Annotated in this window: 42 protein-coding genes and 1 tRNA gene; 15 read left to right on the top strand and 28 right to left on the bottom strand. The window is 45.0% G+C overall.

Features of this window, described 5'->3' with window-relative positions; translation table 11 throughout:
- Positions 1 to 278: 278 nt before the first annotated feature.
- On the bottom strand, positions 279 to 1,172 hold the full coding sequence (gene dapA / locus HU824_RS13935) for a 4-hydroxy-tetrahydrodipicolinate synthase (RefSeq protein ID WP_005827769.1): 894 nt from the start codon (positions 1,170 to 1,172) through the stop codon (positions 279 to 281).
- A 103-nt stretch (positions 1,173 to 1,275) separates the two neighbouring features.
- On the bottom strand, positions 1,276 to 3,273 hold the full coding sequence (gene ligA / locus HU824_RS13930) for an NAD-dependent DNA ligase LigA (RefSeq protein WP_176469145.1): 1,998 nt from the start codon (positions 3,271 to 3,273) through the stop codon (positions 1,276 to 1,278).
- Positions 3,274 to 3,362: 89 nt separating this feature from the next.
- On the opposite strand from ligA, the gene trmD reads away from it, so the two are divergent.
- On the top strand, positions 3,363 to 4,040 hold the full coding sequence (gene trmD, locus HU824_RS13925; protein ID WP_136010108.1) for a tRNA (guanosine(37)-N1)-methyltransferase TrmD: 678 nt from the start codon (positions 3,363 to 3,365) through the stop codon (positions 4,038 to 4,040).
- A gap of 93 nt (positions 4,041 to 4,133) precedes the next feature.
- Here trmD and HU824_RS13920 read toward each other — a convergent pair whose 3' ends face one another.
- From HU824_RS13920 to HU824_RS13900, 5 genes are all read right to left on the bottom strand, one after another.
- The gene (locus HU824_RS13920) at positions 4,134 to 5,045 is read right to left on the bottom strand and encodes a dihydroorotate dehydrogenase (RefSeq protein ID WP_136010109.1); all 912 of its coding nucleotides are present in this window, start codon (positions 5,043 to 5,045) and stop codon (positions 4,134 to 4,136) included.
- Positions 5,033 to 5,809: a dihydroorotate dehydrogenase electron transfer subunit gene (locus HU824_RS13915; protein WP_176469144.1), complete on the bottom strand. Its 777-nt coding sequence runs from the start codon at positions 5,807 to 5,809 to the stop codon at positions 5,033 to 5,035. Before HU824_RS13915 ends, HU824_RS13920 begins: the two co-directional genes overlap by 13 nt.
- A gap of 118 nt (positions 5,810 to 5,927) precedes the next feature.
- On the bottom strand, positions 5,928 to 6,389 hold the full coding sequence (locus tag HU824_RS13910; protein ID WP_176469143.1) for a helix-turn-helix domain-containing protein: 462 nt from the start codon (positions 6,387 to 6,389) through the stop codon (positions 5,928 to 5,930).
- A gap of 866 nt (positions 6,390 to 7,255) precedes the next feature.
- Positions 7,256 to 8,275 carry a DNA polymerase III subunit delta gene (gene holA / locus HU824_RS13905; RefSeq protein ID WP_176469142.1) on the bottom strand — a complete coding sequence of 340 codons (1,020 nt, stop codon included), beginning with the start codon at positions 8,273 to 8,275 and terminating at the stop codon, positions 7,256 to 7,258.
- A 37-nt stretch (positions 8,276 to 8,312) separates the two neighbouring features.
- Complete coding sequence (locus HU824_RS13900) at positions 8,313 to 9,089, bottom strand: AMP nucleosidase (RefSeq protein WP_136010113.1); 777 nt, start codon at positions 9,087 to 9,089, stop codon at positions 8,313 to 8,315.
- A gap of 65 nt (positions 9,090 to 9,154) precedes the next feature.
- On the opposite strand from HU824_RS13900, the gene HU824_RS13895 reads away from it, so the two are divergent.
- Positions 9,155 to 9,604, top strand: coding sequence for a type I restriction enzyme HsdR N-terminal domain-containing protein (locus HU824_RS13895; protein WP_136010114.1), 450 nt, complete (start codon positions 9,155 to 9,157; stop codon positions 9,602 to 9,604).
- Between the two features lie 39 nt (positions 9,605 to 9,643).
- Here the strand turns inward: HU824_RS13895 and HU824_RS13890 are convergent, their stop codons facing one another.
- The 8 genes from HU824_RS13890 to HU824_RS13855 form a co-directional block, all read right to left on the bottom strand.
- A complete protein-coding gene (locus HU824_RS13890) occupies positions 9,644 to 10,534 on the bottom strand; it encodes a CblA family class A beta-lactamase (protein WP_176469146.1) in 891 nt (296 codons plus the stop codon).
- Positions 10,535 to 10,582: 48 nt separating this feature from the next.
- Positions 10,583 to 10,852, bottom strand: a complete 270-nt coding sequence (locus HU824_RS13885) for a hypothetical protein (RefSeq protein WP_255260524.1) — start codon at positions 10,850 to 10,852, stop codon at positions 10,583 to 10,585.
- 153 nt (positions 10,853 to 11,005) lie between these two features.
- Positions 11,006 to 11,788: a porin family protein gene (locus HU824_RS13880; protein WP_176469141.1), complete on the bottom strand. Its 783-nt coding sequence runs from the start codon at positions 11,786 to 11,788 to the stop codon at positions 11,006 to 11,008.
- Between the two features lie 25 nt (positions 11,789 to 11,813).
- Positions 11,814 to 12,965 (bottom strand): PCMD domain-containing protein, encoded by a 1,152-nt coding sequence (locus HU824_RS13875; protein WP_176469140.1) that lies wholly within the window; start codon positions 12,963 to 12,965, stop codon positions 11,814 to 11,816.
- 146 nt (positions 12,966 to 13,111) lie between these two features.
- Positions 13,112 to 13,951 carry a zinc ribbon domain-containing protein gene (locus tag HU824_RS13870; RefSeq protein WP_136010118.1) on the bottom strand — a complete coding sequence of 280 codons (840 nt, stop codon included), beginning with the start codon at positions 13,949 to 13,951 and terminating at the stop codon, positions 13,112 to 13,114.
- A 5-nt stretch (positions 13,952 to 13,956) separates the two neighbouring features.
- Entirely contained in the window at positions 13,957 to 15,051 is a 1,095-nt protein-coding gene (locus HU824_RS13865; protein ID WP_176469139.1) for a Nif3-like dinuclear metal center hexameric protein, read from the bottom strand.
- Between the two features lie 126 nt (positions 15,052 to 15,177).
- Positions 15,178 to 15,987, bottom strand: a complete 810-nt coding sequence (locus HU824_RS13860) for an ABC transporter permease (protein WP_136010120.1) — start codon at positions 15,985 to 15,987, stop codon at positions 15,178 to 15,180.
- Between the two features lie 11 nt (positions 15,988 to 15,998).
- Positions 15,999 to 16,622 carry an ATP-binding cassette domain-containing protein gene (locus tag HU824_RS13855; RefSeq protein ID WP_176469138.1) on the bottom strand — a complete coding sequence of 208 codons (624 nt, stop codon included), beginning with the start codon at positions 16,620 to 16,622 and terminating at the stop codon, positions 15,999 to 16,001.
- A 93-nt stretch (positions 16,623 to 16,715) separates the two neighbouring features.
- On the opposite strand from HU824_RS13855, the gene HU824_RS13850 reads away from it, so the two are divergent.
- The 3 genes from HU824_RS13850 (at position 16,716) to HU824_RS13840 (ending at position 19,435) form a co-directional block, all read left to right on the top strand.
- Positions 16,716 to 17,252, top strand: a complete 537-nt coding sequence (locus HU824_RS13850; RefSeq protein WP_176469137.1) for a ferredoxin domain-containing protein — start codon at positions 16,716 to 16,718, stop codon at positions 17,250 to 17,252.
- Between the two features lie 140 nt (positions 17,253 to 17,392).
- Positions 17,393 to 18,508 carry an agmatine deiminase family protein gene (locus HU824_RS13845; RefSeq protein ID WP_176469136.1) on the top strand — a complete coding sequence of 372 codons (1,116 nt, stop codon included), beginning with the start codon at positions 17,393 to 17,395 and terminating at the stop codon, positions 18,506 to 18,508.
- A gap of 39 nt (positions 18,509 to 18,547) precedes the next feature.
- Positions 18,548 to 19,435, top strand: coding sequence for a carbon-nitrogen hydrolase (locus HU824_RS13840; protein ID WP_016273776.1), 888 nt, complete (start codon positions 18,548 to 18,550; stop codon positions 19,433 to 19,435).
- Between the two features lie 31 nt (positions 19,436 to 19,466).
- On the opposite strand, the gene HU824_RS13835 is transcribed toward HU824_RS13840, so the two are convergent.
- The 3 genes from HU824_RS13835 to HU824_RS13825 all read right to left on the bottom strand — a co-directional run bounded on the left by HU824_RS13835 (position 19,467) and on the right by HU824_RS13825 (position 22,798).
- Positions 19,467 to 19,847 (bottom strand): GtrA family protein, encoded by a 381-nt coding sequence (locus tag HU824_RS13835; protein WP_035458002.1) that lies wholly within the window; start codon positions 19,845 to 19,847, stop codon positions 19,467 to 19,469.
- A 21-nt stretch (positions 19,848 to 19,868) separates the two neighbouring features.
- Positions 19,869 to 21,626, bottom strand: a complete 1,758-nt coding sequence (aspS, locus tag HU824_RS13830; protein WP_176469135.1) for an aspartate--tRNA ligase — start codon at positions 21,624 to 21,626, stop codon at positions 19,869 to 19,871.
- Positions 21,627 to 21,757: 131 nt separating this feature from the next.
- Positions 21,758 to 22,798: a diacylglycerol kinase family protein gene (locus tag HU824_RS13825; RefSeq protein WP_016273773.1), complete on the bottom strand. Its 1,041-nt coding sequence runs from the start codon at positions 22,796 to 22,798 to the stop codon at positions 21,758 to 21,760.
- 207 nt (positions 22,799 to 23,005) lie between these two features.
- Between HU824_RS13825 and HU824_RS13820 the strand changes: the two genes are divergently transcribed.
- From HU824_RS13820 to HU824_RS13810, 3 genes are all read left to right on the top strand, one after another.
- The gene (locus tag HU824_RS13820) at positions 23,006 to 24,193 is read left to right on the top strand and encodes a pyridoxal phosphate-dependent aminotransferase family protein (protein ID WP_016273772.1); all 1,188 of its coding nucleotides are present in this window, start codon (positions 23,006 to 23,008) and stop codon (positions 24,191 to 24,193) included.
- Between the two features lie 100 nt (positions 24,194 to 24,293).
- Entirely contained in the window at positions 24,294 to 25,100 is an 807-nt protein-coding gene (locus HU824_RS13815) for a M48 family metallopeptidase (RefSeq protein ID WP_136010126.1), read from the top strand.
- A 346-nt stretch (positions 25,101 to 25,446) separates the two neighbouring features.
- Positions 25,447 to 26,133: a hypothetical protein gene (locus HU824_RS13810; protein WP_176469134.1), complete on the top strand. Its 687-nt coding sequence runs from the start codon at positions 25,447 to 25,449 to the stop codon at positions 26,131 to 26,133.
- Here HU824_RS13810 and HU824_RS13805 read toward each other — a convergent pair.
- The 4 genes from HU824_RS13805 to HU824_RS13790 form a co-directional block, all read right to left on the bottom strand.
- A complete protein-coding gene (locus HU824_RS13805; RefSeq protein WP_255260523.1) occupies positions 26,104 to 28,416 on the bottom strand; it encodes an ABC transporter permease in 2,313 nt (770 codons plus the stop codon). The two genes, HU824_RS13810 and HU824_RS13805, sit on opposite strands and share 30 nt — an antisense overlap.
- Before the next feature lie 180 nt (positions 28,417 to 28,596).
- Positions 28,597 to 29,271 carry an ABC transporter ATP-binding protein gene (locus HU824_RS13800; RefSeq protein ID WP_016273768.1) on the bottom strand — a complete coding sequence of 225 codons (675 nt, stop codon included), beginning with the start codon at positions 29,269 to 29,271 and terminating at the stop codon, positions 28,597 to 28,599.
- A gap of 113 nt (positions 29,272 to 29,384) precedes the next feature.
- Positions 29,385 to 30,635, bottom strand: a complete 1,251-nt coding sequence (locus HU824_RS13795) for an efflux RND transporter periplasmic adaptor subunit (RefSeq protein ID WP_176469132.1) — start codon at positions 30,633 to 30,635, stop codon at positions 29,385 to 29,387.
- Between the two features lie 76 nt (positions 30,636 to 30,711).
- Entirely contained in the window at positions 30,712 to 32,229 is a 1,518-nt protein-coding gene (locus HU824_RS13790) for a TolC family protein (RefSeq protein WP_016273766.1), read from the bottom strand.
- A gap of 227 nt (positions 32,230 to 32,456) precedes the next feature.
- Here HU824_RS13790 and HU824_RS13785 point away from each other — a divergent pair, with 227 nt between their 5' ends.
- Complete coding sequence (locus HU824_RS13785; RefSeq protein WP_136010131.1) at positions 32,457 to 33,830, top strand: sigma-54 dependent transcriptional regulator; 1,374 nt, start codon at positions 32,457 to 32,459, stop codon at positions 33,828 to 33,830.
- Positions 33,827 to 34,792, top strand: coding sequence for a PAS domain-containing sensor histidine kinase (locus HU824_RS13780; RefSeq protein ID WP_016273764.1), 966 nt, complete (start codon positions 33,827 to 33,829; stop codon positions 34,790 to 34,792). The genes HU824_RS13785 and HU824_RS13780 overlap by 4 nt, the downstream gene beginning before the upstream one ends.
- Positions 34,793 to 34,847: 55 nt before the next feature.
- Here HU824_RS13780 and HU824_RS13775 read toward each other — a convergent pair.
- Together HU824_RS13775 and HU824_RS13770 are read right to left on the bottom strand one after the other, a co-directional pair.
- Positions 34,848 to 34,922 (bottom strand) — tRNA-Pro (locus HU824_RS13775).
- Positions 34,923 to 35,008: 86 nt separating this feature from the next.
- A complete protein-coding gene (locus tag HU824_RS13770) occupies positions 35,009 to 35,716 on the bottom strand; it encodes a tRNA1(Val) (adenine(37)-N6)-methyltransferase (RefSeq protein WP_176469131.1) in 708 nt (235 codons plus the stop codon).
- Between the two features lie 170 nt (positions 35,717 to 35,886).
- Between HU824_RS13770 and lon the strand changes: the two genes are divergently transcribed.
- The 3 genes from lon to HU824_RS13755 are packed head-to-tail and all read left to right on the top strand — an operon-like array spanning position 35,887 to position 40,627.
- Positions 35,887 to 38,367 (top strand): endopeptidase La, encoded by a 2,481-nt coding sequence (gene lon / locus HU824_RS13765; protein WP_176469130.1) that lies wholly within the window; start codon positions 35,887 to 35,889, stop codon positions 38,365 to 38,367.
- Positions 38,364 to 39,494, top strand: a complete 1,131-nt coding sequence (tgt, locus tag HU824_RS13760) for a tRNA guanosine(34) transglycosylase Tgt (RefSeq protein WP_176469129.1) — start codon at positions 38,364 to 38,366, stop codon at positions 39,492 to 39,494. The genes lon and tgt overlap by 4 nt, the downstream gene beginning before the upstream one ends.
- Entirely contained in the window at positions 39,491 to 40,627 is a 1,137-nt protein-coding gene (locus tag HU824_RS13755) for an LptF/LptG family permease (protein WP_176469128.1), read from the top strand. Before tgt ends, HU824_RS13755 begins: the two co-directional genes overlap by 4 nt.
- Positions 40,628 to 40,900: 273 nt before the next feature.
- Here the strand turns inward: HU824_RS13755 and HU824_RS13750 are convergent, their stop codons facing one another.
- Positions 40,901 to 41,401, bottom strand: coding sequence for a thioredoxin-like domain-containing protein (locus HU824_RS13750; RefSeq protein ID WP_136010137.1), 501 nt, complete (start codon positions 41,399 to 41,401; stop codon positions 40,901 to 40,903).
- 276 nt (positions 41,402 to 41,677) lie between these two features.
- Between HU824_RS13750 and serB the strand changes: the two genes are divergently transcribed.
- Positions 41,678 to 42,907: a phosphoserine phosphatase SerB gene (gene serB, locus HU824_RS13745; protein ID WP_136010139.1), complete on the top strand. Its 1,230-nt coding sequence runs from the start codon at positions 41,678 to 41,680 to the stop codon at positions 42,905 to 42,907.
- Positions 42,908 to 43,035: 128 nt separating this feature from the next.
- Positions 43,036 to 44,322 carry a DEAD/DEAH box helicase gene (locus tag HU824_RS13740; RefSeq protein WP_136010140.1) on the top strand — a complete coding sequence of 429 codons (1,287 nt, stop codon included), beginning with the start codon at positions 43,036 to 43,038 and terminating at the stop codon, positions 44,320 to 44,322.
- Between the two features lie 11 nt (positions 44,323 to 44,333).
- Here HU824_RS13740 and HU824_RS13735 read toward each other — a convergent pair whose 3' ends face one another.
- From HU824_RS13735 to HU824_RS13725, 3 genes are read right to left on the bottom strand one after another with little or no spacing between them, the layout of a single operon-like run.
- Complete coding sequence (locus HU824_RS13735; RefSeq protein WP_176469127.1) at positions 44,334 to 45,134, bottom strand: DUF4738 domain-containing protein; 801 nt, start codon at positions 45,132 to 45,134, stop codon at positions 44,334 to 44,336.
- A 37-nt stretch (positions 45,135 to 45,171) separates the two neighbouring features.
- Positions 45,172 to 46,485 carry a UDP-glucose/GDP-mannose dehydrogenase family protein gene (locus HU824_RS13730; protein ID WP_176469126.1) on the bottom strand — a complete coding sequence of 438 codons (1,314 nt, stop codon included), beginning with the start codon at positions 46,483 to 46,485 and terminating at the stop codon, positions 45,172 to 45,174.
- Positions 46,486 to 46,543: 58 nt separating this feature from the next.
- Positions 46,544 to 46,867 (bottom strand): 3-hydroxyacyl-CoA dehydrogenase NAD-binding domain-containing protein, encoded by a 324-nt coding sequence (locus HU824_RS13725; protein ID WP_255260522.1) that lies wholly within the window; start codon positions 46,865 to 46,867, stop codon positions 46,544 to 46,546.
- Positions 46,868 to 47,032: the final 165 nt, after the last annotated feature.

Below are 47,032 nucleotides of genomic sequence, written 5' to 3'. Positions count from 1 at the left end.
ACGACTCGTAGTAACTTATGTAGGGGGCGATTAGAATTCATGGGATTGATATTGCTTAATTTAACCGCAAAGATAATTCACTTTCGCGTATTAACATAATATACCCACAGGGTTTTCGGACTGATCCCTTATCTGCAGACTGGTTTTGGATTATATTGATAATACAGGCGCATAGGAAAAAAGAAGAAGTTAATTTCGTGTTTTCACGAAATTAACTTCTTGCATATCTGATATTTTGTATACTGGAAATTAATATCTTATAAGGGCGGTATAAGGCCTTAACATTTAATGTTCAATTCATCCAGAATCTTGCGCATAGCTTCGAAAGTGGTGATTCTGGTCGGCACCAATGGCAGACGGAGCTTGTTCTCAATCATTCCCATTACGTTGAGCATGGCTTTTACTCCGGCAGGGTTACCGTCTACAAACAGAAGCTTGAATAATTCGGCAAATTTGTGGTGAATGGTCAATGCATTGGCGTAGTCTCCTTGCAGTGCCAGGCGTACCATACGGCTGAACTCACGTGGGAACGCGTTTCCGATGACTGAGATGATACCGACGGCCCCTAGGGTAATCAGAGGGAAGGTAATGCCGTCATCACCTGAAATAACGTCGAAATTGGCCGGTTTGTTTTTGATGATGTCATCCATCTGCGTGATGTCGCCCGAAGCTTCTTTGACGGCTATCACATTCTTGAAATCGCGTGCAATGCGCAGGGTTGTTTCCGCCTTCATGTTCACACCGGTACGACCGGGGACATTATAAAGCACAATCGGCAAATCAGTTGCTTCCGATATGGCCTTATAATGCTGATATATACCCTCTTGCGAGGGTTTGTTGTAATATGGAACAACGGAAAGAATAGCATCTACTCCGGTGAAATCGTCATTTTTCAGTGTTTCCACTATGGCACGGGTGTTGTTTCCGCCTACGCCCAGCAGGATGGGAATTCTTCCGTTCACCCGCTCGATGACCATTTTCTTGATTTTCTTTTTCTCCTCTTCGGTCAGAGTCGGAGTTTCTGCTGTGGTGCCGAGTACGCACAAAAAGTCGGTATTGTTTTGAAGTTGATAGTCTACCAAACGCATCAACGCATCGTAGTCAACGCTTTCATCCTCTTTAAATGGAGTAATCAGCGCTACCCCCATTCCTTTCAATCTTGTCTGTATCATGAGTATTATAAAGTAATCTCTAATTAAATGACTCGCAAAAGTACGAATTTTTTCGATTTACCCTACAAATATAAGCCATAAAAAAGCTTTTTGTGGAAATTTGTTAGGATATCAATGTCAAAAACTCATCTTCGCTCATAATCTTAACTTCCAGTTTCTGTGCTTTCTCCAGTTTGGCAGGTCCCATATTTTCTCCGGCCAGGATAAAGCTGGTTTTGGAGGAGATGCTGCCGACGTTTTTTCCACCGTTTTTTTCAATCATCTCTTTGTATTCGTCCCGTGAGTGATGAGTGAATACGCCGCTGATGACGATGGACTGACCCGCCAGTTTGTCGGTGTATCCGCTGAGGTCTTCTTCCGTCTGGTGGAGTTGCAGGCCGTTTGCTTTCAGCCGTTCCACCAGCTCTCTGTTGGCGGGATTGGAGAAATAGGTTATGGTGCTCTGCGCTATTTTTTCACCAATTTCATCGATGTTTTTCAGCTTTTCGATATCCGCGTTTTCCAGCTCTTCGATGTCCGTAAAGGACTTGGCTATTTTCTTGGCAACTGTTTCTCCCACGAAGCGTATGCCCAGTGCAAAGAGTACTCTTTCGAATGGCACTTCTTTACTTGCCGCGATACCGTTGACTATGTTTTCTGCCGATTTTTCGCCCATTCGTTCCAGGTTTTTGATGTCGTCGGTTTTGAGCTGGTATAAATCTGCAGTATCGTTTATCAGCCCTAATCGGTAGAACATATCTACGGTTTCAGGTCCCAGTCCGTCTATATTCATGGCTTTGCGGCTGATGAAATGCTCTATCTTCCCTTTAATCTGCGGAGGGCAAGCGGTTTCATTAGGGCAATAGTGGGCTGCTTCTCCTTCAAAACGTATCAGTTTACTGCCACATTCGGGACAATGAGTGATGAACTTCACTTTTTCACCGATAAGCATACCGCGGGCATCCTTATCGACTCCGGTTATTTTTGGGATGATTTCACCGCCTTTTTCCACATACACCATGTCGCCTATATGCAAGTCCAGTCCTTCGATAATATCTGCATTGTGCAGAGAGGCACGTTTCACAATGGTGCCGGACAGTTGCACGGGGTCCAGATTGGCAACCGGAGTCACTGCACCGGTACGTCCCACCTGATAGGTGACTTTGTTCAGCCGTGTCAGTGCACGTTCTGCCTGAAATTTGTATGCGATGGCCCATCGGGGGGACTTCGCTGTGAATCCCAAATTCTTCTGTTGCTTTAAACTGTTGACTTTTAACACAATACCATCAGTAGCCACCGGAAGATTCTTACGTTCTGTATCCCAATAATTGATATATTCGAAGACTTCCTCCAGGCTGTGGGCTTTTCTGGTGTGCTCTGATGTTTTAAATCCCCAGCTGGCGGCGGCTTGCAGATTCTCGTAATGGCCGTCACAGGGCAATTCCTCTCCCAATAGATAGTAGAGATAAGCATCCAGCTTTCTGGATGCTACGATAGCGGAATTCTGCAATTTCAATGTACCGGAAGCAGCATTGCGCGGATTGGCGAAAAGCGGTTCCTCACGTGCTTCCTTTTCCCGGTTCAGTTCTTCGAAGACCACCCAGGGCATCAGAATTTCCCCTCTGATTTCGAATGACTTAGGATAATTCCCATGGAGTACCAGCGGAATCGTCCGGATTGTCTTCACATTATCCGTCACGTTATCGCCCTTTTCACCGTCGCCACGGGTGACGGCACGCACCAGTTTGCCGTCCTCGTAAGTCAACGAGATGGAAGTGCCGTCATACTTCAGCTCGCAGCAGATTTCAAAATCTTCGTTCAGTGCTTTCTTTACCCGTTCGTAGAAGTCGGTCACTTCACTTTCGGAATAAGTGTTTCCTAATGAAAGCATGGGATATTTGTGTGCCACTTGTGTGAAATTCTTGTTCAAATCACTTCCTACACGCATCGTGGGCGAATTATCATCTTGGTATTCAGGATGTTCTTTCTCTAACTCTTGTAGCTCGCGCATGAGGTCGTCAAACTCCTTATCGGATATTTCAGGAGCATTCAGCACATAATAATTGTAGTTGTGCCGGTGTAATTCCGCACGAAGCCTGTCTATTTTTTCTTTTACAGTCATAGGGTTTTCGGATTGTTTGAACGCAAAAATACGGGTTTCTCCCCGAATATTTGTACTTTTGCAGCTTGAAATAGCTAAAATAAAGTTATATGCGCATTGACATTATCACAGTTTTACCGGAAATGATTGAGGGATTCTTCAACTGTTCCATTATGAAACGTGCTCAAAATAAAGGGCTTGCAGAGATATGTATACATAATCTTCGTGATTATACAGAAGATAAGTACCGTCGTGTAGACGATTATCCGTTTGGCGGCTTCGCCGGAATGGTGATGAAAATAGAGCCGATAGAGCGATGCATCAACGCTCTGAAGGCTGAGCGGGATTACGACGAGGTTATCTTTACTACCCCCGACGGTGAACAGTTCAATCAGCCGATGGCAAATACTCTTTCCCTTGCCCGGAATCTCATCATTCTCTGCGGGCATTTCAAAGGGATAGATTACCGGATTCGCGAACATCTCATCACGAAAGAAATCAGCATCGGCGACTATGTGCTGACTGGTGGAGAACTGGCGGCGGCCGTCATGGCAGATGCCATCGTCCGCATCATTCCGGGAGTGATTTCCGATGAGCAATCTGCACTTTCAGATTCCTTTCAGGACAATCTGCTGGCAGCGCCGGTCTATACGCGTCCCGCTGACTACAACGGATGGAAGGTTCCTGATATTTTACTTTCCGGACACGAGGCAAAAATTAAAGAATGGGAGCTGCAACAGTCATTGGAAAGGACCCGTAGACTGCGTCCGGATTTGTTGGGAGAATAAGTCTACTGATGTAAATAAAAAGAAAAAGGACATTCGTTGACGAATGTCCTTTTTTATGAATATATATGGCGAATGACGTTCTCTTGTTATTCACTATACCTCAAGTGCACCGATAATGTCCTTTACGGACTGATAACCGTGTCTGTCGAGATAGTCATTTATTCCTTCTGCCACTTTCACCGTAACCGTGGGATCTATGAAGTTTGCCGTACCAATCTGGATGGCAGAGGCACCTGCAAGCATGAATTCCACAGCATCTTTCCAGTTCATGATACCTCCCAAACCTATGACGGGGATTTTTACTGCTTTGGCTACTTGCCATACCATACGTAAGGCAATGGGTTTTACGGCTGCACCGGACATACCACCGGTTACAGTGGAGAGCATGGGACGCCTGCGTTCCGCGTCTATAGCCATTCCCAGCAGGGTATTGATGAGGGAAACGCTGTCTGCGCCGCCATTTTCGGCTGCACGGGCTATTTCGGTGATGTCGGTAACGTTCGGTGAGAGTTTTACGATAAGTGTCTTTTTGTAAACTGAGCGCACGGCTTTTACTACTTCTTCTGCTCCTTTGGCAGTAACTCCGAATGCCATTCCGCCTTGCTTCACATTGGGGCAAGAAATGTTCAATTCTATGGCAGGAATTTTGTCAAGTTCATTAATAATGGCTGCTGTTTCGGCATAGTCTTCGATGGCAGACCCCGAAACATTCACAATCATGTTGGTTTGAATGTCTTTAATGTGAGGATAGATATGTTCGACAAAGTAATGAACGCCCTTATTCTGTAGTCCTACAGCGTTTAACATACCTGAAGGAGTCTCTGCCATACGCGGATATGGATTGCCTTCACGTTTGTGAAGGGTGGTTCCCTTTACAATTATACCACCTATTCGCGATAGTTCGATGAAATCGGCGAATTCTTCACCATATCCGAATGTTCCGGATGCAGTCATCACCGGATTATTCATTTGTAATTCGCCAATATTTACACTTAAATCTGCCATAATAGTTTGTTTATATTAAAAACCGGACCTTCTTTACATACGCACAAATGGCCTTCCGTGGTATTTTCCACACAGCACAGACAAGCACCTATGCCACACGCCATCATATTCTCCAAAGATACCTCGCAACTGATGCCTTTACTTTTGGCATACTTTGCTACTGCCATCATCATCGGTTTCGGACCACAAGTATATATCTGTTCAAAGCACACCTTATCTAGTATGGAATGTTGCGTTACATATCCCTTTTCTCCATGGCTGCCATCCTCAGTGGTGGTATATACCTCGCCATAGGCGGCAAACTGTTCCAGCTGAAGCAAGTCCTTGTCACTTCTGGCACCTAGCAGGAATATTGGCTTGCAGCCTTTCTTGGTAAGCTGTTCGCCTAAATATAACATAGGAGCTGTTCCTACACCTCCACCCACCAGCAAGAGCTTGTCTGAGGGTTTTTCAGGCATTGTGAAGCTGTTTCCCAGTGGAAGCACTACATTGATTATATCGCCTGCTTTTGCTTCGCCTAGTCGCTTGGTTCCGTTGCCTACAAGTTGGATTAAAAACCAGACTTCATTCCGTTGTCTATCTACATAATTGATGGAGATGGGGCGGCGTAAGAAAGTGGCAGGCGAGCCGTCCACGCGAATCTCTGCAAATTGTCCCGGCAACATTTCCGGAAGCGGGGACGGAGAAGTCAGCTTCAGCAGCACGTAGTTGGCGTGTAAGCGGAGGTTCTCCGTCACTGTCAGATCTAAAATATACTTTTTCATATCTATAAAGAGGGATGTTTTTCTTTTCGGATGCAAAGATAATGTAAACCGAGTGTAGAATAAAATGAACCCGTTTCTTTTTTATGCCGGGGCGTTAGTCTATTTCCATTCTCATTCTTCAATTTTCCGGTTTGAAAGTCTCGTAGGTATTATCATCAAAAAAAATTCTTATTTCAGTGATTTTTCTGGGAGGTCTTTCTTTGTATATAATCTCTTGTTTTACAATTTCTTTAGGCGTTTTTGAGGATGTTTCTAATGCAATTTCCGTGCGATTCTCAGTTTCATCCAGCCCGTTGGTCAGATTTTCCGGATTCTCAGCAAATAGAGGATAGTCGAATCCATCATTTTCGGGTGAGTCCGGATTATTACTCATATTGCCTTGGCCGGTAAGCAGCCACTCCAAGTTTATATCATTGTAACGTTGATGCAATCGGAGAATAACTTCCGTACTTGGATATTTGTTACGCGGACCCAAGATGTGGGAAATGGTGGCTTGGGCCACACCGATGCTCTCGGCAAAAGCTCCTGCTGTCAGTTTCTCTCGGTCCATAACCATTTTGAATCTGTCTTTTATGCTCATGGCTTATGTGTTTATTACAATTGTATATGATAATTATTGGATTACAAAAGTAAAAAAACAGCGTCATAAAAGCAAATTAAAAATGTAATATTTTATATTTCACAAATGAAATACTATTATTACAATATTAATTATTACAAATGCTATAGTAGGAATAATGAGCAAAATAGATATTTATTCAAGGTTTAATAAAATAATATATATGTATGGCTATTAGAGGTATTATGCTATATTTATTTGGCATAAAATCCTATATTACATTTGTTTTTTGCCAATCCTTCGTATTATATAATCTGATAATTTGATAAAATAATATATATTATTGATATTTGCATAGTTATATATTATAAACTAGTAGGTTAACCCCTACTCTATTATTTTTGTAAATCATTAGTTTACGACATTAAATATCGTATATTACATTTGTATTTTCAAATGTAATATCACAATTGTTATATAATATTTTTAAATGTAGTGATTATGTAATGTCATATATTTACAACAGTAAATACTTGTAGTTGCAGATTACAACTATCGTACTCATGAAAAGCATGACAGATTCTTTTTATACCGATTTAAAGTCAGAGTGATTTTTACATTCCTCCTTACTAAGAAGAAAAAATGTGACATGAATAAGAAAATAAGATTCTCTCTTTATTGTCTGTTCTTCAGGATTTGAATCCTCGCCTTATTTCCGCATAAGTGGTCGATTCGTCGTGAAAAAACGATTCTCAAGGCTTATAAATGAGTGTAGTATATTGTGAATATGAGAGTTATCTCTTATTCTCTTGTCTGTATTGAAGGATGAAATAGAAAAAAGGGGGATAAATCCCCCTAAAAATAACAGAATGGTAGCAAATCAGTCGTTAGTGTAGAATCTTAAAGACCAGTTCCCGGAGGATATCTCCATCGCTTAGAGAGGAATTTCCTACTCCTTTGGATTTGGCATCTGAATATCGAATCTCTCCGATTATCTGCATGGTCTTTACACCGCTATAGCGACGCATGGCACTTAGGTATTCGCGAGACTGCCAAGGAGTTTTCAAGCCTATGAAGCCGGCAATGCCCTGCTCTGTTTTTTCGGGGGCATAGTATGCCAACATCAAGTTGGAGAAGAAACCGAAAAGTAAAGATAAAGTCATTTGAATAGGGTTTGTTTTCGGATTTTCTTCAAAATATTTTATTATTTTATTGGCCTTTAGTATATCTTTTTCTACGATGGCACTGCGAAGTTCAAAGTTATTATAATCCTTGCTGATTCCGATGTTGCGTTCTATCTGTTCGGGGGTGACGCGTGTCTGACCTTTTGGAAGAGTTATAATCAGTTTTTCCAGTTCTCCCGTAAGGCGGCTGAGGTCCGTACCTACGAAATCGGCAAGCATGGAGGTGGCTTTGGGTTCCAAGTCTACACCTTTGCGCTTCATGTATGAGGTGATGAATGCCGGTAACTGGGCATCCTTCACCTTCTTGGATTCGAACAAGACCCCCACCTTTTCTATTTCGGCAGCCAGTTTCTTCCTTCTGTCCAGTACTCCATGTTTGTGGCATAGGACAAGAATAGTGGAATTCAACGGCCTTTGCAGGTAGTATGAAAGCTCTTCCATGTTGCGGATGGCTTGTGCCTCCTTTACAACTACGACTTGGCGTTCGGACATCATCGGATAGCGCTTGGCCGCATTGATGACGGTAGCCATATCCACGTCTGCACCGTAAACTACGGTCAGGTTGAATTCCTTTTCGGTGTCAGTGAGAACGTTATCTGTGATATAGTCGGAGATGAGGTCTATGTAATACGATTCCTCGCCCATAAGATAGTAGATGGGGCGATATTGCTTGGCTCTCAGCTCCTTTAGAATATCATCACATGTGGTTTCTTGTTTTGCCATATATAAAGTAAAAGTGCTACGGGATGCCCATAAGGGACTACCAGTCGAATTTCAAGTGTTTTACGGTTTTTTTCTCATCAATAATCATGCGCAGGGATGCAATGCCGATTTCAACATGCTCATTTACATAGTTCTGGGTAACCAGATTGTCGCTCTTGTCGGTTTTTACACCTTCCGGAATCATCGGTTGGTCTGAAACCAGCAGAAGGGCTCCCGTGGGAATATGATTGGCAAAACCACAACTGAACAAAGTCGCTGTCTCCATATCAACGGCCATGGCACGGGTTTTCTTCAGATATTCCTTGAATACCTCGTCATGTTCCCAGATGCGGCGGTTGGTGGTGTATACGGTACCGGTCCAGTAGTCGCGAGCATAGTCGCGGATGGCAGAAGAAACGGCGCGTTGCAACATAAATGCCGGGAGTGATGGAACTTCGGGTGGGAAGTAGTCGTTGGAAGTACCCTCGCCACGGATGGCGGCTATGGGAAGGATAAGGTCTCCTATTCTATTTTTCTTGTCTATGCCGCCACACTTACCTAGGAACAGACATGCCTTGGGTTTGATGGCGCTTAACAAGTCCATGATAATGGCGGCATTAGGGCTTCCCATGCCGAAGTTGATGATGGTCATTCCTTCCGCACTGGCAGATATCATGTTGGCATCTTTACCGAAAATGGGAACATTGAACTTTTCTGCGAAAATCTCTACGTACTTGTTGAAGTTGGTCAACAGAATGTACTCTCCAAAATCCTCCAGGTTACGTTTTGTGTAACGGGGCAGCCAATTGGCTACGATTTCTTCTTTTGTTTTCATAAGATTTCATTAAATTTGTGTTCCCGAAAGACGGGGAACCATTATTTAACTTACAAATGTAGTAAATGTTATCGTTAAACCTACCAGCATTCGATACTAAAATTGCCGTAAGAGACGGAAAAAATGTTATTTTCGATGTAATCCGTCGTCGTTATGTCGCCTTGACACCCGAAGAATGGGTACGGCAGCACTTCGTTCACTTTCTTCTTGTTCACAAGGGGTATCCGCAAGCGCTTATGGCAAATGAGGTGCAGGTACAGCTGAACGGTACAAAGAAACGCTGTGATACAGTGCTCTATCGGCGTGACCTCACTGCCCGGATGATTGTGGAATACAAGGCCCCCGAAATAGAAATCACCCAAAAGGTTTTCGACCAGATTACTCGCTACAACATGGTGCTGAAAGTGGATTATCTGGTTGTCAGCAACGGGCTTCAGCATTATTGTTGCCACATAGATTACGAGCATAACAGCTATACTTTTCTGCAAGATATACCCGAGTATCAAAATTTATAGGAGGAGCTGACGATAGCCTCCTTGTTTTTCTTATCTATCTTATCTCATCGCATCGTATACCATGCGTGATATGCGAGCGATGATGTCCGCATTGTCCTCGTCCGTCTCGTATGAGTCCATGACGAAGGCGGCAATGTAGTATTTCCGGCCGTCGGGAAGGATAACGAGTCCGGCATCATTATCCGCAGTTTTCATGCCGTCGGCATTGCGGTCGGAAGAGCCGGTCTTGTGTCCTACCATGGTTTGGGCTGGCAACATACCTTTCAGTTTGTTGGCACCGGTTTCAGTATCTATCATGGTCTGCCATAAGAAGTCTTTCAGCTCCTTGTTGGAGAACAACTCTTTTTCATCGGCCGTTCTCAGTAGTCGGACTATAGCGGAAGGAGTACTCCAGTTGCGGTATACAGCCTCGAAACTGGAGTGCATGTCATCTTCTGTTTCCGAGAGGTTGAAGGAGTCGATACCCAACCTGCGGATATAGTCATTGATATATTTAATACCTCCTACATATTCTATCAAGATGTCACAGGCATTGTTGTCGCTTTGGGAAATACTGTATTGCATCAGTTTCCTAAGCGTAATCGTAAAATCCTGATTGGGAAATTTCTTCCGAAGGGGGCTGTAGGTATTGGGCAGCATTTGGGATGCCTTTATGGAAACAATGCTGTCCAGACTGATTCCCAGCTTGTCCATCTTGTCCAGTACGGCCAGTGCCACATGGAATTTGAATACACTAAGCAAGGGGAAGTGTACATGGTCGTTATATCGGAGCATATCTCCTTTGTCTGTCCATACGGCTATACCGACGGTGGCTTTCTTGTCTTTGAGTAGACTGTCAATCTGGTTTTCAAGTCTTGATACTTGCAGTGGTCGGATGGCGGTAGCCATGCAAGCGAACAAAGCAAGTATCGTGATGAAATATGCTTTCAACATTTTATGGGTACGACAAAAAATCAGCATACAAAGATACATTTTTTGTTATGAATTCCTCTTTTTGCTGCTGAACTTTTCCTGCAACTTCTGCACCAATTCGTAGAAATTCGGAATATAGACCGTGGCGAGCAAGGTATTCAGCGCCATATCGAATACTACGGCACCTTCCCGGTGCGATGCGTTTTCCCGCTCCTGCTCGAGTTGCAAAAAGCTGCGAGCGGCATGACTCCGAATGCAAGCGATGCCATCAGGATAAGTCTGCAGGCAGATATGCTCTGTCTGGAACGCCGCATCGCGGTTGGCTTTCTGTGCCATGCCGCAGGGCATAGGCATAATATGAGCAACGCAGTGCTCCAATCTTTTATATTCATAAACAAATAAAGGTTTAGGTAGTTATCTTTTTATGGGATTGATAACAACCTAAACCTCTATTTGTTTATGAGTATTTACTCTGTATACCCAAGTATCTTAGAAGGCATACCCGAATCCTACATTCAGGTAGATGGGATACATGGCAAAGGTAATGGTATTGAAATCTTTCTTGAAAATATCATTCAATCCCCATGTAAGGTCGGCAAATACACTCAGATGTTTGAAGGCACGCCAGTCTACACCAGCTTGCACGCTCCAGGCAAACTTGCGCAAGTCATCCGAAAAGTCGTAAGTGGCAATGGCACCGTCGGAGAAGTTTACCTTTTCTCCGGTGGAGTCTCCTTCACGCAAATAGCCTTCATATACATGTCCGGAGAATTCCTCATCCATCAGATATGAGACATATATACCTGCTTTGGCCCGCAATCGTGAGTTGATTTTATATGCACCCAGCACGGGGACGGTGATGTAGGCATTGCGTACTTTAGTTTTTACTCCCCCGGTCCAGTTGCCTTTCAAACGGTTACCGTCATTTCCTATGATTTCCATGCCATAGTTCTTTACTGTCGCTTTGGTAATCATATTTTTGGTTTCCAGTCTTACACCGGTTATTACACCCCATTTTTTTGTTTTGCCCAACCATTTGATGGCATTTCCTTCCAGCATAAAGGCTAAGGTAGGATTATAGGCATCGATACTTCGTATTTCTACGGGTAATGGAAGCGGAGAAGTGCCGCCGATACTGACACCGGCCCTTATTTCATATTCCCAACCGTGTAGAGCGGCGTTTATAAGCGTACGGTTCTGGTTTTCTTGAGCGTATAAGGCAGTCTGCATACATCCCACCAGTACGATAAATGCTAATATTTTCTTTATCATGTTGTATTCCAATTCTATATGATTCTTATTCGTAAATCAGTTCCACTTCGTCTATAAGTAAAGTGCTTCCTGGAGCACCCTCAAAAGTGGCACCATCCTTGCTTGAGGCAAATATGATGCCTATCTTATATTCTCCTTTAGCCAGTCTGGCTTCGTCAATCTTCTTTCCGTACCGTTGGTAGTCGAAAGGTATATCAAAGAATTTCCATTCGTCTCCTTCTGTTTCTTGCGGATTGGAAACTAAAGCAAGAGCCACCATGCTGGAGTGTTCGTAGTTTTGATTCGGCAGATTTCCATCCAGTGTTACATCTGTCCCCTTTCCTGCACTGTCATATTTTACTCCATCATAAAATATTGCATAGATATTGAATATATCTTTTCGGGAGGTATATTCGCCATTTTCATAAAATTGTTCTCCGGCCTTATACTTATAGTATCCAGTCAGTCGTAAAGGTTTATTGTAGAAAGGAGTACCGAAGCGCGTAGCACTAAGCGGATTGGTAATAGCATTCTGCATGTCGAAACTGCCGATAAACAGATTACCGGCGGCGATGGGCATACCTACCATGTTACCTAAGTCGCCAGTGAGGCGTGTTTCCAATTTCACACATTTTCCAGTTTTGCCATTGTCTATTTGGGTAGTAGGATAATCTTCTGTTGCGGCTTCACTCATAGCCCATTTGAATCCCTTATTACCACTTGCCCATGTCAATTCGTTACCGGAATCTTGCTCTTCGTAGAATTCCTGCCATACATTTTGCATGATTCTTACCTTTTCAAAGTGGTATGTAGTCGGAATATTACTTGCCTTTTGCTCTCTGACAGTAATAGCATAAACACGATGCCAAGCTTTATCTTCCGAAGTGACTGTATATCGTACCGATGTCGTGAAATCCTGTACACTCCCATTGGCAGGACTGATGGTAGCACCCGGAGTCAACTCGAATATAGGAGCGAGCTTTTTATCCGTACCTTCTTTTACACTGATTCGTATCGGATAGGCATTTTGGCTTTCGTCGTACGACGGGTTCAAATCAATGTACGAATTTGCCAGTATATCTTCTTCAAAAGAAATACTTGTTATATCAGCTTCAGCATTGGGTGCTTCATCTTTTATGCACGATGCCATCAATATTCCTAAAAGTGAATAAAGTATGAATAATTTGTTTTGTCTCATGCTTTTTTATCTAATTCTATTAATTTTTTGATGAGCAAAACTACACCTTTTTTCTTTAACTATAGAGTTTTATGAGCTTATTTAACAAAAAAAACGGCAATAGAGGTCTTGACTATTGCCGTTTTTTTTGTAAAAATGTTCTATTTTTAATTATCTGAGCCGATATGTACGATTTTTCTTTTTGCTCTTACTGGCTTTTCCTTTACAACTTCCACTTTCTGTTCGGGAGTTATACCAGCCAGTTCCGGGTCAATCATGATACGGCCACAATATTCGCAAACGATGATTTTCTTACGTGAACGAATATCCAATTGTCTCTGGGGCGGAATCTTATTGAAGCAACCACCGCAGGCATCGCGCTGTACATATACGATACCCAGTCCATTGCGTGAATTCTTACGGATACGTTTGAAGGACTGAAGCAGACGGGGTTCGATTTTTGTTTCCAGTTCTTTGGCCTTGTCTCTCAGCTTCTCTTCCTCTTGCTTGGTTTCGGAAATAATCTCGTCCAGTTCACTCTTCTTAACGTCAAGGTCTTTTTGTCTTTCTTCCAGCGCAGTAGCACTTTCTGCCACTTCCTGAGATTTTTCTTCCTCTTGTGCGGCAAATTCCTTGATACGCTTTTCGCAGAGTTCGATTTCCAATGTCTGGAATTCGATTTCCTTGCTCAAGAAGTCATATTCGCGGTTGTTGCGCACGTTGTCCTGCTGGTCTTTATATTTAGCTACGGAAGCCTTTGCGGTTTCAATTTCAACTTTCTTTCCTGCGATGGAGGATTTCAACTCGGATACTTCTGCCTTGATTCTGTCTATACGGGTACTCAGACCGGCTATTTCGTCTTCCAAGTCCTGTACTTCCAGTGGAAGTTCACCTCTCAACGTCTTGATTTCATCGATTTTGGACAGCATTGTCTGCAATTGGAACAAAGCTTTCAACTTCTGTTCTACGGTCAATTCCTGAGAATCTTTTTTTGCTTCTTTAGCCATTTTACTTACATGTATTTTATGGGGTTTGTATTCACCTTGGTCATCTGGACCTCAAAATGAGGAAACAAATCCCGGATTATTGTATAAAATATTTCTTTCGTATATTGCTCACTTTCATAATGCCCTATTTCAGCCAATAATATATCGGTATCATGTTCGAAATAGTCATGGTATTTTATCTCGCCGGTGATAAAGACATCTGCACGGTTGCGGATGGCAAGCGGCATTAGGAAAGCGCCGGCACCGCCACATAATGCAACAGTCTGTATTTCCCGCCCGAGGAGTTTGTTATGTCTGAGACACCCTACTTCGAAGGTTTTCTTTATCCGTTTCAGGAACTCAAGCTCTGTCTCCGGTGTTTCCAGTTCACCAATAACACCGGCTCCGGCTTGTGGCCATGAGTTTTGAAAGGGATAAATATCATAGACCGGTTCTTCATATGGATGTGCCGCAAGCAGTGCCTTGACAGCTCCCGCTTTTTTGTAGGCGGGTATGATTGTTTCAATACGCACTTCCCGTTCGGTATGCAGCTCCCCTATCGCTCCACAGTATGGGGTGGCACCTTCCCTGGCACGGAATGTCCCCTCGCCTTCCAGATTATAACTGCACGAATCATAATTACCGATATTGCCACATCCGGCATCGAACAAGGATTTCCGTACTTCTTCCGCTTTGGCAGTCGGTACAAATGTGGTCAGCTTTACCAGCGCATTTTCCTTGGCTTCCAGGATACGAACATTTCTTAAACCTATTTTTTCGGCAATTTTGAAGTTCACTCCTCCCCGCGCATTATCCAGGTTGGTGTGCGCAGCATAAACAACGATGTCATTCTTGATGGCTTTCAAGATACAACGTTCCACATAATCCCTGCCCGTGATGGATTTATACCCTTTGAAAATGAGAGGGTGATGTGATATAACCACATTATACCCCAATGCAATGGCTTCATCCAGTACAGCTTCAGTAACGTCAAGACACAACAAAGCCCCTGTTGCTTCCACATCTGTCAATCCGATTTGCAGGCCGGCATTATCAAATCCGTCTTGCAATGGCAGAGGCGCGAACCGTTCAAGGGCGCTTACTAATTCCTTAATTTTCATTGTGAACAGAAAATTTGGTTGCAAATATAGTAAAAAGCAATGGATTAAAAAGAATTCCAGTTTAAAAAAAGTCTTGTAGGCTGTATATTTATATATAATTGAACTATTTTTGTGGGTACAATATGGTTATTTATGCTCCTTTTTTCCCTTCTTCTCCACCATCACCGGCAGTAGCTTGCCGTAAGCATCAAACGACTTGCGGGAAGCCAAAGAGATTGTAATCATCAGTGACAGCATGGAGGCGGTAAAGGTGATGACCATGATCATCATCTGATATTTGATGGCCACATTCGGGCTGCTACCACCCAATATCTGCCCAATCATGGTTCCCGGAAAAGCAACCAGCCCCATCACGGATATATTGGCAATCAGCGGACTGAAGGATTTGATGATGGCTTGGCGGATGAAGGGTGCTTGTGCCTCTGCTCTTGTGGCGCCATTGCCGAGAAGATACCGGTAAAGCTGTTGTTCCCGTTTCAGTCCGCTATAATAGGTGTTGAGGGCTATGACGTTACTGGATAGCATGTTACCCATCAATATGCCGAAAATAGGGATGAAATACCGGGCGCTGAATACGTTTTCCACTCTCAGTACTATTCCGATAAAGTACAAGCCTACACATACTACACTGCATAAGAAACCTGTAGAGATGGGCAGGAGCAGAATCTTCCTCTTCAATTGCGTTCGTGCCAATGCCGTCTGCGATGCTACGAATATCATGACAATTACCCATAGAAAGTTTATCCACGGGTTATCCCACAAGAAGAGATAGTTCAGGTATATGCCGATGAAGAACAGCTGGACAATCATGCGTGCCGTACCTATCACAGTAGCGCGCAACAGTCCGGTCTTGAACTTCCAGATGTAAAACAGCGGTATTAATAATAGCAATAATCCGATGCCCAGGCTGAGGTATGATATATCTATGGTTCCCAATAGTGTGTATGTTATTTCATGATTATATGTCGGTCACATCCGTTGGCGAATCTTTTGTCATGGGATACGGTCAGTATGGCACTTCCATTTTCTGTCTGCCTGCGGAAGAAAGAGAGCACTTTTTCCGCGGAACCGGAGTCGAGAGCGGAAGTCGGTTCATCGACAATGGTCAGTGGTTTGCCAATCATTGAGGCTACGGCTATCATCATCCGTTGGCGCTGGCCTCCGGAAATTTCGTTTACCCGTTTGTAATATAACTCCCGCTCCAGACCCAAATCCTCGAAACATGCAAATAAGCGGGTTTCAGAAAAAGGCGTGCCCCGGTTTGCCTTTAGACCGAAGGGCAACTGTACCATGTCCTTTACCCACTCCAGCGGCAATGCCAGTTCTTGTGGAATCCATGCAGTCTGCTTACGGACAACGTCGACGTTTCCTTTATCCAGCGGAATACCGTCTAATACGATACGTCCTTCTTTTAACGGGGTAAACCCAAGTATGGCATTCAGCAGTGACGATTTACCGCATCCCGAAGGGCCGGAGATACTGGCTATCTCTCCCCTTTCCAATTGCAGGTTGAAACCCGAGAAAAGTATATCGTTGCCGTAGGCGATACTGGCATTTTCTATTTGCAGCATGGCGTTCCTTTTAATCTTTCTGTATTGCAAAGATAGTGCAAAAAAATATTTGTGCTATCTTTGACGCACTAATTAATTCAGGAAAGAAAGACTATGATACAGAATGAACGTGATTGCCGCCATGAACATGTGCTTGACGTGGCAAGACAAATGCTGATTGCTGCGCGCACGGCACCGAAAGGAAAAGGTATTGATGTGATTGAAGCTGCGCTGGTTACGGGTGAAGACATTAAAAAGCTGTCTGAAAAGATGGTCGCTATGGTTGAAGAGCACGGTATGAAGTTCTTTCTCCGTGATGCGGACAACATTTTGCAGGCTGAATGTGTAATTATAATAGGTACGCGCGAGCAGATGCAAGGTTTGAATTGCGGACACTGCGGTTTTCCCACTTGTGCCGGTCGTCCGGAGGGAGTGCCTTGTGCCTTGAATACGGTGGATGTAGGGATAGCTGTAGGTTCGGCTTGTGCCATGGCTGCCGATTTGAGGGTGGATACCCGTGTCATGTTTTCTGTCGGACTTGCCGCTCAGCGTTTGGATTGGCTGAAAGGATGCAAGACTGTCTTTGCCATTCCGGTGAGTGCATCCTCCAAGAATCCATTCTTCGACCGGAAACCGAAGGAAGATAAGTGATAATTGACGAGTAGAGGTTTACAATCATAGAGTAGAGGTTTAGAAGTCTGAAGTAGAGGTTTGGCAATTCTAAACCTGAGGTTTATTCTCCCTCTCTCTCTGCTAACTTAAAAAGTAACGAATTAGAAAAGATAAATAATATGGGATATTTTGTAGGAATTCCATTGGGTGGTGCAACGGAGAAAGACTGTCAGGTGCGTTTTGGCAAGAATATGAGCTTTCAGGTAGAGACACGTGCTCCCCACTTGCCTGCCGAATGGGCCTTGCAAAGCGGCATACAGCTTACATGGCCCCATGCGGGTACAGACTGGACCTATATGTTGGACGAAGTGCAGGAATGTTTTGTAGCCATTGCCCGCGAAATAGCCGCCCGGGAGACATTGCTGATTGTAACTCCGGAACCGGACGAAGTGAAAAAACAGATTGCCGACAGGGTAAATATGGAAAATGTCCGTTTCCTGAAGTGTGAAACGAATGACACTTGGGCACGCGACCATGGAGCTATCACCCTATTGGATGCTGACGGTGTATCTCTGCTCGACTTTAAGTTCAACGGATGGGGATTGAAGTTTGCATCCGATAAGGATAATTTGATTACGCGTCGTGCAGTAGAGGCAGAAGTGATGAAAGGAAAGTATGTAAATCGCTTGGGGTTTGTCCTTGAAGGCGGTTCCATCGAAAGTGACGGCATGGGTACGTTGCTTACCACCTCCGAATGTCTGCTTTCCCCTAACCGGAACGGACAGATGAACCGGGTGGAAATTGAGGAATATCTTCGTTCCGTCTTTCACCTGCAACGCGTCCTTTGGCTGGACCACGGTTATTTGGCAGGTGACGATACGGACAGCCATATAGACACACTGGCCCGTTTCTGCCCTGCCGACACGATAGCCTATGTGCAATGCAAGGATGTGGATGATGAGCATTACGAAGAACTGCATCGCATGGAGGAGCAACTGAAGACTTTCCGTACGTTGAAGGGGGAACCTTACCGTTTGCTGGCTCTGCCCATGGCCGATAAGATAGAAGAAGAAGGGGAACGGCTTCCCGCCACTTACGCTAATTTCTTGATTCTGAATGATGCAGTGCTTTACCCCACTTATCGCCGGCCGGAGAATGATGCCCGTGCAGGGGAAGTGCTGCGGGAGGCTTTTCCCGGTTATGAAATTATTGGGATAGATTGCCGTGCTTTGATTAAGCAACACGGCTCTTTGCATTGTGTTACCATGCAATATCCCATAGGGGTGTTGAAGTAATGTCGATTATACATAGTAAAACGTAAACCATAGAATAAGATGGCAAGAAAAATAAAAGTAGGTATTATCCAGCAGGCCAATACCAAGGACTTCAGGACTAATTTAATGAATTTGGCCAAAAGCATAGAGGCATGTGCAGCGCACGGAGCCCAGTTGGTTGTTTTGCAGGAACTGCATAACTCTCTGTATTTCTGTCAGACGGAAAACACGCAGTTGTTCGACTTGGCAGAACCGATTCCCGGCCCTTCGACGGGATTCTATTCCGAATTGGCTGCTGCCAACGATATTGTACTGGTCACTTCTCTGTTCGAGAAACGCGCTCCCGGATTGTATCATAACACAGCAGTTGTTTTTGAGCGTGATGGCAGCATCGCCGGAAAATACCGGAAGATGCATATTCCTGATGACCCTGCCTATTATGAGAAATTTTATTTTACTCCCGGTGATATAGGCTTCGAACCTATTCAGACGTCTTTGGGTAAGTTGGGGGTATTGGTATGCTGGGACCAGTGGTATCCGGAAGCAGCACGTTTGATGGCATTGAAGGGAGCTGAAATATTGATATATCCTACGGCCATTGGCTGGGAAAGCAGTGATACGGATGATGAAAAGGCACGTCAGCTCAATGCTTGGATTATCTCCCAGCGTGGACATGCTGTGGCCAACGGTTTGCCGGTGGTTTCTGTGAACCGTGTGGGACATGAGCCGGATCCTTCCATGCAGACCAACGGTATCTTGTTTTGGGGAAATAGTTTCGTGGTCGGACCGCAAGGTGAATTCTTGGCCCAAGCAGGAAACGAACGGCCGGAAAATATCGTTGTAGAAGTGGACTTGGAACGTTCGGAGAATGTACGCCGTTGGTGGCCTTTCTTGCGCGACCGCAGAATTGACGCCTATGACGGATTGACGAAACGATTTCTTGACTGATAGCAACAGGGATTTTTTGTGTGTGGGGAAATTAACGGAATGTCACCCGTTTGTTCATCAGGAAATTGACACTTCCGTAAATGAATAATCCCAGAAACTGGGCAAGGTATTCGTTGCAGTCCAGCCCCTCCACCAATCCGATGAGGAAAAGGAATTGTGCTCCGTAAGCCATTCCGAAAGCTATGGAAAAGAGCAGCACTTGTCGCCAAGTGTTGCTCTTTTTTTTTGTGGGGAATATCCAGTACTTGCACCAGATGAAGTTGTGTATCTGTGCAAGTATATATGCGGTTACATTGGAGAGCATATAGTTGATTTCCAGTTCGTCCATCATTACCCATACGGTAACAGCCATAATCAAGGCATTCAGCGTGCCGATTATTGCAAAACGAAAAATGCGTGCAGATTCTTTCACCCTCCTACTTTGTAACAGCTCTTACTCTTTCACTTCAACAATCAGGTTCAGTTCGTCCAGTTGCTTCTGATCGATAGCCGAAGGTGCATCCAGCATTACATCGCGTCCACTGTTATTTTTGGGGAATGCAATGCAGTCGCGAATACTGTCGAGACCTGCGAAGATGCTGACCCAACGGTCCAGACCGTATGCCAGACCACCGTGAGGAGGTGCGCCGTATTTGAAGGCATTCATCAAGAAGCCAAACTGCTCCTGAGCCTTCTCCGGAGTGAATCCGAGAATCTCAAACATTTTGGCTTGCAACTGTGCATCGTGGATACGGATAGAACCTCCACCCACTTCAATACCGTTGCACACCATGTCGTATGCATCTGCCCGGACAGCTGCCGGGTTGGTGTCCAGCAAAGGAATATCTTCGTCTTTCGGATGGGTGAACGGATGGTGCATAGCCATCAGGCGGCCTTCTTCATCACTCCACTCAAACATCGGAAAGTCAACCACCCAGAGGCAGACGAACTTGTTCTTGTCGCGCAGTCCCAGTTGGTTACCCATTTCAAGACGCAACTCGTTCAGTTGCTTGCGGGTCTTCATGGCATCGTCACCGCTCAGAATCAGAATCAGGTCACCAGGCTTGGCGTTGAAAGCAGCCTTCATTTCCTGTAATACTTCCTGCGTATAGAACTTGTCGACACTTGATTTTACGTTGCCATCTGCCTCTACGCGCGCATATACCATACCTTTGGCACCGATTTGCGGTCTTTTCACGAATTCGGTCAGCGCATCCAGTTGTTTACGTGTATAATGTGCGGCGCCTTCTGCGCAGATACCACCGATGTAGGCTGCATTGTCGAATACCGGGAATCCGTGTCCTTTCATGATGTCCATCAGTTCCACAAACTTCATGCCGAAACGAAGGTCGGGCTTGTCGCTACCGTAATACTTCATGGCATCTGCCCACGGCATACGCATGAACGGTTCGTCCATCTCTACACCACGGATTTCCTTAAACAGATATTTGGCCATGCCTTCAAAGAGGTTGATGACGTCATCCTGCTCCACAAAAGACATTTCGCAGTCAATCTGTGTGAATTCCGGCTGGCGGTCGGCACGCAGGTCTTCGTCACGGAAACATTTGGCTATCTGAAAGTAACGGTCGAAACCGGAAACCATCAACAATTGCTTCAGTGTCTGCGGGCTTTGAGGCAAGGCATAGAATTGTCCCGGGTTCATACGTGAAGGAACAACGAAATCGCGTGCACCTTCGGGTGTGGAACCTACCAGAATAGGAGTTTCCACTTCGATGAATCCCTGATTGTCCAAATATTTGCGTACTTCAATTGTCATTTTATGACGAAGTTCCAGATTGTTGCGTACGTTGGCACGGCGCAAGTCCAGATAACGGTACTTCATGCGGATATCGTCGCCACCGTCCGTATTCTCCTCAATGGTGAAGGGAGGGGTCAGGGATGAATTCAAGACATTCAGTTCCGATACGATGATTTCAATGTCTCCCGTCGGGATATGCTGGTTTTTACTGAAACGTTCGTTTACGGTACCTTTTACCTGAATTACGAATTCACGGCCCAAGTGGTTGGCACGCTCGCAAAGTTCGGCATTCACCTCTTCGTTGAACACTAATTGGGTAATTCCGTAACGGTCGCGGAGGTCAATGAAAGTCATACCTCCCATCTTACGGCTGCGCTGTACCCAACCTGCCAGCGTCACTTGCTTGTTAACATCGGAGATACGGAGTTCTCCGCAGGTGTGTGATCTATACATCTTTTTATTTACTGTTTGACGATTTACTTATTTACTATTTTGAACATGCAAAAATACATAAAACATATTATATGACGCATCAAAAGGGGAAAGTTATTTTCAGAAACTCCTTACAGTACCTTTTTATAGCATTACATTTTCGTCAGTTTTTTGAATTGTCTTTTGCCTTTATCCAGTATCATCTTGTTTTTGTGGGCGATGTCTTCCACAAAAGAATCATTAATCTGTTTCAGTCCGTTGATATAGTCCTGTGCCCGCTGCAAGACGTTCGTGTCTTTTTCCGCGTCGTGGGGAACAATGACCTGTAGCCCTTTCTTCATAATCTTTACATCTATATTCTCTCCCATCATCATCGGGTCACCGTCAAAGTGGACTACCCCCGGTTTGGAACGGTGAATACGGAGTGTCTGACAGCGGAATGTCTTAATCCGGCTGTTCTGGTCAATAGTCTTGTTGAAGAGCTGGAAAGAGAGTGACGGTACATCGAGTACGGTGAATGGCTCAAGTATGGTGACGTCCAGCAACCCGTCGTTCAATGTGGCTTGTGGGGCAATATAGGCATTGTTCCCATATTGTGATGCGTTTCCGCAGGCTATCAGAAACGCCTTGTATCGCAGGGTACTGCCATCCATTTCCAGTTCATAGGTTTCCGGACGGTACTTCAAGCTTTCAAGCAGGGTTTTTTCCAGATAAGTGAGCGGTCCTCGCCTTCCCGCTTTGGAGAATTGCAGGCTTACAAATGCGTCGAATCCCACACCGCAGGTACAGAAGAAAGGTACATTGTTGATTTTTCCGTAGTCAATGATGTCTATCAGTCCGTCATTAATGATGTCGATGGCCTTTTTGGGTTCCATCGGAATTTGCAGGTGGCGGGCAAGTCCGTTGCCGGAACCGCAGGGAATGATGCCCAAAGCGGTTTTTGTATGTACCAGTGAGCGGGCTATCTCATTGATGGTACCATCTCCCCCTATGGCGATGACGGCATGTGCATTTTCTTGCGCTTTTTGTGCCGCTATCTCTACAGCATGGCCTGCCCGTTCGGTATAAATCACTTCTTGTACATACCTTTCCTTATCCAGCTTTTCGTCGAGCCATTTCAGTATCTGTTCCTTACTTTGAGTGCCGGATATGGGGTTTATGATAAATGCTATTTTCTTCTTGTATTCGTTCATGCAAGGATTATTGCTATGCAGTTTTCCAACTGGCAAAAGTAATATAAATATCTGAAAAATTAACCATATACTGCTTTTAAAAATAAGAATAAGTAGTTTTTTTAATGTAAATAGAACATATACCGACATATTTTGCTATCTTTGCCCCCTGTTTTTTAAAGACTTGTATTTAATAGAATTAAATATTCATTATATAAAAGATATTTCATGGGTTTACTACAAGACAAATTTGCGAAATACGACCTGCCGCAACAGTTTATGGCAAAAGGCGTATATCCTTATTTTCGCACAATCAACAGCCATCAGGATACGGAGGTAATGATGGATGGTAAAAAGGTTCTGATGTTTGGCTCCAATGCATATATGGGACTGACATACGACAAACGTATCATTGACGCCTCAATAGCTGCTACGGAAAAATATGGTACCGGCTGTGCCGGTTCCCGGTTTCTGAACGGAACACTCGATATACATGTTGAGCTGGAGAAGGAATTGGCTGAATTCGTGGGAAAAGATGAAGCACTCTGTTTTTCTACCGGATTCACTGTAAACGAAGGCATTATTCCCGCCGTTGTGGGACGTGGGGATTATATTATCTGCGATGACCGTGACCATGCTTCCATTGTAGACGGCCGTCGTCTTGCATTTGCCACTCAATTGAAGTACAAGCATAACGATATGGAAGCTCTGGAGAAAGAGCTCCAGAAGTGCGAACCGGATGCTGTAAAGCTGATTGTTGTGGATGGGGTATTTTCCATGGAAGGTGATTTGGCCAATCTGCCCGAAATTGTCCGCCTGAAGAAGAAATACAATGCCAGCATTTACGTGGACGAAGCTCATGGCTTGGGTGTATTTGGGAAGCAAGGCCGTGGTGTTTGCGATCATTTCGGTGTTACCGAAGATGTAGACTTGATTATGGGTACATTCAGCAAATCATTGGCTTCTATCGGTGGTTTCGTGGCTGGAGACAAGGCAGTAATCAATTGGTTGCGCCATAACGCTCGTTCCTATATATTCCAGGCAAGTAGCACACCTGCCTCTACGGCTGCAGCTCGCGAAGCGCTTCATATCATCAAGTCTGAACCTGAACGCATTCAGCGTTTGTGGGACATCACCAACTATGCCTTGAAGAAGTTCCGCGATGCGGGTTTTGAAATCGGTGAGACAGAATCTCCTATTATTCCGCTCTATGTGCGTGATACGGAGAAGACATTTACGGTAACGAAGTTGGCTTTTGACGAAGGCATCTTTATCAATCCGGTTATTCCGCCCGCATGTGCTCCGCAAGATACTCTGGTACGTGTAGCGTTGATGGCTACCCATACCGTAGAACAAGTGGATTACGCTGTAGAGAAGCTGACCAAGTGTTTCAAAGCACTGGATATCATCAAGTAAACTGATTCGAACAGATACTGGAAAAGCCGTTTAATAATTGATTAGGCGGCTTTTTGCTATAGACAAAATGAAATAGGATTAAAATTAAATCATAAAGTACATGAAAAAGAATTTCTTCATCATTGCTGCTGTAGTATGCGGAATGAGTTGTACCACTACTGCCTATGCGCAGTTCAAAATCGGTGGAAAGAAAATCAATGTGACCAAAGCTGTCCAAGCCGGTACAGATGCCATCAAGGCTATTTCATTGTCCGACGCTGACATTGCAGCGATGAGCAAGGAGTATATGGAATGGATGGATACGCATAATCCGCTGACGAAACCCGATACGGATTACGGCAAGCGTTTGGAGAAGCTGACCGGAAATATCAAGGAAGTGGACGGCTTGAAGGTAAACTTCGGTGTTTACGAAGTGATAGATGTGAATGCCTTTGCGTGTGGTGATGGCAGTGTACGCATCTGTGCCGGACTGATGGACATCATGACGGATGATGAAGTGATGGCAGTTGTCGGCCACGAGATAGGTCACGTCATCCATACGGATTCCAAGGATGCGATGAAGAATGCTTACCTTCGTTCGGCTGTGAAGAATGCTGCCGGCGCTGCAAGTTCTACGGTATCCAAATTGAGTGATTCTGAACTGGGTGCCATGGCCGAGGCATTGGCAGGTGCTCAATACTCCCAGAAGCAGGAGACGGAAGCGGATGATTATGGCTTTGAATTCTGCATCAAGAATAATCTCGATCCGTATGCCATGTACAATGCTTTGAACAAATTGCTTGAACTTTCAGCGGAGGCACCGAAGGAATCCAAGTTCCAGAAGATGTTCTCTTCTCATCCAGATACAGCCAAGCGCGTGGCACGTGCCAAGGAGAAAGCGGATGAATATATGAAGAATAAGAAATAACTGTCCGTTGCTTACTATATATGATGAAGTGGGATCAGAGGTTTCTCTGAATCCCACTTTTTTTGCGCCGAGACTTATGATATGGACTTCTGGGGAATCTGATAGTGATAATTCGTTAGTTCACAGTGCTGAACACTTTATTTTATCCATAGAAAACAAGGTGTTTTTATATGATGAAACGAACTGTTCTGAATAATGAAACAAAGTGTTCCCCCTAATGAAACAGATTGTTCGGTTAAGGGAAACACTTTGTTCTGTTTAGCAAAACACCTTTTATTTACTTATTTGCTTTTAAATCAGAATAATTTTAGTATGTTTGCCACATTATGAGAAACATGACTTTTGTATGAAAAAGAAAGACTTCCTCTTTATTTTTGTTCTGGTGATACTATTCCTGCCATTCTTTGTGAGTGAACCTGTTTACGATTGGTATAAGTCTTTCAACGCTGCACATGGCATGGTGATGAGTTTCATTAAATTCGGAATCCTTGCTACACTGGGTGAGATGCTGGGACTTCGCATCAGTGCCGGAGTCTATAGCCGGAAAGGATTTGGAGTGTTGCCTCGTACCGTAGTGTGGGGACTGCTGGGAATGGGTATCAATGCGGCCATGATAATCTTCTCCAAGGGTGTGCCGCAATTCATGGAGTATATGGGAATGGCAAATGCCGCCGCCATTATAAACGGGGAATTCTGCCTGGACAAATTATGGATAGCCCTCGCTATTTCAGTTGCCATGAATACCATTTTCGCTCCGGTATTCATGACATTCCATAAGATTACGGATACGCATATCCTGAATTGTGGAGGTTCGCCTCGCAGCCTCCTCACTCCTATCCCGATGACCCGCATCATTACGCATCTGAATTGGGATGTGCAATGGAATTTTGTCTTCAAGAAAACAATTCCTTTTTTCTGGTATCCGGCACACACCATCACATTCCTCCTGCCGGGAGAAATGCGGGTGCTGTTTGCAGCGATATTGGGTGTGGTGCTCGGGGTATTACTGGCTGTTGCGGCGCGGATGAAATGAGGTGACGGCTGCCCGATATCCATTCAGGCATATCGTAAAGCAGGTGATGCCTATAGTAAAAAGCAAGGGTAGCAGAAAGTGAAAGGCGTTGGGAGTGGCATGGTATGCAAATTGCTGTAACCAATATGTCATAAAAAGATAAATGACAGGGACGGCTACGACGAATGCGATGCCTACATAGCTAAGGAACGGATAATTGATAAGCCATAGAATCTGGCGGGCGGATGCACCGTGAATTTTGCGGATGCTTATTTCACGTTTACGCTGTGAAACGGCATAATGTGTGATGCCAAATAATCCGAAAAGAGTAAGGAATATACTGACACAGGCGTACATGAATAAGATATGCGAGAAGTGTGCTATGTCCTGATTGTAGGACACAAATTTCTGATACATATCATCATATTTCAAAGGAATGCCTGGATTTTTCTTTTCGTATGATTCTCTTAGGCAATTAATGACTTTATCTTTATATCCGGCCTTTACCTTTATAACCAGAGTTGAGAAATTATCTTGTGGAGTATCATAAAGGAGTATTCGTAAGGGAGCCACTTGGTCTGTCATGGAGTACTTTTTGAAATCCTTTACTATACCGATAATTGTACCTTTTGTAAGTTCTTCTCTTTCGGGCACATACTTGGAAATGGGCTGTCCGATAGGATTTTCTCCTTCGGGCACCAATAAATCCACGAATGTTTCATTGATTAGTGCAGGTTGTGGAGTACGGGACATTAGATGGAATACTCGCAGGGAATCTTGCAGTTCAATATGATGCATTGTTAGGAATTCCAGACAATCCTCGTATAGTTCCAACATGAGCAGATTGTCACCGGAATCATCCTTGCCCGGGATTCCTAAACTCATCGGATATATTCCGGTATTGGAGGTTATTGCCGCTTCTACCCCTTCTATATTCTTCACCTCATCTACCCGGTTTTTTAGCGCCAGTTGTGCATTGGCATCTGTATATACATTAATAATATTCTCATAGTGCTTTTCTTCCTGCTTAATCAGATACATCTGTGAACGGATAATCATGAATGTACTCATCAAGCCAATGGAGATAATGAATTGTATGGTTACCAATAAGGCCACAATGAAACGTTTTTTGCGTCCGGTAAAGAAATGACGGTAATTGGTTTCGGATATGGAATGCAACCTATGACCCATATAACTTGCCGGTATGACAGACAATATTATGATAAACAACAAGATAAGAGGGAACACTTGCCATGAAAACAAATATTCCATTGTCAGTTTGACAGAAACCATATGATTAAATGCAGGCAATAAGTCATTCATCAACAATAAAGATAAAAGGAAAGCGACAAGAACCATCAGAAAAGTATCCAAGAACAGTTGTTGGCGCATTTGTGATCTTGTGGCTCCCATTATGGATTCAATGTGAAGCATGTGCACTTGACGCAACAAACGGGAGAAACTCAGATTTATAAAGTTGAAACAACCGATGAATAGAATCAGTAATGCGGACAACAGCCCTACACCCAATAAGGTGCTCTGCTGATGTTTGATAACTTGATTACTGTCTTTTACCGTAGCGTCGAAATAAGATTCTTGCAATGTTTGGGTACGAAGATGTCCGTTTCCCAACAAAGTGGGCAGTTCTGTTTCTCCGAAACGTTGGCTGAATTTCTTTATATCCGTACCTTCTTTCAGCAATAGCATACAATCAGAGCTTTCGATAGCTTCCAATGGTAGGAGTATGTCTGTCTGCATCATGCTTTGCTCCGGTTGGCCGAATACGGCAACGATGCGTCTGATACCTATTTCGCTCAATAGTATATCTACATTTTTTCCTATACAATCTGTTGTACCGAAACATTTCTTGGCAAACAGTTCACTTACAGCTATGTCTCCTGGTTTCAGTAATGCGTCTTGAACATCCCCTACTATATTATGGAAAGGGAAAAAAGCCGTTAATGTTGAATCTGCTGCTACCAAGCTCCAGCTTTGAAATTCTTGTCCTTCAATCTTTACCCTTACATCCTTGAATGTTTGCGTACGTAAGTAAGACTCTATTTCCGGAAACTGAGATACTATTTGAGGAACAGTTCCACCGTATATGAATGTACCTTCTACTACCTGTTGGGCAAAAGGTAGAGTCTGGACTAAACGCAGAATACGATTTTTGTTGGGATTATAGTTCTCAACGTTATATTCGTGTATCACAAATGCCATCAACAAAGTGGTGCAGGCAATACCGACGACCAGACTGACAAGGGAAATGGCAACAAACAGTTTATTGCGTTTCCAGCTTCTCATGACTAATTTCAAGGAAAGATAAGAATTCATATCATGTATATAAAAGGTTCGAGAAATCTATAGATTGACGATGTACGACTGAAATTTGTATTGCCAAACGCCCGCTTGCTGACAGGCACTTAGTAAATTCAAAAGTGGCATCAATCGTACATTGTCAACTCATAAATGAAACAGGGGTTATCACAAATTGGCTTCTGTCACCACTTGTCCGTCAAACAGATTGATGATGCGTCCGGCAAAACCGGCATCATGCTGTGAGTGTGTCACCATAACAATTGTGGTACCTTCTTTATTCAGCTCACCCAGCAGTTCCATCACTTCTTTTCCATTCTTTGAATCGAGGTTACCGGTAGGCTCATCGGCAAGTATCAGCTTAGGATTTGATACAACTGCACGTGCGATAGCAACACGCTGTTGTTGTCCGCCGGACAACTGTTGCGGAAAATGCTTACTGCGGTGCATGATTGCCATACGTTCCATGGCGGTTTCTACCCGGCGCTTGCGTTCGGCGGCAGGAATGCCCATGTAGAGTAGCGGCAGTTCGATGTTCTCGTATACATTCAGCTCATCAATCAGGTTGAAGCTTTGGAATACAAAACCGATGACTCCTTTGCGCAAGTTGGTACGTTGGGCTTCTGTATATTTGGATACTTCCGTCCCATTCAAATAATATTCTCCGGATGTAGGATTGTCCAACAGACCGAGGATATTTAGTAAAGTGGATTTTCCGCAGCCCGAAGGTCCCATGATAGCGACAAACTCCCCTTCTTTCACTTCCATGTTTACGTCGTTCAAAGCCAGAGTCTGTACTTCCTCGGTCTTGAAAATCTTTTGTAGATTTACTGTCTTAATCATAATGCTTGGTTTTTATGGTTTATAAATATTTCATTTCTTATTCGTTTTTAATGACTTCTGCCGGATTCTGTTGTGCTGCCTGCCATACATTATTTGTCTCATAGTACGTTGTTTTATTTCATTATCAATTCTTCCGCCTCGCCAAAGGTATCATATCCCGTTGTAATTACCCAATCTCCGGGTTGCAAACCTTCCGTAATCTCGTATTGTTGCGGATTTTGGCGACCGATGCCAAGCGGCACGCGCACGGCTTTTGTCTTTGCGGCGTTCAGTTTGTAAATCCATTGTCCGCCAGTACTCTGGTAGAAGTTGCCGCGCGGAATGACGAGCGCCTCCTCCGGCTGGCCTAACTCAATCTGCACCCGGAAGCTCTTGCCTACACGCACATTGTCGGGCATGTCGCCCATGAAGACGAGGTCTACGTCGAACGTGCGGTCTTTGACTTCGGGAACCACTTTCGTGATGCGCAACGGGTATTTTCTTCCCTGATAATTGATGGTGGCGGGCAGCCCCGTAGTAATGCGGTCGATGTAGTATTCGCTCAGGGAAGTATGCACTTTATATTGGTCCAGCACCTTGATTTCTGCAATGCTTTCGCCGGAAGCGACCTGCTGTCCCGGAGTCACCTTGACAAAGCTGAGCTGGCCGGTGACGGGAGCTTTCACCACCAGGTTGCCGAGCCGTTCGCAGGCGCGTTCATACTTTTTCCGTTCCCGTTCGCGGTCGTTTCTGATGAGGTCTTTGCGGATGACGGTGACGGCAGAGTCATGACGGAGGCTTTCCCTTTGAAGATGGGCATTTTTCACTTTATAGTTGTATTCGTCCTCGGAAACTTCGAGCTGCGCTTTGCTCTTGATGCCCATGCGGTACTCTTCCTTGTCGAGGGCGAAACTCTTGCGCAGGCGGTTGAGGTCATAGTCGGTCTGCAGGGCTTGTTGTTGCAGGTTCAGGCTTTTCTGTTCCATTTCAATCTCTTTTTCTCGGTAAGTGATGAGTTGCTTTTCCCAGTCGTCGCGCTGGTCTTCGATGCTGCGCAGCAGGTCGGGGTTTTCCAGGACAAGGATGGTGTCTCCTTGCCGGAGCAGGCTCCCCTCCTCTCCTATGATGCGTTCCACGCTTCCGACTTCACGTGCATTGACTTTGATGGTAAGGATGGGCTGAATCACTCCCTCCACATCTACATATTCCATAAATTTGCCGTTCTTGACTTCGGCTATCTGTATGTTGTCTTGCTCGATACGTAGTTTGCTGGGACCCAGTGAAAGGGTGATTACATAGATTAGAAAGACAAGGAAGGCGGAACCTCCTGCCAGATAGTAGCGGTAACGGATGTACCAGGGTTTCTTTTCAAGTTTTATATCCATAATATTTACCATGTTATTTCTTTATCGAATATTTGTCTGTTGTCATCGCCACTCTCGGATTTAGATAATGCAGGTTTCATCGTTTGGCACTCGTTATCGACTTATTATCAAAATAATATTGATTATCCACAATCTTATCCAAGTCTTCCGATAATGGCTTGTTGTTTTCAAAATCATAAAGCGTCAGACTCCGCAATGTATAATACAGGCTCCAGTAATTGTATAGAGTCGTGACATAATTTCTCCGTGCCGTATCTTTTTCTGCAATCGAAGCATTGAGGTCAAGTACCGAGGACTTGCCGAGTAGATAGAGCTTGCGGGCTACTTCGGCACGCCGTTGGGCTGTATAGTCCGTGCGGGCGGCTATGTTTACTCGTTGCGCCTGCAGGTTGAATTGCTTCACGAGTTTCCGTACGTTCAAGTCGAAATCCGTTTTGTCCTGCTCTACCTGCGTGTAGACAAGGTCGCGGTTGGAACGGGCCACGCGTACTTGTCCCCTTCCGCGTCCCCAGTCCAAGATGGGGAGGGTAATGCCCAAGCTGACGTACTGCTGGTCCAGTGGATTCCGGTAGGAATCTTTCAGCTTGTCGGCAGTTTGTGTCAAGCCGAAGCGCAGGTAGATGTCTGCTTTCAGTCCGGCATTGGCCTTGGCGCGCGACACGGCACTCTCGCTTTCCACCTTGCGGCGCAGCATGTTCTGTATCTCCGGGCTGTTTTCGTTGGCAAGCATCAGCGCAGCATCCAGGTCGATGTGCAGGTCGGGCACACGGTTATCTACCCTCACTTTCATAAGGAGGTCTTCTTGGATGCCGAGGTAGGAACGGAGCTCCTGCATGCAGTTCTCTACTTCGATGCGGGCATTCATGCAGTTGGTTTCTTCGGTCAGTTTGTTGAGTTCGAGTTGCAACATTTCGTTTTCGCTAATGGTGCCGATGTTATATCGTCCTTGCGCATATATATATAAGGTGTCGGCATTGGCGTAGTTGGCGTTGGCTATTTCGTAGTTGCTTTGTGCTTTGGCCAGGTTGAAGAACTTCTCTGTGGCATTGGCAGCAACAAGCTCAAGGGTTTCCACGTAGGTTTTCTTGGCTTCGCGATAACGGATAGGTTCGATGCGCCGGTCCCACTTCAGGCTGTTGTAGCCAAACAAGGACTGGCTGTATCCGATGTTGACGGGTGAAGTCTGCCAGGAATAGGTGTCACTGCTGAAAAGGTCGAGACGCTGTGCAGTTGTTTCAATGAAAAAGGTTCCCCCAGTCCACGGCACGTTCTGTGTCAGGCTCAGTGTCAGGTCGGTGCTCAGCAGGTTCTGCTCTATGAACTTGACGTTACCATCGCTTTGTGTCACCTTATTGATGGCGCGGTCCAGATAAGGATTGGAAGTGAGTTTGAGCGCCGGCAAGTAGTTGGCACAGTAGTATTTGTAGTTCCAATAGGCGGAGCGGAAGCTATGGCGGGCATTCTGGGCGTCGGGTGACTGCCGGCGTGCCTGCTCGATGGTTTCTTCCAAAGTCAGCACCAGCGTGTGCTCTTGGCTAATGGCGCTCGACGTCAGACTGAATGTAATAAGCAATAAAAATATATTCCGGTGCATAGTTGTTTTCTTTACTCTATAAAGTTCAAATTCTATGCCATAAGCATAAGATATTGTATTATAGGTGTTTGATATGATTAGAGGCTCTCCAAACGTGTGCAGTTACGCACAAAAATAGTGCGATAATGCACACACAACACATGAATATTATACTTATCTTTGCCCATACAAGAGATGTGGGATTGTACAGGTCTTGCCTGCATTGCCTACACAAAAAGAAAACAGATATGGAGCAGTTTGGTAAAATATTGATTGTAGATGATAACGAGGATGTGCTTTTTGCATTGAACCTTCTTCTCGAACCCTACGCCGAGAAGATAAAGGTGGCAGTGACCCCCGACCGCATCGAGCATTTTATGACCACTTTCCGTCCCGACATTATTCTGCTGGATATGAATTTCAGCCGTGATGCCATCAGCGGCCAGGAAGGTTTCGACAGTTTGAAGCAGATTCTCAGTATCGACCCGCAAGCAGTGGTCATCTTCATGACTGCCTACGCGGATACGGACAAGGCAGTGCGTGCCATCAAAGCGGGGGCTACGGATTTCATTCCCAAGCCGTGGGAGAAAGAGAAATTGTTGGCGACCCTTTCTTCGGGCATGAAGCTGCGTCGTTCGCGAACTGAGATAAATCTGCTGAAGGAGCAGGTGGAAGTTCTGAGCAATGCCACAGCGGGAGGCTCCGAAAAGGTTATTATCGGTGATTCTCTTGTCATGCAGCAAGTCTTCTCTACCATGGAGAAGTTGCGCGATACGGATGCCAACATACTTATATTGGGTGAGAATGGAACCGGAAAGGATGTGATTGCCCGCCTGCTTTACCGCAATTCTCCCCGCTATGGAAAGCCGTTTGTTACGATAGACCTCGGCAGTATCCCCGAACAGTTGTTCGAAAGCGAGTTGTTCGGTTACGAAAAAGGCGCATTCACCGATGCGCGGAAAGCGAAAGCCGGACGTATGGAAGTGGCAACCGGCGGTACGCTTTTTCTGGACGAGATAGGTAATCTTTCTCTGCCCATGCAAGCCAAACTGCTGACTGCCATCGAAAAGCGTTGTATCAGTCGTTTGGGAAGTACGCAGGCTACGCCCATTGATGTGCGGCTCATCTGCGCCACCAATGCAGACATCCGTCGGTTGGTGGACGAAGGAGACTTCCGCCAAGACCTGCTGTATCGCATCAATACCATCGAACTCCATATCCCTCCTCTGCGAGAACGTGGAAACGACATCCTCCTGCTGGCAGAGCATTTCCTGCAACGCTATGCTCGCAAATATCAGAAAGAGATGCGTGGGCTGACCCGTGAGGCGAAGAACAAGTTGCTGAAATACGCCTGGCCGGGTAATGTACGCGAATTACAGCATACCATGGAACGTGCCGTGATACTGGGAGACGGCTCTTTACTTCGTCCGGAGAATTTTATGTTCCAAGCTTCGGCTTCCCGCCAGAAGAAGGAAGAAGAAGTCCTCAACCTGGAACAATTGGAACGGCAGGCGGTGGAACGTGCCATGCGGCTCAGCGAGGGAAATGTGACCCGTGCCGCCGAATACCTGGGCATTACCCGCTTTGCCTTGTACCGGAAACTTGAAAAATTAGGCTTATGAAACAATATTCATTGATTGTGGCACTGCACATCATCGGCATAGCCTTCCTTTCGGTCGGCGTTTATCTGCTGGTGGATGCCGGACTGTGGTTCAGTGCGCTGATGGTTTTCTTGATATTGCTGGCGATTGGCGCCCATCTGTATCGTTTGCAGATGATGCAGGTGCGCATGATGCGCCATCTGGCAGAGAGCCTGCGCTATGACGACATGATGCTGTCGTTCCGTTCTCCCTACAAGAACCGTTCTATGGAGGATATGGTGGACGAGCTTTCCGAAGCAATGAAGAATTTCCGTACCCGCGTGCTGGAACGCAATGAGATGGAGGCGTGGCAAAAGCTGATACGTGTGCTGACGCACGAAATAATGAATTCGATTACTCCCATCATCTCCCTCTCCGAAACCTTGAGCGAGCGGGAAATGTCGGAAAAGAACTATCCCGCCATGCGGCAGGGAATACAGACCATTCACCGCCGTAGTAAGGGCTTGCTGGAGTTTGTGGAGAATTACCGGAAGCTGACAAGACTTCCCGCCCCCGTCCGTCATCCGGTCGCTGTCCGCGAGCTGTTGCAGGATTTGCAGAAGTTGTTTTCGGAAGAGTATATCCGGATAGAACTTCCGGAAACCGACCGCATACTCCAGATAGACCGGGCACAGATAGAACAAGTATTGATTAATCTGATTAAAAATGCCAAAGAAGCGTGTAGCAGGAAAGAGCATCCCCAGATAGAAGTGAAGATGTTACCCGCCCTCTCGTGGCAATGCCTTATCACTGTCAGCGACAATGGTGAAGGCATCTTACCGGAAGTGCAGGATAAGATTTTTGTACCGTTCTTCACCACCAAGCCCTCCGGTTCGGGCATCGGGCTTAGTTTGTGTAAACAAGTAATGAACCGGCACGGCGGAAATATCACGGTGCAGTCTTCCGTGGGAAAAGGGAGCTGCTTTACGTTGCTGTTTGGATAGAAAGGAGAAAATAACAAGAGGCACCTACATTTTATTGTAGGTGCCTCTTGTTTTGTCGGGGTAGCGGGATTCGAACCCACGACCCCCTGCTCCCAAAGCAGGTGCGCTAACCGGACTGCGCTACACCCCGAATGCTTTACTTCTGAAAAGCGAGTGCAAAGGTAAAAACAATTCTGATACCAACCAAACATTTAGGCAAGTTTTATGCAATTAAAATTACATTTTCAGATAGAAATCTTTCGTTAAAGCTACATATTCAGGAGTAAACTCATTGTGATTCATCTCAATACAGAGTTTCTCTTCTCTACACTTTTTTGCTTCAAAACCAAAGTTCAGCAATACCCGTCTGCACGGTTTTTCGGGTTTGGTGAAGACTTGCACACGATGCAATGGAAACAACTTATGGTTCCAAGCTGTATCCACAACCGTTTTTTCAGCTTCCGCCGGAATAATAATGCTTACGACTCCTTGCTCTTTAAGCAGAGATGCCGAACGACGGAACAGCAGGTCGTAATTCAAATTGCCCGCATGCCGTGCTGTGCACCTTTGTTCATCAGGACATTTTAGGGCATCTATAAAATAGGGAGGGTTGGAAACGATGAGGTCAAATCTGTTTTCAGGCTGATAATCTCGGAAATCACGACATACGACTTCTACCCTATCAGTCCACGGAGAGCGTGATACATTTTCGGCAGCTTGTCCGGCTGCCGTTGCATCTATCTCGATTGCGGTAATCCGGGCATGCGGATTTCTTTGCGCTAACTGTAAGGCTATTAATCCGGTACCAGTCCCCACATCCAGTATGCGCTCAGCACCATCTGCCGGTGCCCATGCTCCGAGAAGTACGCCATCCGTGCCTACCTTCATGGCGCATTTGTCATGAAATATGGTAAATTGTTTGAACTTGAAAGATGATTTCGTCATGTTTATCTTCTTTAATTGGGCTCAAAAATAATCAAAGCCTGCATATTTGTCACAAAATTGGCACTGTTTTTGTCTTTTTAAAGGATGAGAACGTCTATTTATGAAGAAATAGCTTAACTTTGCGGGCGCTTTATTGGCCTGCCAATATGACATAAACTAAAAAGAAAGAAATGAAAAAAAGAAATTACCTGAGTGATGTCGAAGATAGAAACGGAAACGCTTTCTCTGTAATTGCTGATTTTGAGGGGAATGAGGAACAATTGATGGACATTGAGGTAGAAGAGGTCTTACCAATATTGCCTCTTCGAAATATGGTATTGTTCCCTGGGGTGTTTATGCCGGTATCTGTAGGAAGAACATCTTCCCTTAAATTGGTGCGTGAAGCAGAAAAGAAAAAATCTTATATAGCTGTTGTATGCCAAAAGGTGGCTGAAACAGAAACACCTATGCTTGATGATTTGCATACTATCGGTACGGTTGCCAAGATAGTACGCGTGCTTGAAATGCCAGACCAGACGACTACTGTCATCCTGCAAGGCTCCAAACGTATGGAACTGAAGGAGATTACGAATACGACTCCTTATCTGAGGGGACGGATAGCTACGCTGAATGAAGAACTTCCGGACAAGAATGACAAGGAGTTTCATGCATTGGTAGAGGCATGCAAGGACTTGACCGTACGCTACATCAAGTCCTCCGATATGTTTCCTCAAGATTCGGCATTTGCCATCAAGAACATCACCAATCCCATGTTTTTGGTAGACTTTATCTGTACGAACCTCCCGCTCAAGAAAGACGAAAAGATAGAATTGCTCCGTATCGACTCTTTGCGGGCGCGTACCTATCGCCTGCTCGAGATTCTGAATCGTGAAGTTCAGCTTGCCGAAATCAAAGAGGCTATCCAGATGCGTGCACGCGAGGATATAGACCAACAACAGCGTGAGTATTTCCTGCAGCAGCAGATTAAAACCATTCAAGACGAACTGGGTGGTGGCGGTCAGGAGCAGGAGATAGAGGAAATGCGCAAGAAAGCGGAGACAGTCAAATGGAATGAAGAGGTGAAGGCCTCTTTCTTAAAAGAGGTGGACAAGTTAGAACGCACCCATCCCCAGTCTCCCGACTACAGCGTGCAGCTGAATTATCTGCAGACGATGCTTAGCTTGCCATGGGGTATTTATACAACTGATAATCTGAATCTTGCCAATGCGGAAAAGACACTGAATAAAGACCATTATGGTTTGGAGAAAGTGAAAGAACGCATTCTGGAACACCTGGCCGTATTGAAGTTGAAGGGCGATATGAAATCTCCCATCATCTGCCTATATGGCCCTCCGGGTGTAGGAAAAACCTCTTTGGGTCGTTCCATTGCTGCTGCTTTGAAGCGTAAGTACATCCGTATGTCGTTGGGTGGCGTGCATGATGAAGCCGAGATTCGCGGTCATCGCAAAACCTATATCGGTGCCATGCCAGGACAGATTATCAAAAATCTGATAAAGGCAGGCTCCTCCAATCCGGTATTTATCCTGGACGAAATAGACAAAGTGAGTGCCGACCGCCAGGGAGACCCCTCCTCTGCCCTCCTCGAAGTGCTTGACCCAGAACAGAACACTACATTCCATGATAACTTTTTGGACGTGGACTATGATTTGTCCAAAGTGATGTTCGTCGCTACTGCCAACAATCTGAATACCATCCCCGGACCGTTGTTGGACCGTATGGAGCTGATTGAAGTAAGCGGCTATATCACGGAAGAAAAGATTGAAATTGCCCGCCGTCATCTGGTTCCGAAGGAACTGGAGGCAAACGGTATGAAAAAGAATGATATCAAGATTCCGAAGAACACGCTGGAAGCCATTATAGAGAATTATACTCGTGAGAGCGGTGTGCGCGAACTGGAAAAGAAAATCGGAAAGATACTCCGTAAATCTGCACGCCAATATGCTACGGACGGTTATTTTGCGAAGACCGAAATCAAACCGGGAGACTTGTACGAATTCCTGGGTGCGCCTGAATATACCCGTGATAAGTATCAGGGCAATGAGTACGCAGGAGTAGTGACCGGTCTGGCGTGGACTGCCGTAGGTGGTGAGATACTTTTCGTGGAAACTAGCCTGAGCCGTGGTAAGGGCGGACGTTTGACACTGACCGGTAATTTGGGTGATGTAATGAAAGAGTCGGCCATGCTGGCACTGGAATACATCAAGGCGCATGCTTCCTTGCTGAATCTTGACGAAGAGGTTTTTGATAACTGGAACATCCATGTCCATGTGCCCGAAGGCGCCATTCCGAAAGACGGTCCGTCTGCCGGTATCACGATGGCTACCTCCCTCGCTTCTGCCCTCACCCAGAAAAAGGTGAAGGCCAATCTTGCTATGACGGGAGAGATAACACTTCGCGGTAAGGTACTTCCGGTAGGAGGCATCAAGGAGAAGATACTGGCAGCCAAGCGTGCAGGCATCAAGGAGATTATCTTAAGCGACGAAAACCGCAAGAATATAGAAGAGATACAGGATATATATCTGAAAGGACTGACTTTCCATTATGTGAAAGATATTAAGGAAGTGTTTGCCATTGCGCTGACTGATGAAAAAGTAGCCGATGCCATCGACTTGTCCATAAAGAAAGAAAAGACTGAAAAGAAAGAGGAATGACATTCGAGTTACAATATACAGACAGCAAGACCAATGCACGTGCCGGACTGATTACTACTGGCCACGGGCAGACTGAGACACCTATCTTTATGCCGGTAGGTACAGTGGGAACAGTGAAAGGCGTGCATCTGCCTGAACTGAAAGGGGACATAAAGGCGCAGATAATATTGGGTAATACCTATCATCTTTATCTGCGTCCGGGACTGGAAGTGATAGAGAAAGCCGGTGGACTGCATAAGTTCAACGGCTTTGACCGTCCTATGTTGACAGACAGTGGCGGCTTCCAGGTATTTTCGTTGTCCGGTATCCGCAAGTTGCGTGAAGAAGGTGCGGAATTCCGTTCGCATATTGACGGCAGCAAGCATGTCTTTACACCGGAGAAAGTGATGGATATAGAACGTACTATCGGTGCAGACATCATGATGGCCTTTGACGAATGTCCTCCGGGGGATTCGGACTACGAATATGCCAAAAAATCACTGGGATTGACGCATCGCTGGCTAGACCGCTGTATCAAGCGTTTCAACGAAACAGAACCGAAGTACGGTTATCAGCAATCCTTATTTCCCATTGTGCAGGGTTGCGTTTATCGCGACCTCCGTGAGCAGTCGGCAGAGTTTGTTGCCTCCAAAGGTGCTGACGGCAATGCCATTGGTGGTCTGGCTGTGGGCGAGCCTGTAGACAAGATGTACGAGATGATTGAGTTGGTGAACGGGATTCTTCCCAAAGACAAGCCTCGCTATCTGATGGGAGTCGGGACTCCGGTAAACATCCTGGAAGGCATTGAACGCGGTGTCGACATGTTCGACTGTGTGATGCCTACCCGAAACGGACGCAACGGCATGTTATTTACCAAGGACGGCATCATGAACATGCGCAACAAAAAATGGGAAATGGATTTCTCTCCCATTGAAGCAGACGGTGCCTCCTACGTAGATACCATGTACAGCAAGGCGTACTTGCGCCATCTGTTCCATGCACAGGAGTTGCTTGCCATGCAGATAGCATCCATCCACAACTTGGCCTTCTACCTATGGCTGGCGGGCGAAGCACGCAAGCATATCATTGCAGGCGACTTTGCTACCTGGAAACCGATGATGGTGAAACGCGTATCGACAAGATTATGAGAAGAAAGAACTGGAGGATATGGAAGAATGTAAAGCTGCTGAGAGGTAAATTCCTGAAGCGGCTGGACTGGTACATCATTAAGAAGTTTCTGGGTACGTATGTTTTTGCCATTGCGTTGATTATCTCTATTGCGGTGGTGTTCGACTTCAACGATAAGATGGACCGTTTTATGTCTCATGAAGCACCGTGGAACGCGATTGTCTTTGATTATTACTTGAACTTCATCCCCTACTTTGCCAATCTGTTCAGTCCGCTGTTTGTGTTTATTGCCGTAATCTTCTTTACTTCCAAATTGGCGGAGAACTCGGAAATCATCGCCATGTTCTCTACGGGAATGAGTTTCAAGCGTATGCTGCGTCCTTACATGGTGTCTGCGGCAATCATTGCGGTAGTGACATTCTGCCTCGGGTCCTATGTCATTCCTAAAGGCAGTGTGACACGTATTAATTTTGAGGACAAGTACTACAAACCCCGCAAGGCGAATACGGCACGGAATATCCAGCTGGAAGTGGATTCGGGAGTAATTGCCTATATCGAACGTTTTGAAGACTACAGCAAGACCGGCTATCGTTTTTCTTTGGACAAGTTCAACGACAAGCAACTGGTCTCCCACCTGACGGCCCGTTCCATTACTTACGACACGACGGCCGTACATAAGTGGAAAATCAAGGATTATATGATTCGCCAGATGGATGGCATGAAAGAGAGTATCATAAAAGGAGACCGCATAGATACCACTCTGTTCATGGAGCCTGCCGACTTCCTGATTATGAAGAACCAGCAGGAGATGTTGACCAACCCTCAGCTGAGCGAGTACATCAGCAGGCAGCGGCAGCGCGGCTTTGCCAACATCAAGGAATTTGAGATAGAGTACCACAAGCGTATTGCCATGTCATTCGCTTCCTTTATCCTGACGTTGATTGGAGTGTCTTTGTCTTCCAAGAAAACGAAAGGCGGAATGGGATTGCATTTGGGTATCGGTCTGGCATTGAGTTTCTCTTATATTCTGTTTCAGACCATTGCTTCCACATTTGCCGTGAACGGCAATATGCCTCCGGTCATCGCAGTGTGGATACCGAACGTAATGTATGCCTTCATTGCATTCTATCTATATAGGAAAGCACCGAAATAAGTATTCCAAACCTCTGCTTTAGCCTGCTCAAGTTAAGGTTTAGCATACTAAAGTAGAGGTTTAGGATGCTTGCCTTCGGAAAGCCATAAAAATAAGAATCCCCTCCCACTCTTGCGTTGTGCAAGTGCGGGAGGGGCTTTTTGTTGTATTCATTTCCTCTTTTGTTCTGTTCCCCTTTTTGCCGGAAAGAGATGCCGGGTTTCGGGGAACAACCCTCACTTTCATCTTACTGGTTCTCTAAGTCGCTGTCGTATGCACCGAGCATCGACAAGCTTAATTCAAGTAAGCGGAAAGTTCTGCAGCAGAGATGTTTTTGGCAATAATTACACCATTATCATCCAGTAAATAGTTAGTAAATCCGCGGCCCAAGCGATACTTCTTGAAGAGGCCGGAATATTCGCCTTTAGTTTCCACGAAACAAGTGGGCGTAACTATTTGGTCCTTACGGATGGTTTCCTCAAAGATTGACTGATACTCATCGAATGAAACTGAAACCATCTTCACATTCTTGTGGGTAGTAGAGCGAAGCGCATTGCTCAAACTTGCGTTCTGCATCCGGGATTGCGCGTCGTAACTTGCCCAAAAGCTGAGCAACACATACTTTCCTTTCAAATCGGAAAGGTCGGTTTGGGATTGCTCTGCCGACATGGATTGGATTTTAAAATCCGGGGCCATGTCACCCACATTCAAACCTCCGGTAGGTTTGTCTTTTTCTACAAAAGAAGTTAAGGAACTTATTAGTAATACAACAAAAATCCATTTTGCATATTTCATGCGGCACGGTTTTGGTTAATACTATCCGGGACTGTCCTTCAACAGTGATTTCTTCCCGGAACATCGTCTTCTCAAAGCTTGAAATGGGAAGGAACCCATTGATATTCAAAGCTTTTAATTCTGAAATCGGTTGCAAAGGTAAGTAATTCTTAAACAAACTTCCAAATAAACAAGCATTTTTCTCACTTTTTAGGGGTACATTTTTATGTTATTTAGCATAAATAGCGGGAATTTTCCTTACTTTTGTAGCCTATTATTCTATCAAAAAGATGACTTATGCAACCATTGAACACTGAACTTATCCTGATACGTATTACGGGTGAAGACCGTCCAGGACTGACAGCTTCCGTGACAGAAATTCTGGCTAAATATGACGCTACCATTCTGGATATCGGCCAGGCAGACATTCACAATACCCTTTCATTGGGCATTTTGTGCAAGACGGAAGAACAACACTCTGGGTTTATTATGAAAGAACTGCTTTTCAAGGCTTCCTCCTTGGGAGTGACTGTCCGTTTCTACCCCATTACTGCCAAAGAGTACGAGAATTGGGTGAATATGCAGGGAAAGAACCGCTATATTCTTACTTTATTGGGGCGTAAGTTGTCTGCCCGTCAAATATCCTCCGTTACCCGTATTCTTGCAGAGCAAGGCATGAATATCGATGCCATCAAGCGCCTTACAGGACGTATCCCGCTGGACGAGTGCGAATCACATACGCGTGCCTGCATCGAGTTTTCCGTTCGCGGCACTCCGAAAGACCGTATTGCCATGCAAGAGCAGTTGATGAAACTGGCAACAGAGCTGGAAATGGATTTCTCTTTCCAGTTGGACAACATGTACCGCCGAATGCGCCGCCTCATTTGCTTCGATATGGACTCTACGCTGATTGAAACCGAAGTGATTGACGAACTGGCCATACGTGCAGGTGTGGGTGACCAGGTAAAGGCTATTACCGAACGTGCCATGCGTGGTGAGATAGATTTCATTGAGAGTTTTCGCGAACGAGTGGCTTTGTTGAAAGGATTGGATGAATCTGTGATGCAGGAGATTGCAGAGAACCTTCCCATTACGGAAGGTGTGGATCGCCTGATGTATGTTTTGAAAAAATACGGCTATAAGATAGCTATTCTTTCTGGAGGTTTTACCTACTTCGGGCAATACCTCCAGAAGAAGTACAGTATAGACTATGTGTATGCCAACGAGCTGGAAATAGAAGATGGTAAACTGACCGGTCGCTATCTCGGTGATGTAGTAGACGGTAAGCGTAAGGCGGAATTACTGCGTTTGATAGCCCAGGTGGAGAAAGTGGATATTGCACAGACTATTGCTGTGGGCGACGGTGCCAACGACCTGCCCATGCTGGGAATTGCCGGCCTTGGAATTGCTTTCCATGCAAAGCCCAAAGTAGTTGCCAATGCCAAGCAATCCATCAACACCATCGGCTTAGATGGTGTACTTTACTTTCTGGGATTCAAGGATTCATACATTGATATTCCCCGTTGAAGGCAGATGTTTGAAATAAATTTGCAGGCCCTTTAGACAATTATTGTCCCAAGGGCTCATTTTTTTACTGTAAGAATCTATTTTATAAGTCTTTTTCCTATCTTTGTACTCAAATTTAAAAGAGATACATGAAGTTTTCAGAACTACATTTGAATGGCAATGTGCTAGAGGCACTGGATGCCATGCGCTTTGAAGAGTGCACCCCTATACAAGAAAAATCAATACCCGTCATACTCGAAGGTCGAGATTTAATAGCAGTGGCACAAACCGGAACAGGAAAAACGGCTGCATATTTGTTGCCTATATTGAACAAGCTTTCAGAGGGTGGACATCCAGCCGATGCCATCAACTGCATTGTCATGGCTCCTACCCGTGAATTGGCACAACAGATAGACCAACAGATGGAAGGTTTTTCTTATTTCATGCCGGTTTCCAGCGTGGCCGTGTATGGTGGTAATGACGGAATACTGTTTGAGCAGCAGAAAAAAGGGTTGACACTGGGTGCTGATGTCGTTATTGCTACTCCGGGGCGTTTGATAGCCCATCTTAGCCTTGGCTATGTAGACCTTTCCCGTGTCTCTTATTTTATTCTGGACGAAGCAGACCGGATGCTGGACATGGGATTTTATGACGATATTATGCAGATTGTCAAATTCCTCCCTAAAGAGCGGCAGACAATCATGTTCTCTGCCACCATGCCTGCTAAGATACAACAGTTGGCTGGTAACATTCTGAACAACCCTGCTGAAGTGAAACTGGCAGTTTCTAAGCCGGCGGAAAAGATTGTGCAGGCTGCATACATTTGCTATGAGAACCAGAAACTGGGGATTATCCGCAGTCTGTTTGCAGAGGGGACGCCGGAACGTGTTATCATCTTTGCTTCTTCCAAACTGAAGGTGAAGGAAATGACCAAAGCCTTGAAGCAGATGAAACTGAACGTTGGGGAAATGCATTCCGATTTGGAGCAGGCACAGCGCGAAGAAGTAATGTACGAGTTCAAGGCAGGACGTATCAATATCCTGGTAGCTACGGATATTGTTGCGAGAGGTATTGATATCGATGACATCCGTCTGGTGATAAACTATGACGTTCCCCACGACAGTGAAGATTATGTACACCGTATCGGACGTACGGCGCGTGCCAACAATGATGGCGTAGCCATCACCTTCGTTTCCGAGAAGGAGCAAAGTAATTTTAAGAATATTGAAAAGTTTCTGGATAGGGATATCTATAAGATACCGATTCCCGAAGAGCTGGGTGAAGCACCCGAATACAAGCCGAGAGCATCTGGTGGAAGGAAACGAGGTAGCCATGATAGCGGACGTAAGCCAGAAGGAAACAGGAACAGTCGCAATAGTAATAAAGGTGGCAAGCCTAGAAATAAGCGCCCGCAGAACAGCGGCGAGAAGAAATAGAAAAAGCGGATTTATTCTGCTTTTTCTATATTCATAGTATTGTCAAAACCAATAATCATATTTACCAGATTGTATACAGAACTTTCGGGTATGCCGAGAGTTGCCTGGTAATGGTACCCTCTGTCATCCACACCCATGAAATTCATATCGGCAAGAATGGTCTGATTCAGCACCTCGGCAGGGAATATATCCGTAAACATCTTTTTGGTGATATCCTGGCCGTAAAGTATTTTCTTCCCTTCGTATACACAGATATGGATTACATTATCATAATACACATTGTCCACGTTGATACCATTCTCGGAATAAGAAGTCTTGAAAACCTTCATTTTTGAGGGATTGATATACACATATCCCCTATATCTTACATTCTTGTATGTCACAACGCTGTCTTTCTTTATTACTTCCGGAGTAGTAGAGATAACCTCTACTTCGTGGCTGGTGAAAGCCAATGAATCTTCCTCATTTTCTGATTTATGCAGTTTGATTACTTCGTCGGCCAGCGAGCGGAACCAAAAGCTATATTCCGTTTGCCGGTCTATCTTATAGGCCACCGGTTCATTGCTGTATATGTAGATTGTATCGTGAACTACCTTGAAAGGTACGGGAATGCTTTGCGAATTGGCATAATATACAGTATCTCCCTTAATGCGAATTAACGGCATCTCTGTTTCATCGTTCACCCAAATGCCTTGCAACAGCTGTTTTGCAGTGAGGTCTTCCTTTACGAAAACCTCCCCTTTTTGTTTGTTGCTGCATGATGCCAATGAGACAACAAATACAATGAGAATCGCACTTCCTTTTATCGTCATAGCGTCTCTGTTTATTTCTTTTGTTTTTTCTGCAACTTCATTTTCCGATACAATGATAGGTGAAACCTTGTTCTTCCATATCTTTCTTATCGTAAATATTACGTCCGTCCAATATCAGCGGTCGCTTCATGGTCTTTTTGATGACTGCCCATGAAGGCAAGCGGAATTCTTTCCACTCAGTCACCAGCATCAATGCATCTGCATCCAATGCAGCATCGTACATATCTGTTGCATAATAAATGCTCTCACCTATACGGCATCGGCATTCGTTCATGGCAGCCGGGTCGTAGACACGTACTTTGCAACCTGCTTTCAACAGCTTGTCAATCAAGACCAAGGCCGGAGCTTCGCGCATGTCGTCTGTTTCGGGTTTAAAGGCCAATCCCCAAATGGCGATAGTCTTTCCATTCAAATCATCATTGAAATGCTTCTGCAGCTTTTCGAATAAGACACTTTTCTGTTTGTCGTTCACTTCTTCTACAGCATGGAGTACACGCATTTTGTAACCGTTCAGTTCGGCCGTCTTAATCAGTGCCTTGACGTCTTTAGGGAAGCATGAACCACCATAACCTATTCCCGGATAGAGGAATTTGCGCCCGATGCGGGTATCCGAGCCAATGCCATTGCGCACCATGTTTACATCTGCCCCCACCAATTCGCACAAATTGGCAATATCGTTCATGAAGCTGATACGGGTGGCAAGCATGGAGTTAGCTGCATACTTTGTCATTTCTGCAGAAGGGATGTCCATAAAGATGACGCGGAAATTATTCAGCAGGAACGGTTTGTAGAGTTTGCTCATAACTTTCTTCGCACGGTCGGACTTCACTCCCACCACTACACGGTCGGGACTCATGAAATCGTTGATGGCATTACCTTCTTTCAGAAATTCGGGATTCGAAGCGACATCAAATTCAACATTCACCCCTCTCTTATCAAGCTCTTCTTGAATAATAGCTTGCACTTTCTCGGCGGTACCTACGGGAACGGTACTTTTGGTTACCACCAACACGTATTTCTGCATATTGCGTCCGATGGTGCGGGCAACTTCCAGCACATAACTCAAGTCGGCACTGCCATCTTCATCGGGTGGTGTGCCTACGGCACTGAACACCACTTCCACCTCATTCAGGCAACTCTCCAGAGACGTGGTGAATCGCAGGCGCCCTGCTTTCACATTCCTGCTAATCATTTCTTCCAGTCCATTTTCATAGATAGGGATAATGCCCTTTTTCAGTGACTCAATCTTTTCACTGTTCGTGTCTACGCAAATAACATTGACACCAATTTCCGCAAAGCAGGTTCCGGTTACCAAACCGACGTATCCTGTACCGACAATGGCTATTTTCATATTTTATTCATAATAATACTTCGTTAAAATTACAGTTAATCCGTTGAAAACAAATGAGTTAGTAAATAATATTTAGTATAATAAAATAGGCCAAGTGGCTGATTTTCATTATCTTTAATGGTGGTGTGCCTACGGCACTGAACACCACTTCCACCTCATTCAGGCAACTCTCCAGAGACGTGGTGAATCGCAGGCGCCCTGCTTTCACATTCCTGCTAATCATTTCTTCCAGTCCATTTTCATAGATAGGGATAATGCCCTTTTTCAGTGACTCAATCTTTTCACTGTTCGTGTCTACGCAAATAACATTGACACCAATTTCCGCAAAGCAGGTTCCGGTTACCAAACCGACGTATCCTGTACCGACAATGGCTATTTTCATATTTTATTCATAATAATACTTCGTTAAAATTACAGTTAATCCGTTGAAAACAAATGAGTTAGTAAATAATATTTAGTATAATAAAATAGGCCAAGTGGCTGATTTTCATTATCTTTAATGGTATCCTACCACACATTAAAGCAATGAACAAAACAGCACTTGACC

It is taken from the genome of Bacteroides sp. L10-4, assembly GCF_013373675.1.
GTDB classification, from domain to species: Bacteria; Bacteroidota; Bacteroidia; order Bacteroidales; family Bacteroidaceae; genus Bacteroides; species Bacteroides muris.
This window is presented reverse-complemented; position numbering and strand designations above follow the sequence as displayed.

Excerpts from the sequence above, each read along its gene's own strand:
- dapA (WP_005827769.1), bottom strand. The coding sequence starts at position 1,172 with ATGATACAGACAAGATTGAAAGGAATGGGGGTAGCGCTGATTACTCCA.
- ligA (WP_176469145.1), bottom strand. The coding sequence starts at position 3,273 with ATGACTGTAAAAGAAAAAATAGACAGGCTTCGTGCGGAATTACACCGG.
- trmD (WP_136010108.1), top strand. The coding sequence starts at position 3,363 with ATGCGCATTGACATTATCACAGTTTTACCGGAAATGATTGAGGGATTC.
- HU824_RS13920 (WP_136010109.1), bottom strand. The coding sequence starts at position 5,045 with ATGGCAGATTTAAGTGTAAATATTGGCGAATTACAAATGAATAATCCG.
- HU824_RS13915 (WP_176469144.1), bottom strand. The coding sequence starts at position 5,809 with ATGAAAAAGTATATTTTAGATCTGACAGTGACGGAGAACCTCCGCTTA.
- HU824_RS13910 (WP_176469143.1), bottom strand. The coding sequence starts at position 6,389 with ATGAGCATAAAAGACAGATTCAAAATGGTTATGGACCGAGAGAAACTG.
- holA (WP_176469142.1), bottom strand. The coding sequence starts at position 8,275 with ATGGCAAAACAAGAAACCACATGTGATGATATTCTAAAGGAGCTGAGA.
- HU824_RS13900 (WP_136010113.1), bottom strand. The coding sequence starts at position 9,089 with ATGAAAACAAAAGAAGAAATCGTAGCCAATTGGCTGCCCCGTTACACA.
- HU824_RS13895 (WP_136010114.1), top strand. The coding sequence starts at position 9,155 with ATGTTATCGTTAAACCTACCAGCATTCGATACTAAAATTGCCGTAAGA.
- HU824_RS13885 (WP_255260524.1), bottom strand. The coding sequence starts at position 10,852 with ATGGCACAGAAAGCCAACCGCGATGCGGCGTTCCAGACAGAGCATATC.
- HU824_RS13880 (WP_176469141.1), bottom strand. The coding sequence starts at position 11,788 with ATGATAAAGAAAATATTAGCATTTATCGTACTGGTGGGATGTATGCAG.
- HU824_RS13875 (WP_176469140.1), bottom strand. The coding sequence starts at position 12,965 with ATGAGACAAAACAAATTATTCATACTTTATTCACTTTTAGGAATATTG.
- HU824_RS13870 (WP_136010118.1), bottom strand. The coding sequence starts at position 13,951 with ATGGCTAAAGAAGCAAAAAAAGATTCTCAGGAATTGACCGTAGAACAG.
- HU824_RS13865 (WP_176469139.1), bottom strand. The coding sequence starts at position 15,051 with ATGAAAATTAAGGAATTAGTAAGCGCCCTTGAACGGTTCGCGCCTCTG.
- HU824_RS13855 (WP_176469138.1), bottom strand. The coding sequence starts at position 16,622 with ATGCTGCAAATAGAAAATGCCAGTATCGCCTACGGCAACGATATACTT.
- HU824_RS13850 (WP_176469137.1), top strand. The coding sequence starts at position 16,716 with ATGATACAGAATGAACGTGATTGCCGCCATGAACATGTGCTTGACGTG.
- HU824_RS13845 (WP_176469136.1), top strand. The coding sequence starts at position 17,393 with ATGGGATATTTTGTAGGAATTCCATTGGGTGGTGCAACGGAGAAAGAC.
- HU824_RS13840 (WP_016273776.1), top strand. The coding sequence starts at position 18,548 with ATGGCAAGAAAAATAAAAGTAGGTATTATCCAGCAGGCCAATACCAAG.
- aspS (WP_176469135.1), bottom strand. The coding sequence starts at position 21,626 with ATGTATAGATCACACACCTGCGGAGAACTCCGTATCTCCGATGTTAAC.
- HU824_RS13825 (WP_016273773.1), bottom strand. The coding sequence starts at position 22,798 with ATGAACGAATACAAGAAGAAAATAGCATTTATCATAAACCCCATATCC.
- HU824_RS13820 (WP_016273772.1), top strand. The coding sequence starts at position 23,006 with ATGGGTTTACTACAAGACAAATTTGCGAAATACGACCTGCCGCAACAG.
- HU824_RS13815 (WP_136010126.1), top strand. The coding sequence starts at position 24,294 with ATGAAAAAGAATTTCTTCATCATTGCTGCTGTAGTATGCGGAATGAGT.
- HU824_RS13810 (WP_176469134.1), top strand. The coding sequence starts at position 25,447 with ATGAAAAAGAAAGACTTCCTCTTTATTTTTGTTCTGGTGATACTATTC.
- HU824_RS13805 (WP_255260523.1), bottom strand. The coding sequence starts at position 28,416 with ATGAGAAGCTGGAAACGCAATAAACTGTTTGTTGCCATTTCCCTTGTC.
- HU824_RS13800 (WP_016273768.1), bottom strand. The coding sequence starts at position 29,271 with ATGATTAAGACAGTAAATCTACAAAAGATTTTCAAGACCGAGGAAGTA.
- HU824_RS13795 (WP_176469132.1), bottom strand. The coding sequence starts at position 30,635 with ATGGATATAAAACTTGAAAAGAAACCCTGGTACATCCGTTACCGCTAC.
- HU824_RS13790 (WP_016273766.1), bottom strand. The coding sequence starts at position 32,229 with ATGCACCGGAATATATTTTTATTGCTTATTACATTCAGTCTGACGTCG.
- HU824_RS13785 (WP_136010131.1), top strand. The coding sequence starts at position 32,457 with ATGGAGCAGTTTGGTAAAATATTGATTGTAGATGATAACGAGGATGTG.
- HU824_RS13780 (WP_016273764.1), top strand. The coding sequence starts at position 33,827 with ATGAAACAATATTCATTGATTGTGGCACTGCACATCATCGGCATAGCC.
- HU824_RS13770 (WP_176469131.1), bottom strand. The coding sequence starts at position 35,716 with ATGACGAAATCATCTTTCAAGTTCAAACAATTTACCATATTTCATGAC.
- lon (WP_176469130.1), top strand. The coding sequence starts at position 35,887 with ATGAAAAAAAGAAATTACCTGAGTGATGTCGAAGATAGAAACGGAAAC.
- tgt (WP_176469129.1), top strand. The coding sequence starts at position 38,364 with ATGACATTCGAGTTACAATATACAGACAGCAAGACCAATGCACGTGCC.
- HU824_RS13755 (WP_176469128.1), top strand. The coding sequence starts at position 39,491 with ATGAGAAGAAAGAACTGGAGGATATGGAAGAATGTAAAGCTGCTGAGA.
- HU824_RS13750 (WP_136010137.1), bottom strand. The coding sequence starts at position 41,401 with ATGAAATATGCAAAATGGATTTTTGTTGTATTACTAATAAGTTCCTTA.
- serB (WP_136010139.1), top strand. The coding sequence starts at position 41,678 with ATGCAACCATTGAACACTGAACTTATCCTGATACGTATTACGGGTGAA.
- HU824_RS13740 (WP_136010140.1), top strand. The coding sequence starts at position 43,036 with ATGAAGTTTTCAGAACTACATTTGAATGGCAATGTGCTAGAGGCACTG.
- HU824_RS13735 (WP_176469127.1), bottom strand. The coding sequence starts at position 45,134 with ATGACGATAAAAGGAAGTGCGATTCTCATTGTATTTGTTGTCTCATTG.
- HU824_RS13730 (WP_176469126.1), bottom strand. The coding sequence starts at position 46,485 with ATGAAAATAGCCATTGTCGGTACAGGATACGTCGGTTTGGTAACCGGA.
- HU824_RS13725 (WP_255260522.1), bottom strand. The coding sequence starts at position 46,867 with ATGAAAATAGCCATTGTCGGTACAGGATACGTCGGTTTGGTAACCGGA.